The sequence below is a fragment of the Pseudofrankia coriaricola genome, from assembly GCF_001854805.1.
In the GTDB taxonomy this organism is placed as follows: Bacteria; Actinomycetota; Actinomycetes; order Frankiales; family Frankiaceae; genus Pseudofrankia.
The window spans coordinates 1-41,134 of sequence record NZ_MBLO01000047.1; the positions used below are offsets into that span (position 1 = coordinate 1).

At 71.4% G+C, this 41,134-nt stretch carries 29 protein-coding genes and 1 pseudogene; 14 read left to right on the forward strand and 16 right to left on the reverse strand.

Annotated features, from left to right (window positions below; translation table 11 throughout):
• From BCD48_RS09385 to BCD48_RS09410, 6 genes and pseudogenes are all read right to left on the reverse strand, one after another.
• Positions 1-431 (reverse strand): annotated as a pseudogene (locus tag BCD48_RS09385) (hypothetical protein); the annotation flags it as partial.
• 61 nt (positions 432-492) lie between these two features.
• Positions 493-2,091 (reverse strand): ATP-binding protein, encoded by a 1,599-nt coding sequence (locus tag BCD48_RS09390; RefSeq protein WP_241841611.1) that lies wholly within the window; start codon positions 2,089-2,091, stop codon positions 493-495.
• A 302-nt stretch (positions 2,092-2,393) separates the two neighbouring features.
• A complete protein-coding gene (locus BCD48_RS09395) occupies positions 2,394-2,861 on the reverse strand; it encodes an NUDIX domain-containing protein (protein ID WP_083418379.1) in 468 nt (155 codons plus the stop codon).
• Positions 2,862-2,971: 110 nt separating this feature from the next.
• Complete coding sequence (locus BCD48_RS09400) at positions 2,972-3,391, reverse strand: nuclear transport factor 2 family protein (protein WP_071047945.1); 420 nt, start codon at positions 3,389-3,391, stop codon at positions 2,972-2,974.
• Positions 3,392-3,615: 224 nt separating this feature from the next.
• Positions 3,616-5,553, reverse strand: a complete 1,938-nt coding sequence (locus BCD48_RS09405; RefSeq protein ID WP_083418380.1) for a CocE/NonD family hydrolase — start codon at positions 5,551-5,553, stop codon at positions 3,616-3,618.
• Between the two features lie 317 nt (positions 5,554-5,870).
• Positions 5,871-7,142, reverse strand: coding sequence for a PucR family transcriptional regulator (locus tag BCD48_RS09410; RefSeq protein ID WP_131803870.1), 1,272 nt, complete (start codon positions 7,140-7,142; stop codon positions 5,871-5,873).
• A 476-nt stretch (positions 7,143-7,618) separates the two neighbouring features.
• Between BCD48_RS09410 and BCD48_RS09415 the strand changes: the two genes are divergently transcribed.
• The gene (locus BCD48_RS09415; RefSeq protein WP_071047948.1) at positions 7,619-8,101 is read left to right on the forward strand and encodes a potassium channel family protein; all 483 of its coding nucleotides are present in this window, start codon (positions 7,619-7,621) and stop codon (positions 8,099-8,101) included.
• 77 nt (positions 8,102-8,178) lie between these two features.
• Here BCD48_RS09415 and BCD48_RS09420 read toward each other — a convergent pair whose 3' ends face one another.
• From BCD48_RS09420 to BCD48_RS09435, 4 genes are all read right to left on the reverse strand, one after another.
• A complete protein-coding gene (locus tag BCD48_RS09420; protein WP_071047950.1) occupies positions 8,179-8,961 on the reverse strand; it encodes a hypothetical protein in 783 nt (260 codons plus the stop codon).
• Complete coding sequence (locus BCD48_RS09425) at positions 8,954-9,625, reverse strand: SigE family RNA polymerase sigma factor (RefSeq protein ID WP_083418381.1); 672 nt, start codon at positions 9,623-9,625, stop codon at positions 8,954-8,956. The genes BCD48_RS09420 and BCD48_RS09425 overlap by 8 nt, the downstream gene beginning before the upstream one ends.
• A 126-nt stretch (positions 9,626-9,751) precedes the next feature.
• Positions 9,752-10,354, reverse strand: coding sequence for an acyl-CoA-like ligand-binding transcription factor (locus tag BCD48_RS09430; RefSeq protein ID WP_071047951.1), 603 nt, complete (start codon positions 10,352-10,354; stop codon positions 9,752-9,754).
• Complete coding sequence (locus BCD48_RS09435; protein ID WP_071047952.1) at positions 10,338-11,891, reverse strand: MFS transporter; 1,554 nt, start codon at positions 11,889-11,891, stop codon at positions 10,338-10,340. The genes BCD48_RS09430 and BCD48_RS09435 overlap by 17 nt, the downstream gene beginning before the upstream one ends.
• A 214-nt stretch (positions 11,892-12,105) precedes the next feature.
• Between BCD48_RS09435 and BCD48_RS09440 the strand changes: the two genes are divergently transcribed.
• Both BCD48_RS09440 and BCD48_RS45780 read left to right on the forward strand, forming a co-directional pair.
• Complete coding sequence (locus tag BCD48_RS09440) at positions 12,106-13,521, forward strand: FAD-binding oxidoreductase (protein WP_071047953.1); 1,416 nt, start codon at positions 12,106-12,108, stop codon at positions 13,519-13,521.
• Positions 13,522-14,491: 970 nt separating this feature from the next.
• Positions 14,492-15,079, forward strand: a complete 588-nt coding sequence (locus BCD48_RS45780) for a VOC family protein (RefSeq protein WP_241841612.1) — start codon at positions 14,492-14,494, stop codon at positions 15,077-15,079.
• A gap of 427 nt (positions 15,080-15,506) precedes the next feature.
• Here BCD48_RS45780 and BCD48_RS09450 read toward each other — a convergent pair whose 3' ends face one another.
• Positions 15,507-15,734, reverse strand: a complete 228-nt coding sequence (locus BCD48_RS09450) for a hypothetical protein (protein ID WP_071047955.1) — start codon at positions 15,732-15,734, stop codon at positions 15,507-15,509.
• A 152-nt stretch (positions 15,735-15,886) separates the two neighbouring features.
• On the opposite strand from BCD48_RS09450, the gene BCD48_RS09455 reads away from it, so the two are divergent.
• The gene (locus tag BCD48_RS09455) at positions 15,887-16,174 is read left to right on the forward strand and encodes a hypothetical protein (protein ID WP_131803872.1); all 288 of its coding nucleotides are present in this window, start codon (positions 15,887-15,889) and stop codon (positions 16,172-16,174) included.
• A gap of 101 nt (positions 16,175-16,275) precedes the next feature.
• Here the strand turns inward: BCD48_RS09455 and BCD48_RS09460 are convergent, their stop codons facing one another.
• A complete protein-coding gene (locus tag BCD48_RS09460; protein WP_071047958.1) occupies positions 16,276-17,595 on the reverse strand; it encodes an HNH endonuclease signature motif containing protein in 1,320 nt (439 codons plus the stop codon).
• 997 nt (positions 17,596-18,592) lie between these two features.
• On the opposite strand from BCD48_RS09460, the gene BCD48_RS09465 reads away from it, so the two are divergent.
• The 5 genes from BCD48_RS09465 to BCD48_RS09485 all read left to right on the forward strand — a co-directional run bounded on the left by BCD48_RS09465 (position 18,593) and on the right by BCD48_RS09485 (position 27,382).
• Entirely contained in the window at positions 18,593-19,510 is a 918-nt protein-coding gene (locus BCD48_RS09465) for an AAA domain-containing protein (protein ID WP_071047960.1), read from the forward strand.
• Positions 19,507-22,995: a BTAD domain-containing putative transcriptional regulator gene (locus tag BCD48_RS09470; RefSeq protein WP_083418382.1), complete on the forward strand. Its 3,489-nt coding sequence runs from the start codon at positions 19,507-19,509 to the stop codon at positions 22,993-22,995. The genes BCD48_RS09465 and BCD48_RS09470 overlap by 4 nt, the downstream gene beginning before the upstream one ends.
• Positions 22,996-23,154: 159 nt before the next feature.
• The gene (locus BCD48_RS09475; protein ID WP_071047961.1) at positions 23,155-23,898 is read left to right on the forward strand and encodes a class I SAM-dependent DNA methyltransferase; all 744 of its coding nucleotides are present in this window, start codon (positions 23,155-23,157) and stop codon (positions 23,896-23,898) included.
• A 356-nt stretch (positions 23,899-24,254) separates the two neighbouring features.
• Positions 24,255-25,214 carry a protein kinase family protein gene (locus BCD48_RS09480; RefSeq protein ID WP_241841613.1) on the forward strand — a complete coding sequence of 320 codons (960 nt, stop codon included), beginning with the start codon at positions 24,255-24,257 and terminating at the stop codon, positions 25,212-25,214.
• A gap of 488 nt (positions 25,215-25,702) precedes the next feature.
• Positions 25,703-27,382 (forward strand): FAD-binding dehydrogenase, encoded by a 1,680-nt coding sequence (locus BCD48_RS09485; RefSeq protein WP_071047977.1) that lies wholly within the window; start codon positions 25,703-25,705, stop codon positions 27,380-27,382.
• 96 nt (positions 27,383-27,478) lie between these two features.
• Here BCD48_RS09485 and BCD48_RS45785 read toward each other — a convergent pair whose 3' ends face one another.
• The 3 genes from BCD48_RS45785 to BCD48_RS09500 all read right to left on the reverse strand — a co-directional run bounded on the left by BCD48_RS45785 (position 27,479) and on the right by BCD48_RS09500 (position 32,648).
• Positions 27,479-29,077: a toll/interleukin-1 receptor domain-containing protein gene (locus BCD48_RS45785; RefSeq protein ID WP_116271465.1), complete on the reverse strand. Its 1,599-nt coding sequence runs from the start codon at positions 29,075-29,077 to the stop codon at positions 27,479-27,481.
• 1,057 nt (positions 29,078-30,134) lie between these two features.
• Positions 30,135-30,875, reverse strand: coding sequence for a maleylpyruvate isomerase N-terminal domain-containing protein (locus BCD48_RS09495; protein WP_071047965.1), 741 nt, complete (start codon positions 30,873-30,875; stop codon positions 30,135-30,137).
• A 519-nt stretch (positions 30,876-31,394) separates the two neighbouring features.
• Positions 31,395-32,648: a phosphatidylserine decarboxylase family protein gene (locus BCD48_RS09500; RefSeq protein ID WP_071047967.1), complete on the reverse strand. Its 1,254-nt coding sequence runs from the start codon at positions 32,646-32,648 to the stop codon at positions 31,395-31,397.
• A 545-nt stretch (positions 32,649-33,193) separates the two neighbouring features.
• Between BCD48_RS09500 and BCD48_RS53330 the strand changes: the two genes are divergently transcribed.
• From BCD48_RS53330 to BCD48_RS09520, 5 genes are all read left to right on the forward strand, one after another.
• A complete protein-coding gene (locus BCD48_RS53330; RefSeq protein WP_241841614.1) occupies positions 33,194-33,466 on the forward strand; it encodes a hypothetical protein in 273 nt (90 codons plus the stop codon).
• Positions 33,427-33,795 carry a hypothetical protein gene (locus tag BCD48_RS53335; RefSeq protein WP_241841615.1) on the forward strand — a complete coding sequence of 123 codons (369 nt, stop codon included), beginning with the start codon at positions 33,427-33,429 and terminating at the stop codon, positions 33,793-33,795. Before BCD48_RS53330 ends, BCD48_RS53335 begins: the two co-directional genes overlap by 40 nt.
• Before the next feature lie 247 nt (positions 33,796-34,042).
• A complete protein-coding gene (locus tag BCD48_RS09510; RefSeq protein WP_071047968.1) occupies positions 34,043-38,269 on the forward strand; it encodes a PDDEXK-like endonuclease domain-containing protein in 4,227 nt (1,408 codons plus the stop codon).
• 417 nt (positions 38,270-38,686) lie between these two features.
• Positions 38,687-39,052, forward strand: coding sequence for a YciI family protein (locus BCD48_RS09515; protein WP_071047969.1), 366 nt, complete (start codon positions 38,687-38,689; stop codon positions 39,050-39,052).
• 20 nt (positions 39,053-39,072) lie between these two features.
• Entirely contained in the window at positions 39,073-40,485 is a 1,413-nt protein-coding gene (locus BCD48_RS09520; protein WP_071047970.1) for an RNA polymerase sigma factor, read from the forward strand.
• Here the strand turns inward: BCD48_RS09520 and BCD48_RS51140 are convergent.
• The coding region (locus BCD48_RS51140; RefSeq protein WP_157910460.1) for a hypothetical protein at positions 40,436-41,134 on the reverse strand (699 nt) is incomplete at its 5' end. The two genes, BCD48_RS09520 and BCD48_RS51140, sit on opposite strands and share 50 nt — an antisense overlap.

Below are 41,134 nucleotides of genomic sequence, written 5' to 3' on the forward strand. Positions count from 1 at the left end.
CTGGACTCCACCACCGCGAGATCACGGTGGTCCAGGTAGGCGGCGGCGATGCTCGCGTTGTGGGCCCGGTACCAGTTCTGGGCCGTCGGTGCCGCGACGAACTCCAGCCACACCTTGACCGCCGGTGACGACAGTTCGCCCGTCATCCCGCCGGAGCGCGCCACGGCCTCGCAGCCGTCTCGGAGCAACCGGTCGTTCACGGCTCGCCACCAGCGGCTTCCCGGAGCATCCGCCTCCGGCGGGTTCAGCACCCCGCGCTCGACCTGCCACCGCATGAACGACACGGCGGCCCGCCGGAAGGGGAGATGACGGGGAGCTCGACCGAACGGCCCGAGGTAAGTACGCGCCAAGAGCGCCAACCGGTCCCCGGGGCAGTCGCGTACCGCCGCGACCTGTGCCGCCGCCCAGTGCGGGGCATCCCCGTCCGTCAAGGCGCCTCCCGAACCTGGCCTACGGCGAGTACGACCAGGTCCTCGGGCTGCGGAAAGGCCATCAGATACGCACCACGGTGATGGTTCGGCCGCTGGGGCTGGTCACGGTTTGGGAGCCAAGCTCGATGGCGACGCGTTTGCGTTCGGCAGGGCGCTGGTCGAAGATCACGAGGTGGCCGGTGGGGAGGCCGAGGCGTAGCAGGTAGCCGTCCAGCTGATTGATGCCGGCAGTTGTGGGATCGGGGTCGCCGGGGCGGTGGGTCTTGACCTCGAGGGCTTGGCGCTGGACGGTGGGTCTGCCCTCCGGCCCGACGTGGTTCCAGCGGATGAGCAGGTCGAGTGCACCGCGGCCGACGCCGTACTCCCGGTCGACGAAACCGCTGCCGTTGATGGCGCGGTCGAGGTAGCCGAGCAGGGTTACGTGCGGGGTCACCTCCTGGTAAGGCACGTCGCCTTGGAGAAGGTCCTCGCTGTTGTGCCAGAACCCGGTGAAACCCGCGAGCAGCCCGTCCAGGTCGAGGCGCCCATCGGGTAGCACGAACGATCGCGGCTGAGGCGCTCCGACGACGCCTTCGAAGAGGCCGTCAGCCAGAACTCGGGTGATCACGTTCCGGTAGATGGGGTTGGCGATCTCCACCGTCGAGGCGGTCCGTCGGACCAGTCCGAGGTCCACGGTGTAGGCGAGGTCGTCGGCGAACGGGTCGAATCGGACCTCCGCGCCGGCTAGGATGGGTTCGATGATCCGCCGTACGCGGGGGTCGCGAAGCTTGTCGAGCAGAGAGTCCACATGGGTCGCGCGCGCGACGATGATCCGCTCGGCCGCCTCGTCGACGTCGTCGGTAGTGATCGACGTCGACGTGTGGACCTTCATGCCGCTGACAATCTCGTAGGCAAGGGCATTGACCAGCCACGGCTGGCCCATCGTCAGTGCGTAGGCGTATTCCACGGCCTGAGGAGTGAACCGCTGACCGGTCTGGGTCGTGTGCTGGCCATAGAGCTTGTGGACCTCGTCGAGGGTGAAGTCACTCAGCCGCAGCGACGCCACCGTGATGTTGAACGGGCTCTGCGAGGTCGTGGTAGTCGGGTCACCGCCAGAGGCGATCTTGTAGTCACGGACGTCGCGTAGTCCGCAGAGCGCCACAGACGCCGGAAAGCCGACGGGTCTGTCGGCGAAGCCGTCGCGCAGTTGGCGAAGCACACTGAGCATCGTGCGCCCGCCCAGAGAGTCGATCTCATCGAGGAAGAGCACAAGCGGGCGTGGGCAAGTCTCCGCCCAGACGGCGAACGCGTCCGAGAGCAGCCCTTCCTCCCAGCTGTCCGGCCAGGGTGGTGGGCGCAGATCGACCGGCAGATTGGTTCGTGCCGTGCGGCGGGCGCCTGTCAGGATCGCCCGAGTGGCCGCGCCGATGTCATCCGGCCAGGGCTGGCCGGCCTCCATCGACAGCACCACCGCCGCATAACGACCACTCGCGGTCAACTCGGCCGCCAGCGCACGCAGCGCCGTCGTCTTGCCGGTCTGCCGCGGAGCATGCAGGACGAAGTACAGTTCACGCTCGACGAGATCAGGAACCTGCGGCAGCCGCGCCGACGCAGGGATCATGTAGTGCTTGCTCGGCACGCACGGCCCCGCCGTGTTGAACCAGCGAGTCACAGCACTCACGATCCTCCCCGCTACGCAGCGCTGATCCCGACTCTACGGAACCCGCGGTGAGCGCCGAACCGTCCTGGCCACCGGCCCGCTGGTCCAGTCATCACGGACCACCCGCTGGAAGCCACGGCGACGGCGAGCCTCTGACGGACCCAGCACCCTTGTTGATGTTACTTCTGCCCTCGGCGTCGCCTACCGCAAGGCGCTGCACGACCTCGGCTTCGCCGGTGACCTCAGCCTCGCCGGTGACCTCAGCCTCGCGGGAGACCCGCGCCTCGCCGCAGCCTAGGAATGCGCCGGTTAGGCCGTCATCGTCAGCGCAGTACGGGGGATGTGTTCGCGAGGTAGTCGCGGATGCGGATCCGGTGCGTCTCGTGCATGTGCAGGCCGGCGAGCTGGTCGAGCGCGAAGAAGCCGACCGCGGTCGACTCGTCGCTGACGGCCAGCTCCCCGCCGACGATGGCGCAGGCGCAGCAGATCGAGAACTGCTGGCGGATCTCGCCGTCGGGGTAGGCGAAGACGTGCCCCGGGTCCGAGTAGATGCCGACGATCCGCTCGATGACGACGTCGAATCCGGTCTCCTCGCGGACCTCCCGGATCACGCAGTCAGCGAACGTCTCCCCGATGTCCATCCCGCCGCCGGGCAGCGCCCACTCCCCGTTGTCGGCCCGCCGCTGCAGGAGGATCCGCCCGTCGGCGTCGGGGGCGACCGCGCAGCCCCCGACGACCAGCGCGTTCGCTCGCGGCGCGTTCGGGTCGTGGTAGTAGTCGATTCGCCTCACGCTCCCCATCCTCTGCCCACGGCGGGCCGGAAGGGCGAGGCGGGCCACGCGGGCCCGCCGAAGCGGGAGCGGAGCCCGCGTCAGGAGACGTCGTGCCGAGAGAGCCCGCGTCAGGAAAGGTCGGCGCGCAGCCGGTGCAGGCGCAGGGAGATGATCCGCCAGCGGCCGTCGGCGCCTCGGCGGTACTCCTCGTGGTAGTGCCCGTAGCCCTGGAGGGTGCGTGCCGGCTCGGTCCACTGGACGTAGTCGAACATCGCCCAGATGCCGTGGGCCGCGTCCGGCCCGGTGATCTCGATCTCCGGCATGTGCCCGTGGTGCGTCGTGACCGCGCCGGCGAGGGTTCCGCTGATCGCGGCGACGAACTCGTCGCGCCCGGTGAACGTCACGTCCGGGACGTCCTCGACCCAGACGGTCACGTCCTCGGTGAACACGTCCGCCCACTCGTCCCACTTCTTGGTGTCCAGCAGGCGGAAGTACCGCGCCTTCAGCTGCTTGATCTCCTCGACCGCGCCCAGCGTCTCGACGTCCACGCGTTCCGCCTCTCCCGCTTCCGCCCGCTATGCCCGCGGCGTCATCCCACCACAGCGACGGGCGGCGCGCGCCGGGCAGAACGCCTGGCGGTGCGGAAGGGCGGCGGCCTGGATCGCCGAGCGGCGTGCTCGGCTCGCCCGGTCCGCCGCCCCGCCGTCCTTCCGGGTCAGGGGTCCTGGGAGGTGTCGCCGGTCATCGGTGGGTCCTGGCCGCGCCGGTCAGGTCAGGGCGCCGGCTGGACCGTCGGGAGCTGGACCCGGACGTTGGTGGCGTAGGTCGTGCTGATGCCGTTGCTGGGCCGCGCGTACGGACCGGCGGATGACAGCAGTTCCAACCGGGGCCGATGGCCGGGGGTGAAGGTGTAGGCGTTTCCGCTGAGCTGGAAGGTCGCCGTGCCGGCCTGGTTCGCCGTCACCCGGTAGATGCCCTGGGTGACGAGAATTTCGTTTCCATTGGGGGCGACGTCCCACAGCCGGGCGTCCAGCTGGCCCTCTGGGCCGACGTGCTGAATGTTCACCGTCACCTGTGGCATGCCGGCCAGGGTGAACGCCTGTGCCCGCGTGGGCCCGGTGGCAATGATGGCGTTGGCGTGCGGGAAGGCCAGCGAGATGCGGCACGGGTTGGACTTCTGCAGAGCCTGGGAGAAAAGCGGGCCGAACTGTGACGAGTCGCCGCCCAGGATGCCGCCGAGGGTGGCCGGGTCCACCGTGCCGTTGATGAGGCCGGTGAGCACGTCACCCAGCGTTCCGGGCAGGATCCCCAGGACCGGGTCGCGGTCGCTCTCGCCGAAGAAGTTCACCCCGCTCGACGTCGTCGCCTGCAGTCCCGGCTGGGTGAAGGCGAGCGTCCCGGGATGCGCGGCGGCCCACGACGGGGCGGTGACGGGCGCCGGGGTGGCGGCGCCGGCGGGGCAGCTCATCGGTGAGAGGGCCACCGATCGCGGCGCCGGGCCGGCGCCGGTCCCGCGCAGCTTCGCGTCGAAGAACGCCGATCCCGCGTCGACCAGCCGGTCGACGATGTCGGCGCGGTTGCTGGCGCCCGGGTGGCCGGTGTCGCCCAGCTGCAGCGACACGTCCGCCGCGGGGCTCGCCGCCAGCGCCTGGTTGTAGAGGGCCAGGCCCTGCTGGGCGTTGAAGAGGTCGTCGGTCCAGCCGTTCTCCACCAGCAGGGGCGCGGGCACTCCCGGGATGGCCGTCGTGCCCTTGTACCGCAGCGCCCGGACAAGGCCCTGCACGTCGGTTCCGGTGTAGGGCTCTCCCCGCAGGAAGGCCTTGTACCAGGTGGTCAGGTCGGCGTCGGCATCGGCGCCGGCCGGTGCGATCTGCCCGAACAGTCCGGTGACCAGGTACAGGAAGGTCGTGTAGGACAGCTTGGGTATGCCCACGGGCGAGGTGTCCGTCGCATAGTTCGGCGGCGTCGTGTCGGTGGCCCGGCCGTTCGGGACCAGAGCGTTGGCGAGATCCGCCCATCCCCAGCGGGGGTACGACGCGGCGACGCTCAGGGGGGTGCCGTTCGGGCTGGTCCAGGGAGCGAACGTTCCGTCGGGCAGCGCGATCCGGTTCCTGAGAAAGGCCAGCTGCGCCGAGGTGCCGCCGCCGTAGGAGACCCCGGTCACGCCCACCGCCGCCGGGTTGGCGATTCCCTCGTCGACGAGCTTTCCTACGAGATGCTGGACGTCCCGGGCCTCGTAACGGACGTCGTCGAGGTGCACCCATCCTTGCGCGCAGCCGGGAGTTGTCTTGGTCTGGGCGCCGCAGGAACCTCCGAAACCGCGCGCGGTCGGCGTCACCACGGCGTAGCCACGCTTGGCGTAGTAGTTCGTGTTGTAGTGGTAGGTCAGCGCCTGCGATCCCTCGGGTGACGTGTCCTCGAATGCCGTCTTGTCCTCGCCGAGACCGTGCAGCAGGACGATTGTCGGAAACGGCCCGGATCCGGTCGCGGGTAGTGTGACGTCGACGTCCAGTGGTGTGCCGTCCCACGAGGCCACCCGCTGGTCGATGCCCGTCGTGGCGCAGAAACGCACGCCGTTCTGATCGGCGCATGAATGCCCGAACGGCGAGACGGCGGCTCGCGCCGTGGCGGCGTCGACTACGACCATGCCGCCCGCGAGCGCGGTCGCCATCCCGACCGCGCATAAGCTTTGTCTGAATCTACGGCTCATGAAGTTCCTCCTCGTGACGGAAGCTGGCCAGGCGCGCGAAGGTACCCGAGTCGCAATTTCTTTTCACCCCGGGCGGCGCCCATGGTGTCATCACCACCGGGCGCGGGCGCCCATGTACCCGTTCGAAGAGAATTGGTCTCTTACTCGCCTGCTCAGGCGGTCCAGAACACGGCTGGCGCCTTGGGCTGGGTGGCACGAGAAGCCTGTGAATGCCGGCGTGTCGACGATGAGAAATTCCGCGGGGGCGGGCGCGTGGACAATCCTTGCACGCCCCGCCCGTGATGTCCTCGGCGAGGAAGTACGAAGTTACGCGGGTGTTACTGGACCCGCGGTCCGAGGCCGGCGGCCCGGTCGGGGGGCGGCCAGGGCGGCGACAGCGACGGCGAGATCGCGGCGCCGGTCCGGGCGAGGATGAAGGCCATCCGCAGCACGAAGGCGTCGCGCCCGCGGCGGGGGTCGCGGCCGGTCAGGCTGATCACCTTCTCCAGCCGGTAACGCAGGGTGTTGACGTGGACCGGGAGGCTGCGTGCGGCGGCGTCCGGCGAGCCGTCATGAGCGAGCAGCGCGTCGACCGTCTCCACCAGCCCCCGCCCCGCCGCGAGCAGCGGGCTGTAGTACTCGGCCACCAGTTGGCGCGCGGCTTGGCGGTCTCCGCAGAGAACCCGTTCCGGTAACAGGTCATCGACCCCGACGACCCGGCCTGACGTCCGTTGGCCGACGACCGCCCGCAGCCCGAAAAGGACGGCGGCCGCGGCTGGGCGCGCGGCGACAACGGATTCGACCGGGTTGCTGACGACGAGGGTGTCGATCAGTGCCGCTTCGCCTGGCGCCGCGGTGCGAACCATTTCGTCCAGCGCGGCGAGCACACCGTCCTGGCCGCCCCCCATCGCCGCGGGCGCGATCAGCAGGACGGCCGACCCGCGCCGGGCGGCGCACGCCGGGGCGCCGTGCGCGTCCATGATCCGAAGCATCGCGCGCAGCACGGCCTCGGTGGAATCGACGGGCGGGACAGCCCCCGCGATACGGACCGGGACGCCCAGCGGGAAAACGCCGCCGGCCCGGTCCGTGATCTCCCGCTCGTCGCCCTCGAGCAGCGCGTCGACCAACAGCTTCTGGCGTTGGTCGCCGTCGCGGGCGCGATGTTGCGCGACCCGCGCGTAGACCGACGCCGCGGCGAAAGCGGCCTCGCGGCCGTATCGTTCGAGATCTCCTCGGAGCAGGGCGGCCGATGGCTCGCCCATGACGTCGTCGACGGCCGTGAGAACGGTCTCGACCGTCAGCCGGATGAGTTCGACGACCTGCCCCAGCGACAGCTGCTGCAGTACTCCCCTGGGGGCGTCCGAGAAGATTCCCCGCAGCGCCGGAGAACGCGGTTCCGTGATGTCCTCCGCCATCACCTTGAGCTCGTTCATCACCACTATCTTGATCCACGACTTGGTCCGCGCCGGCAGGCCGCGGAACCACGGCATCTCGCTGAACGCGTCGAGGGCGGCATCCGAGAGACTGTCGATCGATCGCCGGAGGCTCTCCAGCGCCTTGGCCTGGTCGGCCTGGTCGGCCAGGCCGGCCTGGTCTGCTGCCGTCCGCACCAGCGTCACCTCCACGGCGAGAGCGCCTCGGGCCGCCACAGATCCCGGATGGCCCGGATCCGAATGGCCGGGATCTGAGTGTGCCTGATCAACGCCCTCCGGGCTGCCAGACCGACCAGGATCTCCAGCCGGTCGGACCGTGAGAGGCCAGATGTGTCTCGGAGGGCCGTTGAGGCGCCGCGGGATGACGGGTCCGGACGCTGGCTGGCGCCCGAGAGGTAAACGCCGCCGCGCCCGCCGACGAACGGGCGGGCGGGCGGGCGCGGCGATGCTCGGCACCACGCGGCCAGCCCTGCCTGACCGCGCGGCACGCCCGGGACCTGGCAGCGCGGCACGCCTCGGACAACCGGGAAGGCGTCCGCGCCGGGCATGGCCCGCTACGGCGTGTGAGCATGGCCGCGGGCCTAGTGTGTCCGCGGACGATGCACATCCGGCGGCGCCGACCTCGACGGGCGGGACGGCGGGAGGGGACGAACATGCGGGTTCTGACCCGGATCCTGCGCAGCTACACGGTCCAACCGCTGTCGGCGCGGCGCGCGATGCGGGTCATGGTCGTCGCCACGACGCTGACAGTGCTCGCCGGCGGCATCGTCATCCGGATCGTCGACCCACGAAGCTTCCCGAACGTCGGGATCGGTATGTGGTGGGCCCTGCAGACCGTGACCACGGTGGGATACGGGGACGTGGTGCCGACGACAGCTGTAGGTCGGTTCATCGGATCGATGATCATGCTCGAGTCGATCGCCTTCCTCGCCATCGTGACCGCATGGGTGACGTCCAGCTTCGTCCGGCGCGCCCAAGCCGACCGGGGGCAGGCCGACGGGTCTGTTCGTCCCCCGGCCACCGAGGATCCACGCGGCCCGGGCGTCGACGCGCTGCTGCCCGCGATCGACGCCCGACTGCGCCGGATCGAAGCCGCCCTCGATGCGGGCACCGACGGACCTCCGCCGGCCGCCTAGCGTCGCGGACGAGTCCCGGCGCCGCACCGCCGCACCGCCGCGCCGCCGCACCGCCGCGCCGCCACACCACGGCCGCCTCAGGGCTCCAGGACCACGGTTCCCGTCGCGGCCGGTCGGTCCGTCGCGGCCGGGTCCGGTGCGCAGACCACGTCGTAGGTCCCAGCGGTGGCGGGCATTCTCATCGTGTCGCCACCACCCGGCTCGATCGGTCCAGTGAAGATCGCCACCGAGCCCCCGCGGGACAAACTGAAACGGCACGCCACGTCGCCGTTGTTCACGACCCTCACCCATTCCTCGACCTGGAAGGTCGACGGCGTCGAGCGGACGGTGGTTCCTTCGATCGTGAGCGTCCCGGGAGGGTTCGGCGGTGGTGAGTAGTACCCCGGCGGCGGCGAGTACAGGGGAACGCTCGTGCTGACGGCCGGCCTCGGTGACACCGGGACGGGCGGCTGCGACGTGTCCTGCCGCGGCGAGTTGGGCGTGCCATCGCGGGTCGGGGAAAGTGTCGGAGCCGGCGTCGTCGGAATCGACGACGCGGAGGGCGTCGGGGCCGTGGACGCGGCCGGAGCAGGTGTCCCGGTCGGGGAGCTCGACATCGCCGGGACCGTGACAAGGTCGTCCCTGCCATCCGTGCCACGGATCCCGGTCCCGGCCACGACGACGGTCACCGTCGCCGCGGCGATGGCTCCGACGACACCGGCGCCGGCACCGATCACGGACGTCCGGCGCCGGCGCAGCGCCGCCGAACGCCCGGCGACCCGGTCCAGCAGGTCGGGGGTCGGTCCCGCCAGCTCCGCCAGTTCCTTCAGGCGCTGCTCGACCACGACCTCCTCGCGGTCAGGAGCCAGGCGGTCAGCCATGGGAATCGTTCCTCTGCGTCCGGGGATGCGGCGGCGTCGGGCGGCTGGCCGGGCCTTCTGGCGCCGGCGGCCGCGGGGAGGGTCGCGGAGACGGTCGCTGGTCGTCGACAGCGACGCGCAGCTGCGCCAGCCCCCGGGAGGTCAGGCTCTTGACGGTGCCGATCCGGCAGCCCATCGCGGCCGCCGTCTCGGCCTCGGAGAACTGCAGATAGTGGCGCAGGACCACGGCGCAGCGCTGCCGGGCCGGCAGCCGCGCCAGTACCCGGGACAGCTGGTCCAGGCTCTCGGTACGGGCGAACGCGTCAGGGCCCGGCCGGTCCGGCAGCCGGGCGGTCGGCCGTTCCCGCGCCAGCACCTTCCACCCCGTCCGACGATGGGTGTTGACCATCACGCGGTAGACGTAGGCGTCCGGCTCGCCCCTGGCGGCGACCCGACGCCACACCAGCAGAACCCGCGCGAGGGTTTCCTGGACCAGGTCCTCCGCGGCCGCGCGGCGTCCCGTCAGGACGAACGCGGTACGGAACAGGACGTCGGACCTCGCCCGGACGAACGCCTCAAACGAGTCGCCGGCCGGTGTCCCCGATGGGCCGGTCTCCGTCAGGCCACCCGCCGGCCACGTCGCGTCGTCGGCGGTTCCCTGAGGTCTGGTCGACTTCACACCCATATCAGGCGTCCAGCGGCCAGGAGGTTCCGCGCCGATGCCCAACGCTCGCCCAACCGGGTACCGCGCCATGCGGCCGCCACGCGTCGGGCGGGAGCACCGTCAGCTCCCCGCGTTGAGACAGCCGCTTCAGACCGGTAGTCCGGCCTCAAGATGGCCGAGTGCCTGGTCGATGAGGGCGGGCAGGTCCGCGGCGGGGTTCTCGGCGAGGGCGGGCAGGGTGGCGAGCATGGCGCCGATGGCGCTGCCGGCGACGGTGCGCACGGCGAGGTCGTCCTTCGGGCGTCCCGTCCGCTCGGCGACCGCGTCGGCGAGCAGGAGCATCGCCTGGGAGATCTGGTCCAGCATGGCGGCGCGCAGCGGGCGCTCGGCGAGGATGAGCGAGGTGCGCTCCTGTATCGCCTGCCTCTGGTCCGGGGCGAGCGCGTCGAACTGCTGGCGGATCGCGGCGCGGATCGCCTGGATGGGCGTCAGATCCGCGGGCTGTTTCTGGAACGCCTCGACGATCAGGGGGTCGAGGTCGTCTTGGAGGACGACGTCCTCCTTCGTGCGGAAGTAGCGGAAGAAGGTCGTCTCGGAGACCTCCGCGGCGTCGATGATCTGTTCGATGGTGGTGGCCTGGTAGCCCTGTTCGTGGAACAGCCGCAGGGCATGGGTCTGGATGGTGGCCCGGGTCCTGGCTTTCTTGCGTTCTCGCAGGCCGGGCGTGGCCCGGTCAGTGGGCGGCGGCATCGGCGGTCCCCTCCTCGATCGGCTGGCCGGATTCCGTTCTACGGGATCGCCTGCCGGGCAGGAGGGCCAGGGCCGCGAACGCTCCGAGCGTGGCGATCGCGGCCGACGCCAGGAACGCGGCGCTCATGCCGTCGACGAACGCCGCCCGGACCGCCTGTTCCAGTCCGGGCGCTCCGGCTGCCCGCGCGGCGGCCGTGCCGTCGTAGAGGCTCCGGCGCGCGGGCGCGGCCATCGCCGCCGGCAGCGCGGCGCTGTCGAGCCTGGCTTGGTAGACCGCGACGAGGACACTGCCGGTGATCGCCGTGCCGAGCGGGCCGCTCGTCTTGTTGAACGCCTGCACGACGGCGGACTCGGTGCCGCTGCGTTCGGCCGACAGTCCGGCCAGCGCCGCCGCGGTCGACGCGGACAGGGCCAGTCCTGTTCCCGCGCCGACCAGTGCCGTCCAACCGGCCGTGAACGCGAGGCCGGAGGTGGGCGCGGCGGTGGCTCCCACGGCGAGACCACCGGCCAGGAGCACGAATCCCAGCGCTACCACCGACCGCGCGGTGACCGCCGGCGCGAGCCGGCCGGCGAGCCCGGCGCCGACGACCATGCCCGCGATGAGCGGGAGCAGGCGCAGGCCGCTGCCGAGCGTGCCGGTTCCCTGTACCCCCTGGAAGTACTGGGGCATCGTGAACAGCACGCCGATCATCGCCAGGCCCGCGACCGCGGCGAGCGCCGATCCCCACAGGAACGGGCCCGGCCGCAGAAGCCGCGGGTCGACCAGCGGCCGGCCGGTGGGCAGCCGGCCGAGCCGGTGCTCCCACCAGACGAACCCGGCCACCACCGCGACTCCGGCAGCCGTCGACAGCACCGCGTCCGGGCTGCCCCAGCCGCGCTCCCCGGCGCGCACCAGACCGTAGATCACCAGCGCCAGCCCGGACGCCGACGCCGCCGTGCCGACCGGGTCCAGGCCTGGGCGTTCCGCCGACCGGGACTCCGGAATCAGGATGAAGCCGATCACCGCGGCGAGCACGACGACCGGCACGTTGAGCAGGAACACCCAGCCCCACCAGAACCGCGACAGCATCCAGCCGCCGAGGATCGGTCCGAGCGGCAGGGCGAGGAAGGTCGCGGCCTGGTAGATCCCCACCGCCTTCGGGCGTTCCTCCTCGTCGAACAGGACGATCAGGGCCGACAGCGCCATCACCGTGATACCGGCGCCGGCCAGGCCCTGCAGCAACCGCCCCGCCAGGAACGCGCCGACCGATCCCGCGAAGGCGCAGAGAACGGAGCCGAGCGCGAACACGGCCAGGGACGCGAGCAGGACGCCACGGCGGCCGAAACGGTCGCCCGCCAGACCGACGGGCAGCACCGCCGCCGCTAGCACGAGCAGATAGCCGGCGGAGAACCAGACCAGGTCCGACTGCGACGCGTCGAGCGCCGTCGACAGCGTCGGCTGGGCCACCGACAGGACCGTCCCGTCCAGCCCGACGGCGAGCACGCTCAGGTTGACCGCTCCCAACGCCCACCACCGCCGCGTCCCCGATCCCCGCATACGACAGCCTCCCCCTAATAGGTGTTACCTCCAAAAGAAGGTAACACCCATTTATGCGGACGGGAGCAGGCGAGCGGTCGCTGGGCTGAAAGACCGCGCCAAGCGCGCCGCAAGGGCGGTGGGCCGGCCCCAAGTGGTGTCCAAGCGCCGGACGACATGGTGGCCACGTCCCGCCTCGGGTTTGCCCAGGTCATCACCGTTTCAGGGAGTCACCATGTCGACGCTCGCCCCCGACACCTCGTCCCTCGACGTGCCGCTCGCCGCCCTCGCCGGGAAGATCCGCGGCCAGGTCCTGCTGCCCGGCAACGACGCCTACCTGGCGGCCGCGACCCCGTGGAACGTGGCGGTGCCCGCCGCACCGGTGGCCGTCGTCGCGGTCGCCGACGCCACCGACGTCGTCGCGGCGGTCCGCTTCGCGGACGCCCACGACCTCGACGTCGTGGTGCAGGCCACCGGGCACGGGGCGCTCGCCCACACCCGCCCGAGCCTGCTGGTGCACACCGGCGGCCTCGACGAGATCACCATCGACCCGGTGCGGCGGCTGGCGCGGGTCGGCGCCGGGGTGCGCTGGCAGCAGGTGCTCGACGCCGCCGCCGTGCACGGCCTCGGCGCGCTCGCCGGCTCCGCCCCGCACGTGGGCGTCGTCGGCTACCTCACCGGCGGTGGCCTGTCGCCGGTGGCTCGAAGCTTCGGCTACGGCAGCGACCTGGTGACGGCGTTCGACGTCGTCACCGGCGACGGCGTGGCGCGCCGGGCCACCGCGACCGAGAACCCGGCGCTGTTCTGGGGGCTGCGCGGCGGCAAGGGCGCGCTGGGCGTCGTCACCGCCGTGGAGTTCGAGCTACTGGACGTCCAGGAGATCTACGGCGGCTGCCTCTTCTTCGACGGCGCGGACGCCGACCGGGTCCTGTCGGCGTGGAAGACCTGGTCGGCGGACCTGCCGGAGCAGGCGTCGACGTCGATCGCCGTGCTCCGGCTGCCGCCGATGCCGGCGGTGCCGCCCGCGCTGGCCGGCCGGTGCACCGTCGCCGTCCGGTTCGCCTGGGTCGGCGACCCGGCCGACGGTGAGCGGGTGATCGACCCGATCCGCGGCCTGGCACCGGTGATCTTCGGGGGTGTCGACGTCCTGCCGTTCCCGGCGCTCGGCATGATCCACGCCGATCCGGTCGACCCGATGCCGGTCCACGAGCAGGCGGTGCTGCTGCGGGAGCTGCCCGACACGGCGGTGCGTGCCCTGCTCACGCTGACCGGCCCCGAGGCCGACTGTCCCCAGGTCATCGTCGAGCTGCGGCTGCTCGGCGGGGCGCTGGCCCGCGAGCCCCGCCAGCCGAGCGCCGTCTGCCACCGCGACGCGGCCTACTCGCTGCTGACGATCGGCATCGCGGCGCCACCGCTGGCCGCGGCGACGGCCGGCCACGCCACCGAGGTGATGGCCGCGATGGAGCCGTGGTCCGGCGGCCTCGGCGCGCCGAACTTCGGCGCGACCACCGACCCGGCGCTGGTCGCGCGCAAGTACGACGCGGCCGCCCTGTCCCGGCTCGCCACGCTGACCGCCAGCTACGACCCGAACGGCCGGATCGCGGCGGCGCACCCGGTACGCGCGGCCGCCGCCGCCCGCGCCCGGTCCTGACCACGCAGACGGCCGGCCGTCGCCCAGGCCGGCTGTCTCGGCCGGCCGTCGCCCGCTCAGCTCCCGCCGCGACTCCGCCGGTCCGCCGGAGCAGCCCGGGCACCGGCTGAAAGTGGCTCGGGCCAGGCCGCGAGGTGGTGCGTTGTCGGCGGTTTCTAGAACGGGTAGCGACTGTCGGTCATGGGTCGACTGCTCGGCATGTTGCGTGCCATGGGCTGGATGTCGGGTGCCGTGTCGGTTGGGTTGGTGCTCCAGGTGCGGTGGTGGGCTGTCGAGTTTCCAGCCCGCTTCGTGGTCAAGGACTACATTTGTGGCTCTGCGCAGACGACTGTGACCTGCGGGTTCGCCGCTGTCGGACGTTCAGCCGAGCCGATGCGTGCGGCGCAGACCGCATCGCACTGCCTGTCCGGGCTGTCCGCCGCGACGACGCGACAGCTGCGCGATCCAGATCGTGAGTATGGCTGGGACGAGACCCGGACGGCCGACGCAGCCTTTCGATGGCCCGCGCATCCGAGGCCGCTGACTGCTACTTTCCTCGCCCAACGCGGCGGCTCTGGTGCGACGAGGACCAGGACTGGCGCGCGGACCATGAGGACCCGCGCGCGGTCATCGAGATTGCGCTCGGCACGCGCGCCGCGCACTGATCACCGCCCACCGGACGCCCGCCCGACGCCCGCCCGCCCGCATCGCGGCCCCACGATCGGCGTGCTGGACACTCATTCCTGCGGTTGGGGCGGATGGGAAGGCGTGATGACATGAGCGGCGCGACGGCATCCGGGGCGGGAAGCCCGGTAGGTTATCTGTGGATTCCGGCGGTCGACCTGTCCGCCGCCGCCTCGTTCTACCGGGACGTGTTCGGCTGGGAGGTCGACGAGCCTGGCCAGGGCGCGGGCGCGGTCGGCTTCCGCGCGCCGGGCCTCATCGGCCAGCTCACCACCGAGCTACCGGTCGGACCCGGCGGCCCGTTGCTGTGGCTCATGGCCGACGACCTCTACAAGGCTACAAGGCGCTGCGCCTGGTCGAGCTGCGTGGCGGCCGGGTCCTCGGGCAGCCGCGGCGGCAGGGCGGCGCCCGCTACCTCGTCCAGGTCAGCGATCCGGCCGGCAACCGGCTGGGCATCGCGGTGCCGGTCGGGCCGCCGCGGCCGCAGCCGCTGGTCGTCGCGCGCGACGTCGAGGAGTCCAGCCGTTGGTACCAGGAGCTGCTCGGCCTGCGCTCCGACCACGGAGGCAAGGACTACGAGAGGCTCGTCACCGCCGACGGCACCCTCGTCCTGCAACTGCACCGCAGGGACGTCGAGCACGGCCACGGCCAGCTCGCCGACCCGGACCAGCCGGTCGGCAACGGCGCGGTGCTGTGGTTCGGCGACGTCGCCGACTTCGAGGGCGCCGTCGAACGGGCCGCGCGGCTCGGCGCGACGGTGGTGCACCCACCCATGCGCAATCCGCCCAGCGGCGAGGGCAACGGCCCGGCGCACCGCGAGATCTGGCTGAAGGACCCCGACGGCTACACCGTCGTGATCGCCAGCCCGGACGGCGAGGACCACGAGCCAGGCTGACCGCCCATGCCGGGCCCACACCGCCACGCCCGCAACTCCGTAACCCCGCGTCGACGGCTCCGCAACGCCAAAACCCCTGGCCAGCGTCACTTGATCTCAGACCGAGCAATCCAACAGTCAGCGAACGGGTGGTCGTCCGATCCCGGGTGACGGCTTGAGCGCTCGTCTGCGGAACTGCACGAAATGCAACCCTCAAGGGTGTTTGGCGGAATGGTGGTGACGCCAGAGCGGACCGAGGTTGTCGAGTTTGGTTCGAGGTGGAGGCCGCGGGCGCAGTCCAGGCTTCCTCGGCGTCACCAATCGGGAATCCGCTGGGTAGAGACGAGTCTTCAGAGCCGGAGCCGCCTCGTGCCGACCGACCATCTCGGCGTCGCGCACCGCGAGCCGCGAGTCGGCGGGCTCCTCTGACCGCGCAGCGCGTCGAGCGCTAGGCCGCGTACGTCCCGCCTGTCGGCCAGGTCTCCCGCTCCCGCTGCAAGCGCAGGATCTTCGTGAGCGCCGCCGCGTACGTCCGGTCCACCGTCCCGTCCGCCGGAGTGCCCTCCCGAGTGGATTTCTCGATCACCAGCAGCCGGTCCAGCTCCGGATGGCCGAACCGATACTCCACCCGAGCGCTGTCCTCGCGGGTTTTCTGGAAGTCGACCAGGATCGCCATCGCTGCTGTGCCGTCCGTAATCTGTACGTACCCATGCGTAGGGTACCGTCTCCTGAATGAGCGGCGACGAAGGCGCGGTTTCCCCAGCCTGCCCCGTGTGCGGGCGGACGGATGCCTACCCGGTCACCCATGGTCTTCGCTCCGACCGAAGCATGGGCCTGCAGGAGGACGGAACCTGGGCGAGCGGATCATGTTTCGGCGGACCGGAACAGTGGCGGTGCCGCGGCTGTCGYTGCGAATGGCCGACCAGGGGCTTCCGGTTCCACCTCTTCGTCGACGTCCGCGCCTGGGACCATGAGACGGCGCAGGACACTCTTGCCCGCATGCTCTACGCCAGAACTCCTGTCGAGGATGTGGACGTCGATCCCGTTGAAATCGGCGATGCCGTCGGGTATGTCGGGGTGGACGACGAGGGATTCCCGCGGTGGTCGTGGGACTGAGTGGGCCCTCCGCTCTGGGGCGAACCTCCGCACTGACCGGGCGGAGCGGGCAGCGCAACGCCGACCGACGGCCTTCGGCCTAACATGAATCTTCGTTGGTGTTAGAAGGGGCACGGATTTTCTTCGGACGGCTGCCTTCCGTCGTTGGCCCTGTTCGCGGTCGCGGTCGCGGTCACGCGGACGGCGGTCTTGTGCTTCCTGCTTTCGGTGGGAAATGGACCCTCTTCCTCGTTCGTATTGGTGTCGACCTGGTATGTCCGGCCGGCGGGACTCGTCCAGATGAAGAGGCCTGGTTCGGGCTGGTTTAGCGTCCAACCACCGCGATGCTTCATGACGTGGTGGCGGCGGCAGAGCAGGCCGAGGTTGTCCAGCGCGGTGCGACCGCCATGGGCCCAGGCCACTGTGTGGTCGAGGTCGCAGGCCGCGGCCGGGGTCGCGCATCCCGGGTAGACGCAGCGGGTGTCGCGGCGACGGACTAGGCGGGCCAGCGCCGGGGTCGGTATACGCCGGTGTCCCAGGTCCAGCACGGTGTCGGTCTCGGGGTCGGTCAGGACCCGGCGCCAGCGCGCGTCCGCTGCCAGCGCCCGGCCGACCTGGGCCGGGATCGGCCCGTAGCCGACCAGCTCGGCCGGGTTGTCGTCGAGCCCGGCCAGGGTGCCGACTGGGGCGATCACCTGGAGCTCGACCGTGACCCGTTCGCGCCGGTTCCCGAGGAGCAGGGCGGTCAGGACGTCGGCCCGCCGGGCGCCGATCGGGCGCCTGTCGCCGTCGCTGTGGGCGTCGTTCCTGGCGATCCGGTCGACCAGATCGAAGACCGCCCGTGCGTCCTCGGCGGGCAGGGTCGCCGACAGCAGCGCCATGCCGTCCTCGGCCGGCTCGATCGACACCTCCCGCCGCGTCTTCGCCTCCGCACGGCGCCGGGCGGCCGCGGCAGGGTCGAGCCGGCCGATCATCCGATGGATCTTGCGTCGCCACTGGGTGGGTGAGCTCAACCGGCTCCCGGCGAGCATCTGAGCCTCCACCACCGCCCGCTGCCCACCGGACAGGACATGAGTGAGCGCGTGCAGCGCACGCAACCGAGTCAGATCCAGATCACCGACCGTCAGCGCGTCCAGAGCGGCTGGAAGACGGTGGGCGAGGTCCCAGGCCTGGTCCAACCGGCCGGTCACCGTCCGCGGCGACTGCCCCAGCTCAGCCGCCAGCTCATCACCCAGATACGGCGAGAACGGCTCATCGTCCTCACCATCCAGACACCCCCCGACCACCGGCCGCAGCTCCGCCAACCGCACCTGCGCCCGGATCGTCAACCCCTCCAACCGCGACCCCAACCGCGCGAGCCCCACCACCAGCTCAAACGCCTCCGCCTCCGCACACGCCGCCAGACCCGCCAGCAGCTCATCGAAGACCCCACCTACCGCCACCAGCCGCGCCAGAAGCCCATCGGCAGCCTCGGGTCCCTCAGCGACAGGCCCATCGGCGGCCGACCCGTCAACGGCGAGACCGTCGGTGGCAGGCCCATCGACGGCGCATTCGTAGACGGTCGGCCCGACGATGTCAGCAGGGCACCTCTTGCCCGGGACTTCCGCCGAACCCGCGGCGCCCGCCGCCGGCCCCTTTCCTGCCCGCCGCGCCTGCGCGCAGGAATGTGGCGACGGACGTCGCGATGCCGCCCGCGGGACCGACCGGCAATGCCCGGAACCCACCGAGGCAGTCGCGACAGCGCCCGCAAGGGCGGTCGAAGAGCTCTGGGACAACGACACGGCGCCACCACCCGAACCGCCGACGCGCATTTCGAACATGCGTTCACGATAACCCGGAGCGTGAAATAAGACAACCTGCCATCAGTTCCGCTTCACCCATAACAGGGGTCCCGGAATGCAGCCCTGTTACACCCACCATAAATCTCCCAAGAGACCGGATGGGGAGCCCCACCAAGAGTCAGCAACCGATATTCTATAACGTGCATGAAAGCACGCCACTTGGCCGCCGGACGCATGATGAAGATGATTTCCCGCCAGGATCCGTCGCAGCGAGATACGACGCCACACGGCGTCCAGCATCAGACCGGAGGCCATGGCCCGCCATGCCCGCCACCGACGTCCCGGCCGCGACAACCCGCGATCAGCGTCGACATCCACGCCGGGTGGCGAGCGCCGACGCCTGCCCGGCGCAGCCCGACGCCAGCCCGAAGTGGCCTACCGGTCCACGGCGTCGACCCGCCCCAGGCAACGATCACCCAACCCCGCAAGCCGGGTCGTTCGGCCAATGACCCAGGCCGGGTTGTGACCGTCGACGGGCTGAAGCACGCTTCGCTTGATCTTGATCCAGAGTCGATGCTCCACCCCGGCCACGTACGAGGGTGCTCCTGTCACAAACAGCCTTCTACGGCGACATACAGGCCTAAGACGTTAGCAGGCAGTGCTCCGTTCGATGCTGGAGGCGCTCGTGCGGCCGAGCTGGGTCGAGCAGGTCACCGCCGCCGCGCAGACCCTGGTACCGCCCGACCGCCGAGATCGGCCGCGACCGCGACCGGTTGCGCAGGCACGCCGCGTAGACGACGGCGTGTACGCCGTCTCGACGGCCCGGGGCCCGATCGGTGTCGACACCATGATCGACCTGCACCTCGCGCCCCGGGAACCGGACGCATCGGATCGGATGGCGTACCGGGTGACCGCGGTAGAGGAGGGGCGAAGCGAACTGCGTGTGCGCGTCGCTCCGCACGCGCCGCACACCGGTCTGTGGTTGTGGGGAACCGCGAGGGCCGCGGGTTACCTCGAGCGCAACCTCGTCGAGTGCTGGAAGAATCTGGGCGACCCTGGACTCGCCAGCCAGATAGTTGACGGCATTCTTACTCCAATACTGTCAACGGTGAACCGGGCCCCCGGCCTGTCCAGCGACCAGGCGCGCGCCTACCACGCCTGTACGACCAGCGGTGAACCGATGGTCTGGGGGCCTCCGGGCACGGGTAAGACAACCGTGCTCGCGAGAGCCATCGACGCCCTTCTCACTCGAGGAAAACGGGTGCTGCTGGTCTCCGCGACGAACATCGCCGTCGACAACGCACTGCTCGGCGTCGTCGTGGCACGCGACCCGCCGGCCGGAGAACTGGTCAGAGTGGGCCCGCCCGCCCTCGCCAGGATCGCTCAGGCGGGAGGGCGCCCTCGGCGCAGCCACCGCTGGCGGCGGCGCCTTGGCGCAGCGCCAACCCGGCCATCTCACCGACCCCGGACCAGACCCACCCCCCGCCATCCGGCCTCACCCGGGATCGGCGCGGGAGGGCGCCCTCGGCGCCCGACACGGGGCGAGCGCGTCCAGCGCCTCGCCCCGGCATCATGAGAGGCGTGCCGCTCTATCGCCTGTTCGGCCCGGTCGAGGTGGTCCGCGAGGGGCGGCCGGTCGCGCTGGGCGGGCCCAAGCCGCGCGCCGTGCTCGCGGCGCTGCTGCTCGACGCCGGCCGGGTCGTCTCCGTCGACCGTCTGGCCGACGCCGTCTGGGGCGACGAACACCCGCCGAGCATGCTGTCCAGCCTGCACGCCCATATCTCCAACCTGCGCCGGCTGCTGCGGGACGACGAGCGGGCGACGTCGCCGATCGTGCGCCGCAACCCCGGCTATGTCGCGGACGTCGCCGCCGACGAGATCGACCTGCGGCTGTTCGAGCGGGAATGCGACCGGGCGCGCGCCGCCGCCGATGCCGGTGACTGGCCGGCGACCGTCGAGGCCGCCGAACGCGCCGCTGCGCTGCGGCGGCGGGGACCGCTGCTCGCCGAGTTCGCGGACGAGCCGTGGGTGCTGTCGGCGTCGGCGTCGTTCGACGAGCGGTGGGCGCAGTGCGAGCAGCACGCGGTCATGGGCCTGCTCGGCGTCGGCCGGGTCACCGCCGCGGTCTCACGGTCCCGCGAGCTGCTGGTCGCCACGCCGCTCACCGAGCGGGCGTGCTGGCTGCGCATGGTCACCCTTTATCGAGCCGGCCGGGCCGCGGAGGCGCTCGACGTGTTTCGCGAGCATGCCCGGCGGATGGACGAGGAGCTGGGCCTGGACGTCGGCCCGGCCCTGCGCCAGCTGCAGGGCGCGATCCTGCGCCAGGATGGCACGCTCGACGCGTGGCCCGCAGCCCTGGCGTCGGCGGGGCCCGCCACCGGCGGGCTCGCCGTCGCCGTCGCCGGCGCCACCGCTGCCGCTGCCACCACCGCGGCCGGAACCAGCAGCAACGCCGCGACCAGGGGCAGCTCCGCTGGCCGCGCACAACCGGCGCCCGTCGACGACGATCTCGTCGGCCGGGGCCGGGAGGTGGCCGCGCTGGAGTCGGTGCTCGCGGAGGCGGTCGCCGGCGCCGGCCGCTGGGTGGTCCTCACCGGCCCGGCGGGTATCGGCAAGAGCCGGCTCGCCGAGGAGGCCGCGGGCAGTTGGCAACGGGCCGGCGGCGTCGTCTCGCGCACCGGATGCCCCGACGACGTGGTGCCGCCGTGGTGGCCGCTGCGCCAGCTGCTGCGTGACCTCGGCGCCGACCCGGACGACCTGCTGACCCCGCCGGCCGGTGTCGACGCCGACGCGGCCCGGTTCGTCGTCTACGACCGGGTGGCCGGCGCGCTGGCCGACGCCGCCGCCGCCCGGCCGCTGATGGTGGTGGCCGAGGACGTGCACTGGGCGGATCCGGCGTCGCTGCGGCTGCTCACCCATCTCGCGGGCGCGGCGGCGTTCCCCGGCCTCGCCGTCGTCGCCACCGCCCGGGACGTCTCCGGGAACCCCGAGCTCGACCGGCTGCTCGCCGCCGTGTCCCGCCGGCACGGCTCCCGGCGCCTGGCCGTCCCGCCGCTCACCGAAGCCGAGGTGACCGAGCTCGCCGGCCGGGTCAGCGGGCAGGCCATCGACGCCGCCGAGGCGGCCGAGCTCGCCGACCGCACCGGCGGCAACCCGTTCTTCGTCTGCGAGTACGCCCGGCTGCCCGCCGAGGAACGGGCCAGCGGCCAGGTGCCGGTGGCCGTGCGCTCGGTGCTCGGCCAGCGGCTCGCCGGGCTCGACCTGGCCGTGACGCAGGTGCTCCGGGCCGCGGCGGTCATCGGCGACACCCTCGACATCGACCTGCTCGGACGGGTCACCCGGCTCGACCGCGACGAGCTCGCCGACCTGCTGGACGAGGCGGCGGACGAACATGTCATCGTCCAGGCCGCCGGAACCGGGCGGTACATGTTCGCGCACGCCCTGCTGCGGGACGAGGTCGTGGCTGGCATCTCCGGCCTGCGCCGCCAGCGGCTGCACCTGCGGGTCGCCGAGGCGCTCGGCCCGACCGGCGGCGGCGAGGCGCTCCCCCGGCGGGCGGCGCATCTCGTCGCGGCCTGGCCGCTCGCCGACGCCGCCGACGTGTTCGACGCCTGCCGGGCGGCGGCGCTCGACGCGGAGCGCCGGTGGTACTCCGAGGCGGCGGCGCACTGGTGGGGGCAGGCGCTCGACGCGCTCGACCAGACCACCGGCGATCCCGGTGTCGACAGGGACGAGGTTGTCGTCGCCAGGGTGACGGCGCTCGCGAGGGCCGGCCGCGGGCAGACCCTGCTCGACGTGGTCGACGCGGGCCTGCTCGACGCGGTGCGCCGCGGCCGGCTCGACTCGGCGGGCAGGCTCGCCGCCGCGCTGCTGCGCACCAGCGGTTCGTGGCCGTGGGCTGTCTACGGCGACGACCCGGCGCCGTTGCTGGCCCGCCTCGCCGGCCTGGAGACGCTGGTCACCGCCGACCCGGTCGCGCGCGTCCGGGTACTGGCCGCACTCGCCGTCGGCAGCTGCTACGACCCGGACGGCTCGGTGCCCGACCTGCTCAGCCGGCGGGCGATCGACCTCGCGGAGCGGACCGGGGACGACGAGGCGCTGGCCGACGCCCTGCTCGGCCGGGCGCTGGCGTTCTCCGGGATCGCCGAGCGGGCCACCGAGTCCCTCGGCCTGCTCGCCCGGCTCGCCGCCGTGCCGCACGCCAGCGCCCAGATCGACGAGGTGATCACGCACGGCCTGCGGTACCTGGCGAAGACGGCGCTGGGCGACCCGACGGCGGCCGACCACGTCCGGCTCGGCGCCCTCGGCAGCGACCTGCTGCGGCTGCCGGCGAGCCGGGTGCAGTTCCGGTGGGCGCAGGGCTCACTCGCCCTGTGGCGCGACGACGACCTGACCGCCGCGGAGGCGACCTACCGGCACGCCTTCGAGCTGCACCGCGAGACCGAGCTGTACCAGAGCGGCGTGTACCAGGTGGCCATGCTGAGCCTCCGCTTCGAGCAGGGCCAGCTTGGCGAGCCGGCGGAGACGCCGCCGATCAGCATGTCCGCGCCGTGGACGGCGACGCTGACCGCGATCGCCCGGGGCGGACCCGGCACCGACGAGCTGATCGCCGCGGAGATCGCCCGGTTCGAGCCGGTCACCTGGGCCACCCACGGCCGGCTGGCCGTGCTCGCGCACGCGGTCGCCGACCGCGGGCTACGGGAACACGTCGAGACGCTGACGGCCCGGTTGGCTCCGGTCGCGCACTGCGTCGCCAACATTGGGCAGTGCGGCATGGTGGGCCCCGTCGCGCTCGGCCTCGCCCGGCTCGCCGCCCTGGCCGACGACCTGCCGGCGGCACGGGCCCACCTGGGCTCCGCCACGGAGCTGGCCATCCGAACGCAGGGCGCCGGTGCGCTGCTGCGCTGCCGGCTGTTCGCCGCCCAGCTCGCCGCGCGGACCGGCGAGCCCGTCGACGACGCGGAACTTCGCGACGTGGCCGAACGAGCGGCCAGGCGCGGCATGACCGGTGTCGCCCGGGACGCCCAGGCGCTCGTCACCCAGCTCACCGCCGCGCCCTGACCGCGCGCCGTTTCCATGACTACCGCTGCCGGCTCGGACTACCGCTGCTGGCTTGCCGCCTCGGCCTGACGGTCCACCTTCAGGCTGGCAAAAGGACCGGGCCCACGACGTGGCCGAAATTCGTTAGCGCGGCCAGAATCCCGCCGATACGGTTCCCGGATGCTTGATGAGGATGGCTACTTTCCGGAGGCGGTCGCGGCCCGGTACGACGCCGCGGAGGCGTCTCGATTCACGCCGGAGGCCGTCGACCCGGCTGTCGATGTCCTGGCCGAGCTTGCCGGCGATGGACACGCGCTGGAGTTCGGCGTCGGCACCGGACGAATTGCACTGCCCCTGGCCCGCCGAGGCGTACTGGTCCACGGCATCGACCTTTCCCGGGCGATGGTCGCCCAGCTGCGAGCGAAACCGGCCGGAGACACGGTTGACGTGACGATCGGCGATTTCGCCACGACAACCGTCAACGGCTCCTTCGCCGTCGCTTACGTGGTCTTCAACACGATCAAAAACGTGACCACGCAGGAGGGTCAGATCGCGGTCTTCCGCAATGCCGCCGCGCACCTCGAGCCGGGCGGCTGCTTCGTCGTCGAGGTCAATGTGCCGGCGCTGCGCAGCCTGCCGCCTGGGCAGAACGTCTTGCCCTGGGAGGTCGGCGCGCATGGCTGGTCCTACGACGTGTTCGACGTCGCCACCCAGCGGATGAGCTCCAACTACGTCGAGATCGTCGACGGCCACGGCACGTTCCGCTCGATCCCCTTCCGCTACGTCTGGCCGGCGGAACTCGACCTGATGGCCATGCTGGCCGGCCTCAGCCTGCGCGACCGCTGGGCCACCTGGTCCGGCGACCCGTTCACCAGCGAAAGCCGCCAGCACGTCTCGATCTGGCAGAAGCCGGCCGCACCGTAGCACCGCCCCGGCGAAGCAGGCCCGACTACGCTCGCCCGCCAACGCGCGACCGGTGGATCGCCACCACCGTGTCGCCACGGTCGCCGATCCGGCCGCAAAGCGACCACGACGACCCGTCCGCAGCGATCATGAAGATCGAGGTGGACAGACCCTTTGCCGCCGCGACACCAGCTACGGTTGACCCGCCAAGATAAGTAAACGCATACTCCGGGCTCATGCCTTCTGGAGAGCGCAGCGCATCGGAAGGGCTCGCCCCGCTACTGGTACCCGCCGACTGGGCGGAGGTGACATCCGCGTGGTTCACGGCGGTCCTGGCCGAGAGTTGTCCAGGCGCAGTGGTCGAGGACGCCATCCTCGTGGCGCGGGATGACGGCACCAACCGGCGGGCGCGGTTCGACCTCACCTACGCGGCGGGCTCCGGCCCGGACCGCGTCTTTCTGAAGGCCGAGGGCGTCCACCGAGCGGTGCACGCCCGCAACGGCAACCTCTTCAACGAGCCGGACCTGTTCGACTCCGGTGTCCCGATCCCCGTCGACCACCCGCGCTCCTACAGGGTGATCATCGATCGTCCCGGGCTGGACTACCTCATCGTCATGGAGGACGTGACCAGGCGGGGCGGCGACCCGCGGGACTCGACCCGCCCGATGACGGTGGATCAGGTCGCGAACGGGCTGCGCGGGCTGGCCCGCCTGCACAGCCGCTACTGGGGGTTCTCCGCGGCCACCGAGTTGGACCTCGCCTGGGTCCAGACCTGGGCTCCGACCGAAGGCTTCCAGGCCGGGCTGCGGACCTACACGCCGAGAGGCCTGGAACGCGGCGCCGGCCGCCTCCCGGGCGCCGTGACGGCGTACGACGGCGACGGCCACGTCGACGTGTGGGCCCGCTACGTCGCCACGCTGAGCCGGGGACCGGTGACCTTGCTGCATGCGGACGCCCACATCGGCAACACCTACGTGCTGCCCGGCGATGACGTGGGCTTTCTCGACTGGCAGGTGGTGCGCCGCGGCGCCTGGCCGCAGGACGTCGGCTACTTCCTGGTTGGTTCGCTCACCGTCGAGGATCGGCGGCGAGCCGAGGCCGACCTTCTCAAGGAGTACCTCACTGCGCTGGACGTGCCGGACGCGACCCGCCCCTCCTTCGACGACGCCTGGCTCCAGTACCGGGCATCCGCCGCCTACGGGCTGACGATCTGGCTGTCGACCCTCGGCACCGACGGGTACCAGAGCCAGGAAATCTCCCTGACCCTCGCCGAACGCTACGCCGCCGCCTACGTCGACCTGGACACCGAATCGGCCCTGGCCGCCATCGAACGTTGATCATCAGCCGGTGATGCGGGGCCGGAGTCGCCTGCCGGGCCGCTACAGCCGTTCACGGAGGCGGAGACGAAGCCGCAGCGCCGCGACCAGACGCGGAAACTGGTCGCGATACCAGGCTTCAAAGCCCTCGGCGGTCATCACACCTTTCAAAGCCCAGCGAGGTAGGGGACGTTTACCGTCCAGGGTTCTTCCACGTCGGCCGGGAGCCAGACCGATTCTGAAGCGCCACCGTCGACCCAGCCACCACCGGAGCTGCCGACCGGTCCCGCCGGCCACCGGCGGGCCCACCGGATCCGCCCCCGGCCACGGACGCACCTCCCCCGCGCCCTGGCGTTCGCTCGACACAGTCAACTTCGCCGGTCAGGCCTCGGGTATGGCCCGGTTGACGGACCGATCGGCCGGGACGGAAAGTGGCCAGGGCGAACGATGCCGGTCGCGGGCGCACGGCGCGGCGAGCCAGCGATCGGGTGTGGACAGGGGTGGGTGTGGTGGACGGCCGAGGCGGCGGCGACGCGGATGTCATCGTCGTCGGGGCGGGGCTTGCCGGGCTGGTGGCGACGACGGAGCTCGCGGACGCCGGGCGGCGGGTGATCCTCATCGAGCAGGAGAACGAGGCGAACTTCGGCGGGCAGGCGTTCTGGTCGCTGGGCGGGCTGTTCTTCGTCAATTCCCCCGAGCAGCGTCGCATGGGTGTGCACGACTCGTTCGAGCTCGCCTGGCAGGACTGGCTCGGCACCGCTGGCTTCGACCGGGAGCGTGAGGATCACTGGCCCCGGCAGTGGGCGCGGGCCTACGTCGAGTGGGCCGCCAGCGAGAAGCGCGCCTGGTTGCACGCGATGGGTGTCCGCTGGTTCCCGATCGTCGGCTGGGCGGAACGCGGCGGCTACGGCGGCGACGGGCCCGGGAACTCTGTGCCGCGCTTCCACCTCACCTGGGGTACCGGCCCCGGGGTGGTCGAGCCTTTCGCTCGCAAGGTGCGGGCCGCGGCCGACGCCGGGCTCGTGACGTTCCGCTTCCGGCACCAGGTCGACGAGCTGACGCTCACGGCCGGACAGGTCGACGGCGTGCGCGGCACCGTCCTGGAACCGAGCGACACCCCCCGGGGCGTCGCGTCCTCTCGGACGAGCGCCGGTGAGTTCGAGCTGCACGCCCAGGCCGTGATCGTCACGTCCGGCGGGATCGGTGGCAACCAGGAGCAGGTGCGCGCCAACTGGCCGAAACGGCTGGGTGAGCCGCCGAAGCACATGATCACCGGAGTGCCGGCGCATGTCGACGGCCGGATGCTCGCCATCAGCGAGGCCGCCGGCGGAAGCATCGTCAACCGCGACCGGATGTGGCACTACACCGAGGGCATCACGAACTGGGACCCGATCTGGCCGAACCACGGCATCCGGATCCTTCCCGGCCCGTCGTCGCTGTGGTTCGACGCGACCGGCAAGCTGCTGCCACCGCCGCTTTTCCCCGGCTTCGACACGCTCGGCACGCTCGCGCACATCCAGCGCACCGGGTTCGACCATACCTGGTTCATCCTCACCCAGAAGATCATCGAGAAGGAGTTCGCGCTTTCCGGCTCCGAGCAGAACCCCGACATCACCGGGAAGGACATCCGCCTGCTGCTGCGGCGCCGGTTCGGTGAGGGCGCCCCCGGCCCGATCGAGGCGTTCAAGAAGCAAGGTGTCGACTTCGTCGTCCGCGACGACCTGCGCTCGCTCGTCGACGGCATGAACGCGCTCACCCCGAGCCCGCTGCTGCGCTTCGACGACATCGAACGCCAGGTCCTCGCCCGCGACCGCGAGATGGCGAACCCCTACACCAAGGACCTGCAGATCGCCGCCCTGCGCGGAGCCCGTCGCTACCGCGGCGACAAGCTGATCCGCGTGGCCACGCCCCACCGGATTCTCGACCCGAAGGCCGGCCCGCTGATCGGCGTCAAGCTGCACCTGCTGACCCGCAAGACCCTCGGCGGCCTGGAAACCGACCTCGCCGGCCGGGTGATGCGCCCCGACGGCCGCGAGCCGCTGCCCGGCCTGTACGCCGCGGGCGAGGTCGCCGGTTTCGGCGGCGGCGGCGTCCACGGCTACCGCGCCCTCGAGGGCACCTTCCTCGGCGGCTGCCTCTTCTCCGGCCGCGCCGCCGGCCGCGCCGCCGCGGCGGCCACCGCTACCTGAACGGCTGTCGACCTCGACGCACCCGGGCGAGCGGCGACGACGGACGCGTCCGCCGCAGTCCAGGAATCCACCGGGCAGCGGGCCCAGCGCATGCAGTCAGCTGCGCGGCGCAGGGAAGGGCGGGGGAACGCTAGGCCGGTACTTCCCCTGCACCGAGCGGCGGATCTGCTCGCCGAAGTACTCCTTGGCCTCGTCATCCGACCGGCCGACCAGGTCGATGTACCGGATACCGCGCATCAGGCCCTCAGGCTCGCACTTCTGGATTCGGACGGGAATCAGCCTGCGGTCCAGCCCATTGGGGTCCAGGTCCCAGGCATGTTGCCAGGCGGCATCGACCTTGGGGGATTCGAGGTAGGCACGGGAAAGGACGACGATGGTGCGCCTCGAGAACTTCACCGCGTCGTTGAGCGCCTTCGGGTCGAATCCTCCGGCCTGAACGTCCCATTCCTCCAGGCGGACCTTGTAGCCCTCTTCCTCCTCCAGATACCAGGTGATCCACCGGCCCCAGTCATTGTCCTCCTCGGCGACCGAGACGAAGAAGTCCCACTCGACGATGTTCGACGAGGCCCCGAGGTCGTCCGTGGCCGACGGGCCGGACGACCCGCTCGCGGTGGTTGACCTGCCATCAGCGGTCGACGGCCCGGGGCGCTGCGCCGACACATAGCCCGGCAGCGTGAGCCACGCGGTCCCGGTGAACGACTTCAGCTTCACCGGGACCTCACGGAAGCTCGCCGGCTCAAGCCCCAGGAACCGCTCCCGCACCACGTCGTCGAACAACGCCGACGAGACGATCAGCGCGAGGTTCGCCGCCGGGTTGTCCTTCAGCTCGTCGCGGATCGGCGCCGAGTCCACCAGCCGCGCCCCGACGATCACCGCGGGACCGACCCAGCCCGTCCGGTGACGCGCCGCCTGGCCCTGGTGCATCGCCAGCCGCAGCCGCATCCGCGCCGCGCCGTCATGAACCTGGTTGTAGTCGCTCAGCGCGATCCGCAGCCGGTGCACGAACTCCGCGACGATCACCGCCGCGGGGAACGACGCGTCGACGGTGATGACGAAGCCGTCCCCGGAGTCCTGCCAGCGCAGGACATCCGCCGGCACCTGAGCATCGGAGAACGCCTTCGACACCATCTCCTGAAGCCCGTCCCGCAGGGCCATGTGCACCCGCGCGGACCGCGAGCTGTAGTCGACGATGTCGACGACGACCACCGTCGTCGGCACTAGCAGCCCCGAGAACGCGTCCGAGCCGCCACCCGACGAGCCCGGCTCGAAGCCCCGCTCCTGGCGCGAGCCCCCCGCGAACGCGGACCCACCAGCCCCAGGTCCAGGCCCTGCCCCGGGCCCGAACGCGCTACCGACCGTCTGACCCTCCGCGGGCGTCCCGCCCAGCTCAGCCTCCCGCACCTCGGCGCGCACCGCCTCGTCGAGCCCCGCCTTGAACACATGGTTCGCCGGGTACCGGCTCAGGGCCGCGTCGAGAATCCTCCGCCGGCCCCCAGGCGGATCACCATTACCCAGGGACTGGTTGACGAGCGTCCAACGCTGCTTGGAGCTACTCGAAGGAGGCAGCTCACCCCTGGAGAAACCGGCCTCCATGAGGAGCTGGTCGGCCGAGATCTCCTGGTAGAAGACGTCGGAGAGCTCGGCGACATCCTCCTTGCGGAGTCGGCGGAGCTCCGTCAGCTCGTCGTCAGGCATCTTCCCCCCGGCACGTGCGCACGCATTGACCGTCCGAAGCTCGCGACGGGGCGTCGGCCGCGGCTGAGCCGGCAGCGTGACGAACCTGCTCGCGAATGGCGCGATCGTACCCGTACGAGGAACCCGGAGAGCCGTGGGAGCGCCGCGAAAACGCGGCGTCGGCTTTTGGACAGGGCGACGCCGCACGCGCGCCGCCATCAGGTGAGGAGATGCCCCGTGGTGGCGTCGACGTGGGCGGGGGCGGACTCGACCACTCCGCTCGTGCCCTGCGAGACCACGGGCGGTTCCCACGTTCACTGCGCCATCGATCGGCCAGGGAGGCGCCCAGCTCCACTCCGACAGCATCGCCACGCCTACGCCGCAGACCTTCACCGTGACCTCCCCACCGGTTCCCTAAGCCGGCTTCGGAGTTGACCCCGCGCCTCGTGGCGAGGGTCACGCGCTGCATCCCGGCCCATATCCACCAGATTTGAGCCGGCAGAATCCACTACGGAGCTTCAGCCACCGGTTCACCTTCTGACCTCGCTAGACGAACCCGTGCCGTCTGGTAGTGCCGGCACTTCCCGCCGCTGTCGGGGCTGCTTAACACCCTCCCCGGCGTTCCCCGGGTCAGGCTGCCCCCAGCTTCGTCAGGCCGCTGCGACGGCCCGACGGTGGAGTCCTTTCACCTCCACTCGATGACACGGTGCTTCGTGGCGCACTAGGGATCGCTTCAAGATGAGCAGTCAGTCCTGGGAGTTCGCGCCTATCTGAGCAGCGCTGTGGGCTGTGTGGCCGGGATAGATGAACAGGCGTCGCGTGGTCTCGCGTCGATTCATGGCCCTCGCCAGCTACTGAACGTAGCCGCTTGCCGGCGTTGATCTAGACGATCGAGGACGGGTTGGACGTCGCCAGCGTGGCCATTCAGCGAAGCGGCTGATGGCCCAGCCGCGACACGACGGCGACGACGAAGCCGCCCGTCGATCGTTCTCCAGTACGACGCCCGAGCCGGGTAGCAACGCGCGGTGGCCGCGCTACTGGCTGAGCCCCGCGGCCACCACAGCATGCTGCCGAAAGATCAGAAGTCGGTGTTCGCGAGCCAGCTTGTCCAGCGCTCCTGCTCGCCGAGGACCTCCACCCGGCCGTCACCGCCAGGGATCCGACGCAGCAGCGCGAGCAGCAGGTCGGCGGCCGCGCCACGCACCGCCACGTCGCCCTTCTCATGAGCATGCTCCCAACCGATCCCGTCCGCGCCGCCGCGGATCGCCCACTCCCCTTCGATGCCGAGACCCTCGTCGGTGGCGTGCAGGTGGACAGTGGCCCCGTCCGGAAGAATCGCGGCGCCGGGCCGCGCGGCGAGCAGGCCGAGCCACTCCGAGATCCCGTCGGCGGCGAACGCGGCCTCAAGCGGGTGCCCGACGCCCAGCGCGAGCGCGGCGTCCACGCGGTGGATCATCGCCTCGTGCATCCGCCGCCGGACCCACCAGGGCGCCGGCCGCGGGCCGGTGAACGTCCATACCGGCACGTCCGGATCGACGGCGACGGCCTCCAGCAGCAGCCGCGGGCTCTCCTGAAGCCAGGCGAGCGCGCCGCCACGGTCCGCCGGCGGCTTGCCGTCCTCGACCGTGCGCGGGTCGAGAACCTCGATGGCCCGGGTCCGGACCATCGCGGCCGCCCACCGGTCAAAGCGCCCGACGTGGCGCATGAGCTGGGTCAGATCCCAGCCCGGGCAGGTCGGAACAGGCCTTGACAGGTCGGCCTCGCCGAGCAGATCGGTGAGGAGCCGGTTCTGCGCCAGCAGGCCAGCGGCGTAGTCCACAGCCGGACCATAACGTTCCTCAAGCCGCCGCGACGAGCGGTCAGCCACCTCGGGCCGCGACAAGCGCGCCGCGGTTGACCTTCGTCGCCTCGCTGCGCGGGATCGCGGTGACGAGCGGGAAGGCTCCTCGACGGGTAAGCGTCGGCTGCTGCCGGTAGGAAGCGGAGCAGGCGCCGCAGGCCGTGATCCATGTCAAAAGGGCGGGCTGACCCGGCCGACCGTCAGCCACCACCTGAAAGTCCCTTTCGACGCCGGCCTGATCAGCCGGGGCAGACGCGGTGTCTGGGCCTACTACCAGCCAGCGCCCGGCGCCTTGGATGAGCTGGCCGCCGTGTTCGGCCTGGCACGGTAGGGACGATCCTCACGTGGATGTCGGTGCCGCTGGCTGATCGCGGGGTGCGGTCAAGTGTCGGACGGCCGCGGCGGATGGTGATACCGACACGCTGAACTCCGTGGCCGTTCCGATCGCGGCAGCGGAGCCGGCGCCCCGCTGCCGCTCCGCCCGGTCAGGGTCCGTTCTCAGCGGCCAGCCGTAGCGATCTGCCTATTGATCTTGATTGGCGGCGTGTGGATGTCGAACGGTGGCTTGGGTACAAAGCTCCGAATGACGCCCGGCTCGAAGATCAGGCAGTGCGTGGAGCCGCCGTACTGGAAGTAGCCGATCTCGTCGCCCTTGTTCACGTGCTGTCCCTCCCGGACTTCGAGAACGCAGGACGAGATCTCGGCCATACCTACGAAGACGCAGGCCACGCTGCCCACGCGCTGGTCGTCGCAGGCGATCACGATCACCGCCCGGGTGGCCACCTCGGTGATGTAGCCCTGGGAGTCGTTGGGGCCGCTCGGGTCCAGGCCCTCCGCCTCGAGGTCGGAGTAATAAGTGCCGTCCACCAGATAGGTGGTGACGATGGTGCCGCTTACAGGTGCGTGCCAGCGGTGATAGTTGTAGGCGCTGAGGAATGCCTGATAAACGTCGCCGCCGACGAATTGTTCGGCCAGCGTCTGGTGTGCGTTCGTGAAGATGTCCCGTAGGGAGTACGGTTGCGCCTTGATCCAGAAGCGGTCCGTCAGCTGCGTGTTGTTCTGAATATTGTAGGGCGTGGCCTCGCAGGCGCTTACGATTACCGTGTTGTCGGTCGGCGCGTCCACTGGCCGGGCATCGGGTTTGAACTCCCGAGTGAAGAAGTCGTTCCACGACGCAAAACCCCAGTACCGCCTGGTGTCGTCGTACACGAATTCTGACATACTGATATAGCTGATGGCCTCGGGGCAGAACCATCCCGTGGGCGGTTCGGTGGTGAGGAAATTCCGCGAGTCGGGTCCGCTCAGAAAGTCGCACCAGTACCGCAGCACAGCCTTGAACTTCGCGTTGAGCTCCGGTGAGCGGAACAGCGCAAACCCGGCCGGCATGCACATGGGCCAGTCGAGCAGCGCGTTGAGGGGACAGCCCACCAGCTCCGTTTTGTCGAACGGCGGAGCGTAGGTCATGAGCGCGTCAATCATGACCATCAGTTCGTCGGCGTTGGTGTAGCCGAGCTGGTATCCGGCCTCCAGCGCTTGCTCGATGGCCTGGGTGAAGTACATGCGCAGAACAGGATCGGAATTCACGAGAGACGCGAGGTCCTGCACGGGGGGCGAGAGCCGTATGCCGGGCCCCCGCTTTTTGGCCTGCTCCGCCAGGTTGGTTCGAAAGGCCGCGAGTGCCGCTTCACTGACGGGCAGCCATCGCCCACGCCGGCTGGCACGGACCGCGATGGTGTCCACATCGTTATTCATGTGATGAGTCCTTCACCTTCCTGATGGTAAGGGGATGGCTTGTATTGCCCGCGACCGGGTGTGACCCCTGTTCCAGATGTCAGGATGGTCGATGATTGCGGTTTTCTCGATCGTGGCGATCTCGTCGCGCGGCGTCTGAGGCTAACATGGAATGATTGGCTGGCCGGGGATTCTGAAACTCGAAATGATGGTCGTCACCTGAGGGCGTACCCGCTGGGGTGAATTGCGACTGGTCAGGTGGTCTTCTGGGGTATCTAGGGTTTTCCGATGGTGAGCTGGGAATGTCGAAGACCTGGCGCCGCGTCGTCCCGACCACCGTGGCGGGGTCGAGTCCCCGACTACAGCCGGCGCACCACGACAGCTCGTGCCGCACGATCTCGTCCAGATCTGTCACCTGACACAACGTCCGCCCAGGGTGACCGTGTGCTTGCCGAAAATGTAATCCGCCCTGGTCAGGGCAGTCGAAGCGGTGGCCGTCGGCCGTGGGCCCTTCCAGCACCCACCCTGGTCCGTCGGGGCCTGCGATTGCGCGAGGATGCCGCTTCGTGTTGCTTCGGCTGACTTACCTCGGTGTCACGAGCACGTTCGCGCTGCTACGCCTGCTGCCCTGCAGTGATCGTGACAAGGATGTCGAGATTCTCACGCTGCGCCACCCGATCGCCGTGCTCCACCGTCAGCTCGACGGCCAACGGATCCAGTTCCAGCCGGCCGACCGCGCCCTGCTGGCGGCGCTCCTGTACACGTTGCCGCGGCCGACACTGGACCGCCTGAGACTCCGGTGCGCCCGGAGACCGTCCTGCGCTGGCACCGCAGCCTGATCGCCCGCCACCACGCCGCTGCCTCGCGCCCCAGGCGGCGCGGCCGGCCCCGCACCGTGCGCTCGATCCGCGCCCTGGTGCTACGGCTGGCCCGGGAGAACAGCGGCTGGGGCTACCGGCGGATACACGGAGAACTGCTGGTACTCGGGGTGAAGGTCGCCCCGTCCACGGTCTGGGAGATCCTGCACGAGGCAGGTATCGACCCCGCCCCCGACCGGGCCGTGACCACCTGGGCCGACTTCCTACGTTCCCAGGCCCACGGCCTGCTCGCCGCTGATTTCCTCGAGACGGTGACCCTGTTGGGACACGTCTCTACATCCTCGCGGTGATCGAGCAACTCCACCCGACGCATCCGGATCCTCGGCGCCACCGCGCACCCCACCGCCGCCTGGGTCACCCAGCCGCACCACCATGAACCACGATCATGCGCCACCGCACCTGGCGAGGAAACCGCAGGTCAACGGCCCGAAACCGAGTTCTGGCACGGTATACGCACATCTTGTTTCGCGTCTTAGGATATGTCCACTCGGAGGCGGGCAGGAGAGGGATGTACCTCGCCCCCTGGGAGGCCAGCGGATGTCCGAGTCCGTCGACGCGACCCGCGAACCAGCGGCGCCCGCCGAACCCACCTTTGATCGCAGGTCCCGGCTCGTCGGCATCGCGCAGCGGCGCTGGGTCGCCGCGCTGACCGACCTTGGTGGCCGCAACACGCTGCTCTACTACAAGGATCGCCGGGCGGGCACCCTCGACCTGGCGGGAGCCGATCCCAAGGCCCTCGAGAGGCTGCTGCGCTCGGGTTCCGTCCGCGTCACCCGGCTCTTCGCCGACGTCGACGCACGCGCCGACGCCATCCGTCGCGTCCAGACCATTCACCGAAAGGCCCGCGAACTGCTGGAGGAGCGTGGCATCCGGGCAGGCTATCTGGCGGCCGGCCTGGCCCGGTGGGATGAGCTGTTTCTGGAGCCCGCGGCGCCCGTGCTGCTGCGTGGACTCACCATCACGCCCACGCGCGCCCGCCACGATGACTTCGAGCTGAGCCTGGACGGCGACTGGGAACTCAACCCGGTCCTCCTCCACAAGCTCGCCACCGTCTACGGCGCCGCCACCGACAAGATCACGGAGAAGCTCGCCGGCAAGCTCGATGCCAAACTCGACGGGATTCCCGCCACCCTGCGCGAGGAGCTGACCCGGATCGCCGAGGCCGCCGAGGTGCCCGGTTTTGAGATTCGCGACCGCCGGGTTATCGGCACCTTCACCTACGCCAAGCTTCCGATGGTGCGCGATCTGCAAGCGGCAGGCGACCTGCTGAATGACAGCGACATCGTGGCCGCCATCGCCGGTGATCCGGACGCGCAGGCGCTGCTCGCCGCGGAGTCCGGCGCGGAAGGTGCGCTCAGCGACGCTCCGGAAGAGGACTTCTCCGTCCTGGACGCCGACTCCTCCCAACGCAGCGCGATCGATGCCGTGTTGTCCGGTCGCAGCCTGCTCATCCACGGCCCGCCCGGCACCGGCAAGAGCCAGACCATCGCCAACCTGATCGCCGCCCTCGTCGCCCGCGGCCGCAAGGTCCTCTTCGTCGCCGAGAAACGTGCCGCCGTGGACGCGGTGCTGTCCCGCCTCAAAGGCGTCGACCTCGGTGACATGATCCTCGACATCCACGACGGCACCCGCGACCGGGTCCGCATCGCCCGCGATCTTGGCGCGACCCTCGAGCTGGCCCGGCAGGCCGGCGACGCCGATGTCCGGGACCTGCACCGGCGTCTCGCGGACCGGCAGCGTCGTCTCACCGAGCACGTCGCCGCGCTGCACCGGCCGCACGAACCCTGGGGCTTGACCCCCTTCGCGATGCAGGCGGCGCTGCTGGGCGTCCCGCCCGCCGCCCGGACCACGGTACGGCTCGCCGCGCCGCACCAGATCGGCCGCGACGATGCCGACCGGATTCGCGACGACCTGCGCGAGTTCACCCACCTGGGCGGCTTCACGCTGCGCCCCGCCACGACGCCGTGGTACGGCGCGGCCCTGCATCGGCCGGAAGACGCGCGGATGGCCGGCGACCTTGCGGCCCGGCTCAGCGCGTACACGCTGCCGCGGTTCGCCGACCGGACGGCCGCGGCCTGCGCGGAGGCAGGCCTGCGCCAGCCCGCGACGTACGCCGAGCGCGCGGCCCGCATCCGGCTCTTCCATGCCATCGCGCGAACCCTGCGCATCCTCGGCCCAGACGCGTACGTCCAGCCGGCCCTGCTGGCCCGCGCCACCGGGGACGCGCCAGGCCTGGGTCGGCGCGAACGCCGCGGCCTGCGCCGCGAGGCCGAATCCCTGTGGCGCGGCCGGGAAGATGCGGCCGGGTCCCCCGAGGTGACCGGGCGCGGCGGCGACCGCCCGGGCCGTCAGGGTCAGGGAGGGCCGTCCCGGGAGGAACTGCATCAGGCGCTGCGGGACGCCGCCGCCCAGCGGGCGGCGTGGGACACGCTCGCGGCCGCGGGCTCCCTACCGCTGCTGCCGTCGCGGTTCGCGGACCTGGTCGAGTCGTACGAGGAGTGCGAGGCACAGCTCGCGGCCCTGACAGTGGCCGTGCCGCGGCTGGAGGACCCGGAGGTCGGCCTGGAGGCGCGGGTCGCGGCGCTCGCCGCGGACCTGGAGACGGCGTGGAAGCTCCCGCGGCTGTACGAGCTCGGGGCGCGGTTCCACGACCTCGGTCTCGTGCCGCTGCTGGACGAACTGGCGCGACGGGAAACCACGCCCGAGTTGGCGGCGGCCGCATTCGACCATGCGTGGTACTCGTCCATTCTCGACCATGTGCGGGTACGTGATCCGCGGTATCTGGCGGACCGCGGACGGTCGCTGGACGAGATCGCCGACGAGTTCCAGGCGCGCGACATCGAGCACCTGGCGGCCAACCGGCGACGGGTGCGCGGCGCCTGGGCCGAGAGTCTGCGCAGCGCCCAGGATCGGCACCCGCTGCAGGCGCGAGTGATCCGCAAGCAGGCGGCGCTACGGCGCGGGCACCTGCCGCTGCGCCGGCTTCTGGATCAGACCAGCGACGTGCTGTTCTCGCTGAAGCCGTGCTGGGCGATGTCGCCGCTGATGGTCAGCCAGGTGCTGCCGCCGGCACGGCTGTTCGACGTGGTCATCTTCGACGAGGCCAGCCAGATCGTGCCTGCCGATGCCATCCCTTCGATCGTGCGCGCCCATCAGATCGTCGTGGCGGGCGACGACCGTCAACTGCCCCCGACGAACTTCTTCCGCCAGGTCGACGACGGGGATGAGGAAACCGACCTCGAGGACGAGGGAGCCCCGCCCGACGATGCGGACGCGGGGGTGCGCTGGGGCGAGACGGACGCGGGAATTCGAGCGGCCGGGATGGCGGAGGTGTCTTTCGGGGTGGGCTTCGAATCGGTGCTGGACGCGCTTCGGCCACTGCTGCCGACCTGCCCGCTGAGCTGGCATTACCGCAGCCGCGACGAGCGGCTGGTCGCGTTCTCCAACACCCGCATCTACGGCGGGGCGCTGACCACCTTCCCCGGCGTCTTCCGCGACGACTGTCTGCGGCACGTCGTCGTCGCGCAGGACCCGACGCCAGGCCAGGAGGTCTCGGTCACCGCTGAGGTGGACAAGGTCGTCGAGCTCATCCTCGAACACGCCGCGACCCTCCCTCACGAATCGCTGGGCGTCATCGCGCTCGGGCGCAAGCACGCCGAGCGCATCGATGCGGCGCTGCGGGAGGTGCTGCGCCAGCGCCCGGACGTCGAGGGATTCTTCGCTGAGGACCGGCCCGAACCGTTTTTCGTGAAGAATCTCGAGCGGGTGCAGGGCGACGAGCGCGACGCCATCATCCTGTCGATCGGCTACGGCAAGCACCCCGACGGCCGGATGCGCTACCAGTGGGGACCGCTGCTGCGGGACGGCGGCGAACGGCGGCTCAACGTCGCCGCGACCCGCGCCAAGCACCGGCTCACCCTGGTGAGCTCGTTCTCCAGCCATGACGTGGACCCCGACCGGGTCACGAAGGCGGGCGCCCGGCTGCTCGCCGACTACCTGGAGTACGCCGGCTCGGGCGGAACCCCGACAGGCTCGTCGGGCGACCGTGAACTGGACGCGTTCGAGGCGGACGTCCGGCGGCAGCTCGCGTCGCACGGGATCTCCGTCGTCCCGCAGTACGGCGTCGGTGGCTACCGCGTCGACTTCGCCGTCACGCACCCCGACGACCCCGACCGCATGGTTCTCGCCATCGAATCCGACGGTGCCGCCTACCGCGACTCGCGCAGCGTCCGCGACCGCGATCGGCTGCGGCAGGAACACCTGGAACGCCTCGGCTGGCACTTCCACCGGCTCTGGTCCACCAACTGGTTCCACGACCCGAGATCGGAGATCGCCAGGCTCCGCGAGGCCTACGACGCCGCCATCACCGTGGACGGTCCGCCGCGCCCGGAGCCGGGAATCGAACCGGTTCCCGACGCACCGTCCGGAGCGCGATCCCAGCCGCAACCGGGACCACGATCCGCGCCGCAACCGCCGCAGCAACCGCAATCTGAGCCGCAGGATGGACCGCACGCCGCGGCGCGCTCCGGATCGCCTCCGGGGCCGAGCGGCGCGTCAGCCGCCGAACCGAGGCCCGACACGCCGGAAGTGCGGCGATCTCCGGGCGCCGCACTCGCCGAGGCGCAACCCGCCCGGTCGGCCGACCCTCGGCAGCCCGCCCCGGTAAGACGCCCTATCCCCATCGCTCCGGCGAGCGGCCCTGGCCACGAGCTGGAACCTCGTCGACCGCGCGGCCTGACGTGCCCCGAGCAGCCCCTGGAGTAGCACGCTCAATGCTTTGCTGGGCGAACTGCTCGGGAGTGACGTCGACGAAATCGATGGTGCGCCCGAGCACTTCGGCGAGGGTCTCAACCTCCTCGCGGGCTCCAGAGCTGGTCGAAGCTCGCGAGCGCCGCCGCGAGCTCGACAGGTTGGCCTGGCCCGGTGCTCATGCCTCCATCATCGCGGCGCCGGCCGCGCCGCGTCATCGGCCGAGGGCCAGGTGTGCGGCCGAAGTCGTCGATCGACGAGATCGGATATGTGACGTGCACCACACGAGCTGTGGGGAAGTAGAGAATGAGCGGGCGGCTCCGACCGGAGGGTGCCGGCGCCGGAAGGCGGCGCCGGGGTCAAGGGCTCGGAGGCGCGAGGATGGTTCTGCCACCCGCCCCGACGGCCCAGAGGTCAGCAGAGGAGCCGACGATGAAGTACCTGGTGACGATCTACGGGTCCAAGGAGACGTGGGAGTCGATCCCGGCGGAGGAGTGGCCGGCGGCGATCGCGGCGCAGGAGGCGTTCAACAAGAAGTACTTCGACTCCGGCGAGCTGGTCGGTGCCTACGGCTCGGGCACGGAGGCCGAGGCGAAGGTCATCCGGGTGCGCGACGGGGTGCCGGCCGTGACCGACGGCCCGTACCTGGAGACGAAGGAGTTCATGGGCAGCTTCTACATCCTCGATGTCGCCGACGAGGCCCGGGCGGTCGAGATCGCCGCGGACCTGCCGTGGGCGTCGCATGAGGCGGTGGAGCTGGTTCCGCTCCCCCACGAGTCGCCGGCGCCCCAGCGCTGACGGCACCGGGCGGCGGCGCGGTGGCGGACGGGACGGGACCGGCGGCCAGCCGGGACGGCGGCGTGGGCGACCGGGCGGCGGCTGACGGCGCGGCGGGTGACCGGGCGGTGAGAGACCGCGCGGTGGGTGACCTGCTGCGCGGGCTCGCGCCCGCGGTGCTCGGCGGGCTGCTGCGCCGCTACCCGGGGCAGTTCGACCTGTGCGAGGACGCCGTCCAGGAGGCGCTGCTGGCGGCGGCGACCGGCTGGCCGCGCGACGGGGTCCCGGACAACCCGCGCGGCTGGCTCGCCGCCGTGGCCGCCCGGCGGATGATCGACACGATCAGGGCCGAGGCGGCCAGGCGGCGCCGCGAGGAGGGGCTCGCCGTCTCGATCCCGGCGAGCGAGCTGGTCGCCGGGGCCGCCGACTCCGAGCGCCCGGCCGACCAGGACGACTCGCTGCGGCTGCTGTTCCTGTGCTGCCACCCGGCGCTGTCCCCGCCCAGCCAGGTCGCGCTGACGCTGCGCGCCGTAGGCGGCCTGACGACGGCACAGATCGCCACGGCGTTCCTCGTCCCGGAGGCGACGATGGCGCAGCGGATCAGCCGTGCCAAGCAGGGCGTGCGCGCCGCCGGCGCCGAGTTCCGGATGCCGGCGGCGGGCACCGAGTTCGGCGACCGGCTGCGCGCCGTGATGCACGTGCTCTACCTGATCTTCAACGAGGGCTACACGGCCTCCGAGGGAACCGACCTGACCAGGCCCGGCCTGTCGGACGAGGCGGTCCGGCTGACCCGCTGGCTCGCCCGGCTGCTGCCCGACGGCGCGGCGGAGCACGCGGAGGTGCTGGGGCTGCTCGCACTGATGCTGCTCACCGACGCCCGCCGGCCGGCCCGCGCCGACGCCGACGGCCGGATGGTCCCGCTCGCCAGCCAGGACCGTTCCCGCTGGGACCGGGCGCTGATCGCCGAAGGCGTCGAGCTGCTCGAGCAGGCGCTGCCGGCGGGGCCTGTCGGGGCCTACCAGGTGCAGGCGGCGATCGCGGCGGTGCACGCCGAGGCGCCGGACACCGACAGCACCGACTGGCCGCAGATCCTCGGGCTCTACGACGTGCTGGAACGGATCGCGCCGAACCCGATGGTGGCGCTGGCCCGGGCGGTGGCGCTCGCCCAGGTCGCCGGTCCGTCGACTGCGCTGGCGGCCGTCGACGCGCTCGCCGAGGCGGACCGGCGGATGTCGACGCATCACCGCCTGCTCGCCGTGCGCGCGCACCTGCACGAGATGGCCGGCGACCCTGCCGCCGCCGGGGCCGCGTTCCGCGCCGCCGCGCGCCGCACCGCCAGCGAGCCGGAACGCCGCTACCTGCTGGACAAGGCGGCGAACCAGGGCGGCGGCGAGGCCGGCCGGGTCACTCCCGCCGCAGCGTCACGGTCACGGCGTCCCCCGGGCGGATCATGACCCGGGCGCGCGCGAGGTCGTCGCTGACCGAGCCGACCATCTCGATCCGGATCGCCCCCAGGCTGGTCGGCTCCGCGCCGCTGCCCCCGTAGAACGACCGGTCGGGCAGCAGCGCGCACCCCGAGGGGTCGGCGCCCGCCGGCAGCTGGGCGTCGAGCAGCAGACCGTAGACGTCGTGGGGATAGGCCGGGCCCGAGTCGTCGAGCCAGGTCGCCGGCGTCCCCCGGTAGCGGACGGGGCAGGTTCCCGACACCTCCATGGCGGTGAACCGCTCCTGGCCGTCGACTACCCCGTCGTCGACGATCTGCAGGCCGAAGCCGGCGCGGGGCTGGTCGCCGACGCCATGCCACTTCCCGACCCAGGGCCAGCGCGCCACCCGAGCCGACGCCGGCGGGCTGTTCGTGGACAGCAGTGGGACGCCGTGGGTCGCCGCCGCGGACCCGCCGTCCTGCCCGGGGCCGAGGTCGCTCTCGGGCAGCTCGCTGACGGTGCCCAGCGCGGCGAACGCCACCAGCGCCGCGCCGAGCAGACACAGCAGGGCCGCGCCCGCCCGTATCGCCCACCGCCACGGCGCCGTCCGCGAACGTGAGCCCGAACCCGAACCCGAGCGCGCGCGCCGACGGGCTTTCGGTATCTCCCGTGCCGGCGG

Bases quoted from the DNA above. Each gene is read 5' to 3' on its own strand.
- BCD48_RS09405 (WP_083418380.1), bottom strand. From the start codon at position 5,553: ATGAGCCGTAGATTCAGACAAAGCTTATGCGCGGTCGGGATGGCGACC.
- BCD48_RS09415 (WP_071047948.1), top strand. From the start codon at position 7,619: ATGCGGGTTCTGACCCGGATCCTGCGCAGCTACACGGTCCAACCGCTG.
- BCD48_RS09420 (WP_071047950.1), bottom strand. From the start codon at position 8,961: ATGGCTGACCGCCTGGCTCCTGACCGCGAGGAGGTCGTGGTCGAGCAG.
- BCD48_RS09425 (WP_083418381.1), bottom strand. From the start codon at position 9,625: ATGGGTGTGAAGTCGACCAGACCTCAGGGAACCGCCGACGACGCGACG.
- BCD48_RS09430 (WP_071047951.1), bottom strand. From the start codon at position 10,354: ATGCCGCCGCCCACTGACCGGGCCACGCCCGGCCTGCGAGAACGCAAG.
- BCD48_RS09435 (WP_071047952.1), bottom strand. From the start codon at position 11,891: ATGCGGGGATCGGGGACGCGGCGGTGGTGGGCGTTGGGAGCGGTCAAC.
- BCD48_RS09440 (WP_071047953.1), top strand. From the start codon at position 12,106: ATGTCGACGCTCGCCCCCGACACCTCGTCCCTCGACGTGCCGCTCGCC.
- BCD48_RS09450 (WP_071047955.1), bottom strand. From the start codon at position 15,734: ATGGCGATCCTGGTCGACTTCCAGAAAACCCGCGAGGACAGCGCTCGG.
- BCD48_RS09470 (WP_083418382.1), top strand. From the start codon at position 19,507: ATGAGAGGCGTGCCGCTCTATCGCCTGTTCGGCCCGGTCGAGGTGGTC.
- BCD48_RS09475 (WP_071047961.1), top strand. From the start codon at position 23,155: ATGCTTGATGAGGATGGCTACTTTCCGGAGGCGGTCGCGGCCCGGTAC.
- BCD48_RS45785 (WP_116271465.1), bottom strand. From the start codon at position 29,077: ATGCCTGACGACGAGCTGACGGAGCTCCGCCGACTCCGCAAGGAGGAT.
- BCD48_RS09500 (WP_071047967.1), bottom strand. From the start codon at position 32,648: ATGAATAACGATGTGGACACCATCGCGGTCCGTGCCAGCCGGCGTGGG.
- BCD48_RS09510 (WP_071047968.1), top strand. From the start codon at position 34,043: ATGTCCGAGTCCGTCGACGCGACCCGCGAACCAGCGGCGCCCGCCGAA.
- BCD48_RS09515 (WP_071047969.1), top strand. From the start codon at position 38,687: ATGAAGTACCTGGTGACGATCTACGGGTCCAAGGAGACGTGGGAGTCG.